We start from the raw sequence: 45,504 nt of genomic DNA, 5'->3' as shown, positions 1-45,504 counted from the left end.
GATTGCTCATGTCACCGCTCCGTTTTCGGATCCGTGAATCACGCAGCGCTCGGAAAATCAATGCATCCTGACCCTAACACCGGGCTTTTTGCGTTCCGATCAAAGGTCGTCGAAATTGCTCAGGCGCCGATCTCTTCATGGTCGGTCAGGCATTCGGAATGGTCGCGCAGTACCTCGAGCACACGGCAATCAGAAGTCTGTCCGCCGCTGCACTCATGCACCATCCGCTTCAATTCCGTCCGCAGCGCCTCGAGCCGCGCCAATCGTTGCTCGACCTGTTTGAGTTGCCGACGGGCTATTGCATCCGCCTCAGCGCAGGACTTTCCCGGATGATCGCTGAGATCGAGGAGCTCACGGATCGCGTCCAACGAGAACCCCAGTTGCCGTGCGTGCCGGACGAATGACAAGCGGTCGAGTTCGGCGTCGCCATAGCGTCGTTGGCCCCCCTCGGTCCTGCCGGGCTCAGGCATAAGTCCGATCTGCTCGTAATACCGGATGGTCTGCACCTTTGTTCCGGTCTTCTTCGCCAGCGTCCCAATCGTCAGCATTTCCGCTCCCCACATTACCTACAGTGGGTGTAGCTTTATGCGGTGCGCATCACAAGCTTCACCCGAGTTTCACAGATCGGTGATTGTTGGCCGATCGATGACAATCACGCTTGAACCTACAGTAGCTAGAGGATGTAAACGCACACAAAATATAGAATCAGGTTCGGGCGGAGCGGCGTGAGGCTTTCAGGTCTTCAGAAGGTATTGTGGGTGTTGGCGGGCGCGGCGGCGTTCGTTTTCATCTGGCTGTTGCTATGGTCCGACTACCGTGCCGATCTTGCCCGCACCGAGAGTGAACCACCGTTTCTTGCTGATTTCGAACTGACCGATCATCGCGGCATGGTCCAAACGGACGAAGATTTCGCAGGGCGCTGGATGCTGGTCTTCTTTGGCTTCACCAATTGCCCCGACGTCTGTCCGACAACACTGTCCGAAGTCGCGGCCGTGATGGAGGGCCTGGGCGATGAGGCAGCAATGGTTCAGCCGATTTTCATAACGATTGATCCGGAGCGGGATACGCCGACTGCACTTGCCGAGTATGTGCCCCTGTTCGACGCAGGGATCATCGGGCTGACCGGTACACCGGAGCAGATCGCCGCGACATCCGAAACCTTTCCGATATTCTTTGAGCGGATCGAGCAGGCGACTGCGCCGGGCGGATACACGATGGGTCACACGTCGCATCTTTTCCTTTTCGACACGCAAGCAGGCTTCGCGGACTCCTGGCCCTACGGCACGCCCGCCGAAGAGATCCTCGCCGATCTGAGACAGAGGATCTGATCGTCATGACCCGACTTTCCGGAGAGACGGCCCTTGGCCTGGCCTGGATCATCGCGCTCACCGCGTCGCTTGCCGTGCTCTTCATCGGCGAGGTTCTGGGGCAGACACCTTGCGTGCTCTGCTGGTTCCAGCGTGCCTTCATGTTCCCCTTGGCCATCATCCTCGGGCTTGGGCTGTGGTGGCAGGATCGGCGCGTGGGTCGCTACGGGATCGCGCTGGCTTTGGGCGGTGCCGCCGTCGCGCTTTGGCACTTGGGCCTCTATGTCGGCGTTATCCCCGAGCGTATCCAGCCCTGCACGGCGACCGGCCCATCCTGTACCGACGACAATCAACTGGTCTTCGGCATTCCGATTCCTTTGATGGCGCTCGTCGCCTTCGCGATGATCGGTCTGCTGTCGGCTCTCTCACTGAAGGAAACACAAAAATGAAACGACGCGGCCTCATCCTGTCCGTTCTCGCGCTCGGGGTCGCCGGTTTCGGCGGTGCCGCCTGGTATGCCACCCGCCCCGACCCGATTGCCGCGTCCGATCCCATCGACCCTGAAATGGCCGACGCGCTGATCCGACCCTATTCCCCGATCCTCGGGCCCGAGGATGCGCCCGTAACCATCGTTGAATTCTTCGACCCGGCCTGCGAGGCATGCCGCGCTTTCTATCCGGTCGTCGAGGATATCATGGCGGAGCACGGAGACGCGGTGCGCGTTGTAATCCGCTATACGCCTTTTCACGGCGAGGCGTCGGTAGAAGCGATCCGTGTGCTCGAGGCGGCGCGCATGCAGGACGTGTTTGAACCTGTGCTCGAGGCAGTCTTGCGAGAGCAGCCCAGATGGGCGTCTCACGGGACCCCGGCACCCGGATTGATCCTTGAGATTGCAGCAAGCGGAGGTCTGGATGTCGAAGCTGCCCGGACACAGATGCTGGCCCCCGGTGTTGTGGCGGTGCTCAACCAGGACCGCGCCGATGTCGAGACAGTCGGGGTCCGCCAAACGCCCACGTTCTTCGTGAACGGCAAGCCTCTCGATCCGTTCGGTGAGGCCGAATTGCAGAGGCTGGTGGCAGTGGAAGTTGCGGCAAGCCAAAGCTGATTTGCGGAGGCAGGAGAAACGAGTGGTGAAGAAGTTGAGATATACCAATGCATTGGCCGTGCTTTTGACGGTTGCAGGGCTGTCGGCCCCCGCACTGGCCGGTTCGGAGGATGTCGTGGTCGAGAATGCGTGGTCCCGCGCCTCGATCGGCGTCAACAGGCCAGGTGCCGCCTATATGACCGTGCGCAACACGGGTGAAGACGCCGTTACGCTGACCGGACTTGCGACACCGCTGGCAATGATGCCCGAGATCCATGAGTCGAAAACCAACTCCGATGGCGTCAGTTCCATGGCGCCTGCAGGCGAGATCACGATTGAGCCCGGCCAAAGCGTGGCATTGGAGCCGGGCGGGTTGCACGCCATGCTCATGAAGCTGCAAGAGCCGATGACCGAAGGCGAGAATTTCCCGCTGACACTGACCTTCTCGGATGGCGGCAAGGTGACGGTCGAGGTCCCAATCCTCGGAATCGCCGCGCGTGGACCGGAGGGCTGATGCAACGTCGGCAGCTCCTTCTATACGGCGCAGCCGGTGCCGGCGTTCTTGGCCTGACGCTCTTCGTGGGCTGGTGGCGGGTGGACGGGCCCGGTGCGCCTGAACCAAAAGGGCAGCGGCCCCTGCCCCTATCGGCGATGGAGTTCCGGCTGACCGACCACGAGGAAAATGAGGTAGGGCCTGGCAACCTGATCGGTCGTCCCACAATGGTGTTTTTCGGGTTCACCTACTGCCCGGACGTCTGCCCGACGACCCTATCGGATATTTCCGGCTGGCTTGAGGAACTGGGCGACGAAGCATCAGAGATGAACGTGGTCTTCATCACGGTCGACCCGGAGCGGGACACGGTCGAGGCCATGGCCGAATATGTCGGCTATTTTCATCCGGTCATTCGTGGCTGGACGGGGCCGGAAGACCAAATTGCCCGCGCTGCAGAAGGGTTTCGTGCCTCATTTGAGCGCGTCCCGACTGAGGGCGGCGGCTATACGATGAACCATACGGCAAGCGTATTCCTGTTCGATGCCGAGGGTGAGCTCGTCACCATGATCGACTATCACGAGCAAAGAGAATTCGCGGTGCCGAAGATCCAGCGCGCACTGACAGAAGACGTAGAGGGGGCAACATGAAGATAAGAACTGTCTTGGCGGCCGTTGCGGTCGCAGGCGCATTTTCGGTGACCGCCATCGCCATCTCTGGCGTTCTGTCCAAAGAACCGGTGCCCCCTGCGATTGCTGAAGCGACCCTCTGGACTCCCAATCCGCTTGCGCCGCCTCGGATTACCGAAACCAATTCGGTCCGCCCTACACTCGCCCAGGCGGATATCGCATTCGAGTTCAGACCCCGGCCGCTCCTGACCGTTTCCCCCGCTGATACCTCCTTGCCATCTATCGAGCCCCCGCTGGTCACCTGGTCGCGGGAGATTGCGTCCGGCGAGATGCTTGATGCGGTCCTTTCCGATGCGGGGCTGGATGCTTCGGATCGCGCCGAAATCGCCTTGGCGATTGGCACGGAATACGATCTGCGCCGTCTGCGTCCGGGTCACATCATTACGGTGGTTTCCACAACGGACGACAACCCGCGTCGTGTAGAGCTCGCCGTCGAAGACGGTGTCCGGATAGAGGCGGTCTTCGGCGAACAGCTTGCCGCCCGCGTGTTGGACCCGGATCCCGAATTGGTGACTTTCGCCGGCGAGGCGGTGATCGAGAGCTCGATTTTCGCCGCCCTGAACACGGCAGACATCCCCGCCCGTTTTGCGGTGGACCTGGCGCAGATGCTGGGCGGCACCGTGGATTTCCGTCGTGATCTTGCGGGTGGCGAGACGATGCGCCTCCTTTGGCGCGAGGCCCGAGACGGGAACAAGAGGATTGGTCAGCCCGAGCTTGCCTTTGCCGCACTGGATATCGATGGCTCGGTCTATGAAATCGTCTGGCCGAACGACGGCAGCGGCCAAGCGACGATCTATGTCGACGGAGAAGTCCTGCGCGTGTTTGCGCAACCGGTCGAAGGTGCACGGCTGAGTTCTGTGTTCGGGCGCCGCACCCATCCGGTCTACGGCAATGTACGGATGCACACAGGAGTCGACTTCGCGGCGGCGCGCGGCACGCCGGTACAGGCGACGGCGCCGGGCCGCGTTAGCTTCATCGGCCGACGCGGTGGGTATGGCCGGGTCGTCGAGATCGCTCATGGCTCCGACACCCTGACGCGCTATGCGCATCTGAGCGCCGTACCGGACGGGCTCACACAAGGGCAACGCGTGATGGCCGGAGATATGATCGGGCGGGTCGGTGCGACGGGTACCGCGACAGGCCCCAACCTACATTACGAAGTGCTGGTGGACGGTCGCCCAACCGACCCTCTCTCTGACGACCGATTGGCAGAGGCGGCCGAGCGTGAAGCGGACGACACGGCCGCGCTTGAGCGACTGCGTGAGGCGCGTTCACTTCTTGCTGAGAGGCTCGCCAGCGAATTTGCACAGACGACAACCGAAAGGCTTTGATCCATGAAACGATTTACTCCCGCCCTTGCCATCGCATTTGCCTTGCTTCCTGCGGCGCAGGCCGTCGCAGAGGCGATTCAGATCGACGTCCGGAAGACAAACGGCTGCGGCTGTTGCCTGTCCTGGATGAAGCACCTCGAGGAGAATGGCTTCGCGCCGATGGGCGAGGACATGTTCGGAGGATCTCTTGTGCGCTTCAAACTCGACAATGGCGTGCCGCAGCGCATGGTCTCCTGCCATACGGCTTTGGTCGACGGCTATGTGATCGAGGGCCACGTGCCGGCGGCTGACATCCAACGCCTGCTGGAGGACCGGCCAGACGCGGTAGGCCTGGCGGTGCCGGGAATGCCCTACGGGTCGCCCGGCATGGGACCGGAGGACGACCGGGAGGCTTACGATGTCTTCCTGATCCACGAAGACGGATCGACCGAGGTCTACACCAGCTACTCGGCTCCTGACTGAACTCGCGGCAGAACCTTAACAATTGGAACCCCTCTCCCCCATAGCGCTTGGCTTTCTTGGAAGCCTGGCCGCCGGATCGCTGACCGCGGTCGGGGCGGTCCCCGTTCTTTTTGGGCGCATCCCGTCCCGGGCCACGCGCGATCTGCTGCTTGGCTTCGCGGCGGGTGTCATGCTCGCGGCTTCGTTCTTCTCGCTGATCATCCCGGCTCTCGACGCAGCTGAAGGACAGTTCGACAACGGTGCTCTCCCGGCGGCCATCGTATGTGTTGCGATCCTGCTTGGCATGGGCGCGATCGCTCTGATGAACGAACGGCTACCGCATGAACATTTCAAGACGGGGCGGGAAGGTCCCGACGCCGCATCGCTGCGGCGCGTCTGGCTTTTCATCATCGCGATCACTATCCACAATTTTCCCGAAGGGCTTGCCGTCGGCGTCGGGTTCGGGGCTGACGGTTTGTCGGGCGGGTTGCCACTTGCGATCGGTATTGGATTACAGAATGCCCCCGAAGGTCTGGGGGTGGCGGTTTCGTTGCTCGGCGAGGGCTATTCCAGGCTTCGCGCCTGGGGCATCGCCGCTCTGACCGGTCTCGTCGAGCCCGTCGGTGGACTTCTCGGCGCAGGGATTATCAGTCTTTCGCAACCGCTGCTGCCCTGGGGTCTCGCCTTCGCAGCAGGTGCGATGCTCTACGTCATCAGCCACGAGATCATTCCGGAAACCCACCGATCCGGCCATCAGAACAGGGCGACGCTCGGCCTCGCCGTTGGTCTTGTGATCATGTTGTTCCTCGACGTCTGGCTGGGATAAGCTGATGAGAACTTGCCTCTTCGTCGGTCTGCTTGCTGCGCTGATCGCCTTTCTTGTCGATCAGGCAACGAAGGCAATCGTTGTGTCCAATGCGACTGTTCTTAGTTCCGGCGTATCGGTCTTTCCCGGCTTCAATCTCATCTACCTGCGCAATGACGGAGTGACCTTCGGGCTTCTCGGCGGCGCGCCGTGGTGGAGCCTTGTCTTACTGGCGCTTGGCATCTGCGTCTGGCTGGCGTTCATGCTGGTCCGTACCAGCAGCCGGGTCGAGGCCATTGCCTATGGTGCGATCATCGGCGGTGCACTCGGCAATATTCTGGACCGCCTGCGCTATCGTGCGGTGACGGATTTCCTCGATTTCTACATCGGGACGGCGCACTGGCCTGCCTTCAACATGGCCGATGTTTTTGTGGTTGGCGGCGTGATGCTGCTGCTCATTGCGCCGTGGGTTGGCGCTCGACTTCAGACCGATTCATGAAGCCGGGATTGCCGCAGTTCGTTAGTGAGGACCTGAACCTGTTCCAGCGCATGGGTCTTGCCCTTGCTGCCGGCGGATTGACGGTTTTGACTCTTCCGCCGTTTTCTTGGCTCATCGCGGTCCCTGTCGCCTTCTCCGTGCTCTTTATCGTTCTCCGGAACATCTCAACCTCGCGCGCTTTCCTTGTCGGTTGGGCTTTCGGACTGGGCCAATTCGGGATTGGAATTTCCTGGATCGCCGAGAGCTTTTACGTCGATGCCGAACGTTTCGGCGCACTGGCGATTCCGGCGGTCGCGGGTCTGTCCGCCGGACTTGCCATCTTCCCGGGCATGGCGGCGATGCTTTTTGCCGCCATCATGCAGCGCCGAGCTGTCGGCGGCATTGCGGCGGGCCTGCTGTTTGCAACCTGCTGGGTGGCCACGGAATGGCTGCGGGGTCATGTCCTGACAGGGTTTCCCTGGAACCTTGCCGCTTATGCCCTTGTCGACTATGCCGCCCTGCGCCAACCCGCCGCCTGGGTCGGAAGCTACGGTTTGGGCTTTCTCACGGTCTTCATCGGCATATTGCCAGGTGTGTTGACTGTGGCGGCGCCAAAGAGACGCGCGCCTGTTCTCGTGCTCTTCGCCGTTGCTGTGGCGGGTTTCTGGGTTGGCGGTGCGCTTCGGTCAGGGCAGGACGTGCCGCCGACAGACGTTGCTTTGCGCATCGTCCAAGGCAATGTGCCACAAGTCGAGAAGTGGGTACCGGGCAGCCGCCAGCGAACCTTGGAAAAATACCTGGGCTTGTCCGCGCAACCCGGACGTTTCGATTTGCTGCTTTGGCCGGAAACGGCCTTCCCCGGCTTTCTGGACGAAGATGCTGCGGCACGCGCGCGGATATCTGCAGCTTTGCCAGACGGCAGGATCCTACTGACAGGTGCGCCTGACCGAGTGGAGGGCGATGGGGGAACCAGATATTTCAACACGGTTCAGGCCTATGACGGCAGCGGCGAGGTTCTGACGGGGTATGCAAAACATCATCTTGTTCCGTTCGGGGAATATGTGCCCCTGAAAGGCTGGCTGCCCATCGAGCGGCTGACCGAAGGGTTGGGCGATTTCACGCCGGGACCAGGGCCGCGCACGCTGGCGATCCGTGGCGCGCCTCTGGTCGCGGTGGCGATCTGTTACGAGATCATCTTTCCGGGCCACGTGGTCGATGACCTTTTCCGCCCCGACTGGATATTCAACGCCACAAATGATGCCTGGTTCGGAACCAGCATCGGACCCGAGCAGCACCTCGCCTCCGCGCGGATGCGCGCGGTCGAGGAGGGACTTCCCGTGGTCCGGGCGGCCAACACTGGGATATCCGCGATCATCGACGCCAATGGAAATGTCGTCGCGCGTCTTGATACCGGGGAAACAGGCACCATTGATGCCGGCCTGCCGGGCGCGCGTACTCCAACGCCCTATGCGCGGTTCGGCGACTGGACCTTGTTGGTTCTTGTTTTTGGGTGCTGGGTCTTCGGCTGGCTGGCCAGTTTGCTCGGACGAGATCCCGATGCGCGGCATTTTGGAACGGAGGTATCCTGATGCTTGTGATCGTGAGCGCTATCGGAGGCGCGATCTGGGGTGGCTATCTGGCACGACGGAGGAGGGGGAATCACCTGGATATCCTCCAATATGCGGTAGCGTCTGCGATCGCCTTCGGACTTGTCGCCCTGTTTGCAACCATCGTGCTGTCGCGGGTTCTCGGCTAGCGAGCTTCGAAATTGCGCAAACGTGTCAGCGGCTTGAAGACCTGATAGCTCGAGGTCCCGATAGAGAATCGCGCGAATGTGCATCTAGGCGAGCTCATTTCTGATTGAGCCGTCGCTCGAACGCCTCCAATGTCGTCCCGCTGACGTGATGCTCGATCCCTTCCGCATCGCGTTCCGCGGTCTCTTCGTCGATTCCCAGGCTCAGAAGAAAGGCGACGACGACCCTGTGGCGGCGTCGACAGATCTCCGCGAGGTCCTGCCCGGCATCGGTGAGGAATATCGCGCGGTATGGCTCCCGCCGGACCAGACCAGCAGCCTTGAGCCGCGAGATGTTCTTGGTCACGGTCGGCGGCTTCACGCCAAGCCGCTCGGCGATCTCGACCGGTCTGGCCTCCCCGCGCGTCTCGATCAGTTCCGCGATCAGTTCGACGTAATCCTCCGCCATCTCGCTTTCATGTGCCTGACGCACGGTCGCAAAGCCATCGGCCTGCGCCTCGGGAGCCCGGTCGACCGCTTCGAATGGCTCACGCCCTTGTGATTGTAGCTTTGTCATACTCGGGACTTTGCAGCGAAACAGCGGGATTGACAACTTGTTTGCTTCGGGTAGATAAGTTAGCCATGTCTAACTTTTTACTTTGGAGGCCGTGGTGATGCGAAATATTATGAGAGTGCTGCTCGCCACACTCGCAAGTGCGCTCCTCCTGTCCGGACCTGTCGCCGCGACGCCGGCCAAGGAGGCGCCTTGGCTTCCCGAGGCAGCGGCCTACCGTCTGACGCTCTTTCTTGGAAATCTCGAGCCTCTGCCCTGGGACGACATCGAGACCGCCTGGACGGAACCCTACCGGGGTTCGGAATTCTCTGTCGGGGCGCTGGCGTGGCTGGACCGCAAAAGCGATATCGAGCTACCGAAACCGCCGGATCAATGACCGTGCGCCAGTGCTCCTTTCGCCATCTGCTCGCCCACCGGTTCTCCGCCTGAAGGCCCGGCCTCAACCTGATGGCCGTTCAGGAGCCGAAGTGCGTTGGCGACCACCAGCAGAGACACGCCTACATCCGCAGCAATGGCGCCCCACATTGAGGCCATACCGAACGCGGTCAGCCCGACGAACAGCGCCTTGGTCGCCAGCGATATGCCGATATTCTGGTGGATGATCGTCATGGCACGGCGCGAATGGCCGATAAGCCAGGGTACCTTGCCGATGTCGTCGGTCATCAGCGCGATGTCGGCCGTCTCGATCGCGGCATCCGATCCGACAGCGCCCATGGCGATGGCATAATGCGCCCGCGCCATGGCCGGTGCGTCATTCACACCGTCGCCGATCATCGCCACCATGTCGTGGCTTTCGACGAGTTCCTCAATGGCCGTCACCTTGTCTTCTGGCAAAAGTTCGGCGCGCACCTCGTCGATGCCGACTTCGGCTGCCACCGCGCGCGCGGTGCGTTCGTTGTCGCCCGTCAACATCACGATGGTCTTCACACCCTGCGCATGCAGACGCGCAACGATCCCCTTTGCATCTGGGCGGATGCGGTCGCGAAGCTCCAGTACGCCGGTCACGCCGGTCTCGTCACCCACGGCAACGAGGGTGCTCCCTGCCCCTTCGATCCGATCCCGCAGATCCGCCGGAATGGCATTGCCGAACCCCTTCTCTTCGGCGAAGCGATCCGAGCCGAGCCAGATAGCGCGCCCGTCGGCGCGTCCTTCCAGACCGCGCCCGGGCACGGTACGGGTGTCCTCTGCGGCAGACACGGAAACACCATCGGCTTCGGCGCGCGAGAGGATGGCGCGTGCCAGCGGGTGTGAAGACCGCGCCTCCAGGCTTGCTGCCAGCGCCATGAGATCGCGTGCGGAAACGCCGACCAGTGGGTGAACCGCCGCCACCTCAGGCTCGCCCATGGTGATCGTCCCGGTCTTGTCCATCGCCAGTGCCGTGGTCCGCCCCGGCGCCTCGACATAGGCGCCGCCCTTGATGAGCACCCCCGCCCGTGCCGACGCGGTCAGCGCTGCCACGATGGAGACCGGCGTAGAAATGACCAGCGCGCAAGGACATGCGATGACCAGAAGGACCAGAGCATTGTAGAACCAGTAGTCCCAGGCGCCGCCGAGCAGCAGTGGCGGCACCAGCGCGATGGCGATCGCCAAAGCCATCACGATGGGTGTGTAGATGCGCGCGAACTTGGCCACCCACTGTTCGACCGGCGCGCGGCGGGCATGGGCATCGCCCACCATGCGAATGATTTTCGCGAGCACCGTGTCCGAGGCGGCCTTCGTCGCCCGCACCGTCAGTGTGCCCTCGCCGTTGATCGTGCCGGCATAGACCTCGTCGCCTGGTTCCTTGGGCACTAGCGCGCTTTCCCCAGTAATTGGGGCCTGATCGACGGCCCCTGCCCCGTCCACGACCTCACCGTCGAGGGGGATCCGGTCGCCGCCGCGCACGATAAACCTTGCATTGACTGCCACGGCCGCGGCCGGAACGTCGGATTCAGATCCGTCGTCGTAAAGAACCCGCGCCGTTGGCGGCGCCAGATCGAGGAGCGCGGAAACCGCATTACGCGCCCGCCCCACGCTCCAGCTCTCAAGATAAAGCGAAAGCGAGAAGAAGAAGGCGACCGTCGCGGCCTCAAAAAACTCGCCGAGGCCGATGGCGCCCGCGACGGCCACCACCATGAGCAGGTTCATGTCGGGGCTAAGCCTCCGCGCCGAAGACCAGGCCTTGGGCGCGACAAGCCAGACGCCAAAAAGAATCGCGACGGCGAAGATCCCTGCTTCCACCATAGGCATAGGCACCTCGCCATGGCCCGCAAAGAGCCCGAGCGCGCCGCCCATGCCGGTCTCGACAATGTGAAAAAGGAATCCCGCCGCCCAGAAGCCGCCGCTCAACGAGGTAAAGCGCTTCTGACGTGCCAGATGCGCCGCCTGGTCCTCTGCTGCGTTGTCGGCATCCCATGGCTTGGCGCTCATGCCGGTCGTTGCGACCAACTGCGTGACTTCGTCGTCTGGTATCCTCTCGGCGCTATCGAGGATGGTCATTCGCCCGTTGATCACGTCGAATGCCAGGTGTTCGGTTCCGCCCACTTTCGGCCCGACAACCCGGTTCAGGATCGCCACCTCTTCGGCGCAATCGAGCCCGGAGACCTGAAAGCTCCTTCCGCCAGACGGCGCTGGCGCCGTGGACGCGACGTCCTTGCTGGCGTCGCAACAGGAGTTGCCTCTTGGGTCAGAATGCTCTTGATCACCCGGATGGCCGTGATCGTTGCGGTTGCCGTCGGAAGACATGGATTGACCTCAGGATTCATTGATTCCACATTGACATAGCCCCTACAGTAACTAGAGCTTCAAGGGCAACAAGTGGATATTCGTCCAGCAAGAAAGGCGCCCTGCGGAGGCTTGAAGCTAGCCGCCCCCTTGAAACGACGCGGTTGGAGCAACGCTTGCCGGTACGAAGCGATCAGAATGAGTGAGGTAGACATGCAGAAACGAAACGCGCCGATTATCGCAGCGACATTGGTGCTTGCTGGCTGCGCGGTGCCAACGCTGGACGACGGCGGCGCTCGCAACGAAGTGGGAAGTGTTCCCGAGGCCGTCATTGCCCTTGCTGCGCCTGGTCAGGATCTCACCACGGCGCGGCTTCGTCCCGAGGATGGCTGTTATTGGTATGAACACAGCGGTCCGGTGGAAAACACCTTGGTTCCGCTACGCTCGGCAGGTGGCAACCCCATCTGCACTTCGCGCCAGTCCTGATCAGCCCATAGATGCGTCAAGCCCACGCGTAACACATGATGCGCCAGTCAACTTCTCGGGGTGACGCTGTCTTCCGCCGAGTACAGGAATGCCGTCGAGCCAATCTCGACGTTGGGATAGAGATCATTGATGTGTGCCATGACCATTCGGACGCAGCCGGAACTCGCACGGCCGCCAATGCTTCTTGGATACGGTGTCCCGTGAATCCTTAGATAGGTGTCTCGGTCGCCGACGAAGAGATAGAGGGCTCGCGATCCGAGCGCGTTTTCAGGTCCGGGTTCCATACCGTCAGCGATATCGGCGTAAAGCTCTGGGTCGCGGTCGATCATGTTTTGTGTCGGCTGCCAATGCGGCCACCTGACCTTGCGCTTGATCGTATAGGTGCCCGGTTCGTAAAGTTTACCGCGCGCGATCGCCACGCCATAGCGCATCGCCGTGCCGCCTTCTTCGATGTGGTAGAGATAGCGCGCAACAGCATCGACATGGATATCACCGGGTACAAGTCCGTCCTTCGCGAGGACCCGCTGTGGCAGGAAGCGAGGGTGAAGGCCCCAAGGGTTGGACGTGGCCGGGTCGTAGCCGGGAGGTGTAACCTGTGCGTCCCAAGCTGCCTTCTGCGCATCGGTAGGCCACGTGTCTGCAAGGAGCGGGCTGGATATCGATGCCGAAAACAGCGCGGTGGTCGTCTGGATGAAATGTCGTCTTGTCAGCATATAGATTGCTCCGTTCACGCATTGGACGGCAAACCGAACCTTACCCCGAACGCAGTGTTGTTCGCCCGGGAAGGAGTGAGGCGTTATTGGCAACTTGCTCCATGGTGCCGTTCTTTGTCGGTGGCTTAACTCCTAAAGCTACTAGAGGTTCAAGAAAATTTTCTGTTATCAATAGACGCTGCTACTAATGGAGCTATCCGATCCGTCCCAGAACCGGAAATACGTCGAGCATCCAGTATGACAGCGCGCTCAACTGCCCTGTCATCATCGCCAGCCCCATCAAGATCATCACTATGCCCGCAAGCTGGTGGAGGCGGCGGCCAACCCGGCCGATGGCCCGCAACCGTCCCGCGATCTGGTCGGTGAATCCGGCCACGATCAGAAACGGTATTCCAAGGCCGGCGGAATAGACGGCAAGCAGCATGATACCTTCGCCCATCGTGGCACTCGCCGCACTGGCTGTCAGGATCGCGCCGAGGATCGGGCCGATGCACGGAGTCCAGCCGAAACCGAAGGCAAGACCGAGGACATAGGACGCAGCGGGTTGGCCCCCGGGGATGTTGAGATTGAATCGGAAGTCGCGTTCCATGACCGAAACACGCGCGGCTCCTATCATGAAGAGCCCGAAGAAAATGATGATGCCGCCCCCAACGAGGTTGAGTTCATACCGCCACCGAAGCAGGGCCTGACCCATTGCAGTCGCGGATGCGCCAAGTCCCATGAAGATGGTGGAGAAGCCGAGGACAAAACACAGGCTCAGCCAGACCGCGCGCGACGGCGAAGCGCCGACCACCCCGCCCTCAGCGGCTGTGCGCCCGGTTACGTAGGAGACATAACCTGGCACAAGAGGTAGCACGCAGGGGGACAGAAATGATATCGTGCCGGCTAGGAGGGCGGCGGTGAGGGCGCGCGCCAAGTGATGTCTTCGTCGACCCAGATCAGCAGGGACCCCCGCTTGCGCAGCGATGCGTTGTAGCTGGACCAGTTGGTCGTACGATAGCGGGCGGGAGATGGGTTGCTCATGGAATGCGGCTAACAGCATGGGTTCGCGAAGGGAATCCTGAGGCGTCAGACTTGTGCAACAACGCCCCGTATCATCGACCTAGTGGTGCCCACATGGCAGGCTATTTCAATGGATAGATTTTTCTCTATCAGTATGCCCGCGGCTCAGTTTGTTAGAAATGTCCTGCTGTTCAGCTTCGCTGCATTACTGCCGGTCCTGTTGTTCTACGTCTTACTGGCTCCGGGCTTTGCTCCGGCTCTTGCTGCCGGCGGACCGGCACTCATGCGCTTACTAAGGCAGGTTGCGACCAACGGTTTGCCCGTGGTTTTTGCCGTCAACTATGTCAGTTTTTTCCTTTTCGCTATGACAAAGCAACCAAAGGCGGGCTCAAGAGACACGGCGTTTTTCGTGCTGGTCGATGTCTTGCTCAGAGCCCTTCTCTTTCCAGGTCTCCACGTGCTGATATACGTTCTATCTGCCGACTGGTTCGGGTCATTCGGCGGCAATCGTTCAACCGCTTTGGCGGTTGTATCCCCGACTCTTGCGCGTTCGGCATTTTTCGAGAACATCTCCGGCGTTTACCTCTATGCGACTATGATAAGCGCGTTGCCGCTCTACGTCTCGGCTTTCGGGCGGTCGGAATTTCTTGGACCGGTTGTACGTCGCTTGCCCATGAACACGGGCGTGATGCTGCTTGCCCTGGCTGCGTTTGCCTTGTCGGTCGGGCTGATCACGATCGGCGCACAAGGCATCGCATCTCTTCAGGCCAGGTGATGGCAGGCTAATCACCGTGGGCGTGGGCGGGGGCGGGGGCGACTTGCGGTGCCACCCATTGCGACAAGTAAACGCGCTCGAAGGCGAACACAGCGATCATCCCGACAGCGGCGTAGAGAACGATCATCGGGTCGCTTTGAAGCTTCATCACGGTGAAAGCTGCCAGTACTATCGCATCGAGCGCCAGGGCAGTCAAAAGCACGATACCGAAGGCGCCGACGTCTGCTCGACGATAGCGGAACACGCCCCAATGTATGATCATGTCCATGACGAGGTAAAAGAAAGCACCGAGGGATGCGATCCGGCCTAAATCAAAGAGCACGGCCAACGTCGCGGCGATGACGACAGTATAGACCAGGGTGTGGCGTTGGATGGGACCTGGCATACCGAAGTGGCTGTGCGGGATCATTTCCATGTCGGTCAGCATCGCCAGCATACGCGACACCGCGAAGACGCTGGCCAGAACGCCGGACGCCGTTGCGACAGCGGCCAGGATCACCGTGAGTATGAAGCCGGTTTGTCCAAGGGCGGGCTGCGCCGCTTGTGCCAGCGAATAGTCACGCGCTGAGATGATCTCCTCGATCGTGAGACTCGAACCGACCCCGTAGGCGACCAACAGGTAGACGACGACGCAGATTCCGATAGAGAACATGATCGCTCGGCCAACATTGCGATTTGGTTCAGTGATCTCGGCTCCGCTGTTGGTGATCGTGGTGAATCCCTTGAACGCAAGGATGGCCAGCGCCGTAGAGGCGATGAACCCCGTGAGCCCGTAGGATTGTGAGGTCTCGGACGCCGCGGCGAACGCAAAACCACTGGACCACAGGGCCGCGATGCCAAACAGAGCTATGCCTCCGATCTTGATCGCGGCCATGATCAACGAGAACAGCCCGACCGAGCGGTTTCCGGCCATGTTCACCAAAAAGGCGAAAACGATCACGGCCACAGCCAGAGCGGGGACCAATGGGCCACCTTCGATATCGAAAGGGCGCAGGACATAGGTGGCGAAGGTTCGCGCGACGAGGCTTTCCGCGATCACCATGCTGAGCGCCATCAGCAGTGCGGCCCCGCCCGCGATGGCTCCGGGGCCATAGCATTTCTGCAGGATCATGGCGATGCCACCCGAGGACGGCCATTTGTTCGACATCCTGATGTAGCTGTAGGCGCTGAAGCTTGTGACGACCGCGCCGGCGATGAATGCAAGCGGGAAAAGCGGGCCGGCGAGCTGCGCGATTTGCCCCGTCAACGCAAAGATTCCAGCGCCGATCATCACGCCTGTCCCCATCGCAACGGCTCCGCCCAGACTGATGGAATTTTCGCGGTACGTTTCTTTTTCGCTCTGCATAAATGGCCCCCTTTTAATTTTGGTTCATCCGAACGCTGTTGCGCGCTTCTAGATACGAACGCCGCGAAGGCGCAGCGAATTGAGCACCACCGAGATTGACGACGCGCTCATGGCGAAGGCAGCAAACATCGGACTGATGAGGATGCCAAAGAAGGGAAACAGAACTCCCGCCGCGACCGGCACGCCGGAGGCGTTGTAGATCAGCGCGAAGAACAGGTTCTGGCGGATGTTGCGCATCGTGGCCCGGGCGAGCCGCCGCGCACGCACGATACCATCAAGGTTGCCCTTGACCAGCGTGACGCCCGCGCTTTCGATGGCCACATCGGCGCCGGTGCCCATGGCGATGCCGACATCGGCCTGCGCGAGCGCGGGGGCGTCGTTGACGCCATCCCCGGCCATGGCGACCTTGTGGCCCGCCTCTTGCAACTCAAGGATGATCCGCGCCTTGTCCTCCGGCAGCACGTCGGCCCGGATCTCATCGATTCCGAGCCGCGTGCCGATGGCCTTGGCCGTGCGTTCGTTGTCGCCGGTCGCCATGATGACGCGGAACCCCAGTTCATGCAGATCCTCGATGGCTTCTGGCGTGGTCTCCTTCACTGGGTCGGCGACAGCAACTAGACCGGCGATCTCGCCATCCAGCACAACGAACATGACCGTCTCGCCTTCGTCGCGGCGGGCATTGGCCTTGGCGGTCAACGCGCCCGCCTCGAGCCCCAATTCGCGGATCATCGCCAAATTGCCGAGCGCGACCGCTTTGCCGTCAACGACCCCCTTGACGCCCTTGCCAGTGACCGCCTCGAAGTCCCGTGCCTCGTCCATTTTGACATCTCGCTCCTCCGCACCCCTGACGATCGCTTCGGCCAAGGGGTGCTCCGATCCGCGCTCAAGCGATGCGGCGAGACGCAAGACCTCGGCTTCGTCGTGGCCGGGTTGCGGGAGTACGTCGACAAGCCGCGGCTTGCCTTCGGTCAACGTGCCGGTCTTGTCGACGATCAGGGTATCGACTTTCTCGAACCGCTCCAGCGCCTCGGCGTTCTTGATCAGCACCCCTGCCTGAGCGCCCCGTCCTGTCGCTGTCATGATCGACATCGGTGTCGCCAGGCCAAGCGCACAAGGACAGGCGATGATCAGAACCGCCACCGCCGAAATCAATGCGTAGGAAAGCGCAGGCGCGGGCCCCCAGATCGCCCAGGCGATGAAGGACAGGACCGCGATACCGATGACGGCCGGAACGAAATATCCCGCCACCTTGTCGGCGTATTTCTGGATCGGGGCGCGCGAGCGCTGCGCGTTCGACACCATCTCGACAATTTGAGCCAGCATCGTGTCGGACCCGACACGCGTCGCCTCCATCACCAGACTGCCGGTGCCATTGATCGTCGCGCCGGTCAGCGGGTCGCCCTCGGTCTTCTCGACCGGCACGGGTTCACCGGAGATCATGCTTTCGTCGACCGAGGACCGGCCGTCCAGAACCACGCCATCGACCGGCACCTTGTCACCGGGCCGCACGCGCAGCCGGTCCCCGACTTGCACGTCCTCCAGCGGGATTTCCTCCTCGGATCCGTCGTCCCGGATGACCCGCGCGGTCTTTGCCGCCATGTCGAGAAGCGCGCGGATCGCCTTGCCGGTCCCCTCGCGGGCGCGTAGTTCCATCACCTGGCCGAGCAGCACCAGCGTCACGATCACCGCCGCCGCCTCGAAATAGACGCCGACATGGCCTTCGGAGTCTCGGAACCCATCAGGGAATATGTCCGGTGCGAGAACGGCAACGACGCTGAAGAGCCAGGCGGCAAGAACGCCCATGCCGATCAGGGAGAACATGTTGAGGTTCAATGTGCGGAACGAAATCCATCCGCGTTCCAGAAACGGCCAGCCGCACCACAAGACCACTGGCGTTGCCAGGATCAATTCGATCCATTGTGTGGTGCTTTCGCCAAAAAAAGTCCGGACTGCGGGGAAACCGACGAATGGCCCCATCGTGAGGACAAGGAGCGGGATCGTCAGGACTGTGCCGACCCAGAACCGCCGTGTGAAATCCACCAGTTCGGGATTTGGACCTTCATCGCCCGGCACACCGGATTCCAGTTCCAATCCCATACCACAGATCGGACACGCGCCCGGATCAGGCTGCCGCACCTGAGGGTGCATCGGGCAGGTGAAAATGGGACCATCATGTCCTGTAGGAACCAGATCATATCGGCCATCGGCCGGCGTGGCACCCGCGTGGTGTTCGTGATGATCATGTGCTGAATGGACCTCGAGCTCCGATTCCGGCACGAGGTGCATCCCGCATTTCGGACAATTGCCGGGCTCGTCCTGCCGCACCTCAGGGTGCATGGGGCAAACGAATACCGAAGAAGCTGCTGTGGTTTCAGAACTGTCGGGAGTGCTCATTTTGCGGTCCTTTCCGAGAATGCTTCTCTTGCCTAGGGCTTCCATCCGCGGGAGGGTCAAGAGAGATCAGTACGGCGATTACATTGCGGCTCTGCGGGGTGGCGCTGTCCGGCCCCGTTCCCGCCGGGCGAACACGATCAACGCCAGCCCGACCAGCGCCATTGGCATGGAGAGCAACTGGCCCATGGTCAAACCCCACTCACCAAAATGAAGCGCATGGCCGATCGGGTTGTCCGCCGTTACAAATTGTTGGTCCGGTTGCCGGAACATCTCGACGAAACTTCGGGCAAGACCATAGCCGGTCAGAAACACGCCAGCCAAGGCACCGGGCATTTTCAGCCAGCCCCGGCCCCAAGCGAGATAAATGAGCAGCATTCCAAGAATGAGCCCCTCCAATAGCGCCTCGTACAGCTGGGACGGGTGTCGGGCGCAGAGGCCACTAATCCCTGGGCAGGCCTGCGCGACTTCGCCGGGAAAGATCACCGCCCAGGGAACGTCCGTCGGCCGCCCCCACAACTCATTGTTGGTGAAGTTCGCCAGCCTCCCAAGAAACAAGCCTGGCGGTGCCGCCAAAGCCAGCAAGTCGCCAGTGCTGAGCAAAGACGCGTTCTGTCGAAGGCAGAACAGCAAGGCAGCGATGACAACGCCCGCGAACCCCCCGTGGAAGGACATGCCGCCTTGCCAGACCATCAGAATTTCCAAGGGATTTGCGAGATAATATGCGGGCTGGTAGAACAGTACAAAGCCTAGGCGACCACCAGCAATCACGCCGATGATGATCCACGTCAGAAGATCTTCGATCTGCGTCCGGTCAAGCGGCGGTCCAACTGATGTCCAGAGCGCGGGACGGCTTATCGCACTCAAACAAATGCGCCAGCCAATCAGGATACCGAAGATATAGGCTAGCGCGTACCAGCGGAGTGCGAATGTGACCCCCCCGATGTCGAAGGAGATGAGGTCGGTTCCAATATCCGGAAATGGCAATCCCGCTGGCAGCACTGGGTGAGTTCCTCATCAGGAATTTACGTGGGGATTAGATGGCATTGATCGAGCACCGCTAAAGGCGCTCGATCTGCGACAGGGCATCCAACGCCCATCCCGCCATCACGCGGCGTCGAGGGCGTCCCGGAGTAGATCGCGGACTTCGCCGGCGACCGCGTCCAGGTCTTGGTTCTGCACCGCCTGCATCGAAGCGACAGGATCGACCGCGCTGACCTCGGTGTCGCCGTCCACTTGCCGCAGGATGACATTGCAGGGAAGCATCGCACCGATGCGAGGCTCGATCTCGATGGCTTTGTGCGCCATGCCCGGATTACAGGCCCCGAGAATGCGGTAAGGCGGCATGTCCGCATCAAGTTTCTTTTTCATCGTCGCTTTGACGTCAATCTCAGTCAGAACGCCGAAGCCCTTGTCTGCCAAAGCATCCCGAACACGCATCTCTGCGTCATCGATATTGGTGTCTTTCAGGACGCGATCATAGGTATAGGCCATGGGAATTTTCCTTTCCGTGTCTCTATTTTTTGGCATAACGAGGCTAAACGGTTCAGGTCGCGGTTCGGTTCAATGTCCCGGCCGAGAACGGTTTTGGCGTTTTGAGGACGGGTGCCGGAAAAAACCGGCACCCGTTGGCTCAGTTGTCCTGCATCATGGAGCCGTTGCCCATGCCCTGACCGTTGCCCGGCCGCGCAGGCGCATCTGCCATGTTCGACCGCATCATCTGCATCCGCTCCATCCTATCGGCCGGAGCGGCCATCTCTTCCGGCGTCACCGCGCCGTCGCCATCGGCATCGAGGTGTTGAAAACGATCCACCATCATTTCGCGGATCATCGCGCTGTGGAGAGCTTCAAACTCGGTAATCGAGAGGTTTCCATCCCCGTCGCTGTCAAACTCGGAAAGCTTGGCCTGCAGCTGCGTGCGCATTTCTTCCGGCGTCGTTGTGCCGTCTCCATCGGTGTCGAACATTTGCATCATGCCGCCAGCCATGCCTGCGCCCATCATACCACTGCCCATGCCTGCGCCCATCATGTTTCCGTGCATGCGCTGCATCATGTCCATCATTCCGCCCATGTTCCCCATCATGCCCGGACCACCGTTCTGCATCATGCCTGCCCCACTTTGGGCACCAGGTTGACCACTGTGCCCATGGTTGGCATCCGCCAAGGCGACGCCACCAAAGGCGGTTGCAGCCAGAGTCATTGCAGCGAGTAGAGTATTGCGTTTCATGTCGATCACCTCGTGTCAGTGTTACGATAGCCACCATATGGGATGCACCTGCAGATGCGGAATGCCACGCGAGCCGGTGTTTTGTATCGCGAGGTCACAAAGGCGGGGTCTGTTACAAATTGCGACAAATCAATTCGGGGCGAACGCTCCTCTTAATCTGAGACTTGCGATATCCAGAGAAAAACCTGTCGAGGAGTCGCGTACCAACCGACACCGAACCCGTGTTTCGGTGGACGTGAAATCCGGAAGAGTTGGTGTCGAGAGTGGTAGAGGACCTGAATATCCCGAAAATTCAATTATTCAACCCATGGCAGGAGGCTGCAGGGTGCTCTTTTTGAACCGCATTTTCTCAGTTCTAACCTTGGTAATTTTGGCGGGGTGCGGCGCAGGAAACGACATGCGCCCGGATGCTTCAGCCGAAGTCATCAGTAGCGCATCCTACCGTCACGATGGACCGGCCGCGCTGACGTTGTACACCATGATCAACAACAGGTCCGGGGCGGGTGCGCATAGCAGCGTCATGATTAATGGGTCGCAGCGTGTTATCTTCGATCCGGCAGGAACGGTCCGGCTGAGCGCTGTACCGGAACGGGGAGATGTGCTTTATGGCATTACTCCACAAGTGGCCGATTTTTATGCGCGGGCTCATGCTCGCGAGACCTACCATGTCGTCATACAAGAGATCGATGTGTCTCCCGAAGTCGCGGAGCAGGCTTTGCGCCTTGCAATTGCCAGCGGCCCAGCCGCTTCCGGTTTTTGTAGTGCCAGTACCTCCGCGGTACTCAGACAATTACCAGGATTTGAATCCATCGGACGCACATTTTTTCCAAAGCGCCTGATGGCGGATTTTGGCAAGTTGCCGGGCGTGCGAACCACAAAGCTGTTCGAGAACGATGAGGACGACAAATCCGTAGCGATCGCACAGTTCGAAAGTTCACTTGCGACACAGCCGTGAGTGTTCGTCCAACAATTCATTGGAAGATGTCCCTGCACGACGCAGTCCTCGGCGTGTGAGCCAAAGATGCAATAGGTTAGCTTCGAGCGGTAACGCTGTCTTCGGCCGAGTAAAGGAACGCCGTCGATCCGACAGCGACATTCGGATAGAGATCATTGATGTGGGCCATCACCATGCGCACGCATCCCGAACTGGCCCGGCCGCCAATGCTGCGAGGGCTCGGCGTTCCGTGAATTCGAAGGTACGTATCCCGATCTCCGACGAATAGATACAAAGCCCTGCTGCCCAAGGCATTGTTGGGGCCGGGCTCCATACCGTCGGCAAACCGCTCGTAAGCCTCCGGATCGCGTTCGATCATTGACTGCGTTGGCGTCCAGTGCGGCCATTCGACCTTTCGGCGGATCGTATAGGTGCCGGGTTCATAGAGATCGCCCTTGGCAATCGCCACCCCGTATCGCATCGCGGTGCCACCTTCCTCGATATGGTACAGATAGCGCGCGATCGCATCGACGTGAATGTCACCCGGGCGCAAACCGTCATTCGCCAAAACGCGTTGCGGCAGCAGCCTGGGATGCAGCCCCCATGGGTTGGTTGTTGCCGGGTCATAGTTGGCGGGCGTGATCTGCGCATCCCAAGCTGCTTTTTCGGCTGTTGACGGCCAGGTCTTAGCGAATGCTGGCGAACTCAGAGAAGCTGAAAACAGCGAGCCGGAAAGTGCAAGGAAGTGTCGTCTTGTAACCATGAAGCGAAGCCCTTTGTTTGTTTTCGATGAATGCGGGACGATTCAAGAAACGTCCGCGACCCCATGCCACCGAACCTTTTGATGTCTTGCGATCGCGACCAACCAGAGGCAAGCAAGGACACCGCTTAGGATCGCGTTCCAACTCGCCATGGACAACGTCAGAAATTCCCAGACAACCTCACTGCACAGAACAAGATTGGACGCATTTGAACTGGCAGAGGGCAGCAATTCCGATACCGACATTTGGGAAACATCGAGGCCGGATCCCGTGCAAGAAGTCGGTCCCTCCCACCAGCCGCGCTCGACACCGGTATGAAACACTCCCAACGCGGATGTGCTGAGTTCCGACAGGGCACCGATTATCAGGATTGGCAAAATCGGCAGAGCAAAGAGCAACAGAGCGCCCATTCCAATGGCGATTGCGTGTGGGTAGCGTTGCCAGATGCACATTGCGCAAGGCGCGTAGCCAAGAGCCTGGAAAACGAAGGCCCCTAACAGCAAGGCGGCTGATCCTGCCGCCGCAGTCATGCCGAGAGATTTTGGTGTCAGGGTCAATGAACGCTCCCGTTGGCAATCGATGGACCTGTTTCTCGCTTGTCAGGTTACGTAAACGGCAGAAGGGCTGTTATCATTCAGAGATTTGTAACGGTATGTATCCGTCGCGACCCTCAGCCGACTCTGATCCACGTTGCCATACCGTCGGCCTGGTGGCTCAACATGTGGCAATGCAGCATCCACGATCCCGGATTGTCCAGGACGACGAGAATATCCCGCGTCTCGCCGGTATCCAGATAGGTCGAGTCCCGGTATGGACCGGCTTCACCCGCCGCATCGAGTTCCCAGAAATGGTGGCCATGCAGATGCATGACGTGTGGGAACCCGGTTTCGTTGCGGATCGAAATGCGCGCGGTCGTCCCCTGCGCGGCGGATAGGAAAGGCCTTCGAGGCAGGCCGGATACGTCATTGAGCGCCCATGTCCCTGTGCCGTTGTGGGACGCGCTTCCCGCACCTCCCTGGAGCACCAGCTCCGCGGTTTGGCCGGGGTCTTTCGGGGCTGGCATTCGGTTGGCGGGCAATGCGGTGATGGGCGCTTTCGCGGGCTCACGGGAACCGGAAACAGCGATTTCGCCAAGGCTCAACGTCTGTTCTCCAAAGCTGTCGTCGAATCTAATAGGCCCGGTCGCATCACCAATCACATCGCATCTTTGCCCCGGAGCGAGAAGGATCGGTTCGAGCGTCCGAGGATGCGCCAGAGGCATGCCATCCAGTGCAACGATCTTGCCTATCAAACCATCCAGGCCGACACGGTACACCCTGTCGATAGAGGGATTTATGAGACGCAGTCGCAGACGGTCGCCTCGTTTCACAGTCTTGCCGGTTCCATTGAAAACAAGTGCCGTGACCGTATTGCCGATACGGCCCTCGGTTGCGAAATGGGCCGGGTTGAACGCTTCGTCGTACTGCCCGGACTGATCCAGCAAGACATCGAAGAACTGAACAACGATGTCATGGTCGACAGCCGGCGCATTTTGCTCCTCGACGATGAAGGCGCCGAAAAGACCGCGGCTGACCTGATCGTAAGACAGGTAATGCGAGTGATACCAATACGTGCCGGCATCCGGGACGCCGAATTGATAACGATACGAGTCGCCCGGAATGACCACATCCTGAGTGAGGACGTTGACACCATCCATCCGATTTGGAACCCGCAACCCATGCCAGTGAACGAGAGCGCCCTCCTCCAATCGGTTATCGAGGGTAATGCGGGCGGTTTGTCCTTGTCGCATTCTGACTTCTGGGCCCGGCAGACCACCGTTGAAGCCCAACATCGACACGTCGTACCCAGCAAGGTGCGCCTTGATCGATTGGGGCGCGAGGATCAACTCGTGTGTCGCTGCTGGCAAGCGGGTACCAGCCAGCGCAACGGTCATCCCGCCAAGGAAAGACCTCCGGCTCAAAGACAATTCCGTCACCTCATGAATGATAGACTGGCTTTCGCCAACTGCCGCACTTGTGCCATTTCCGGAAGAGGAACTTCAAGGCGACAGAACACTCCTCACGCCGTTGTCACTTTGGGATACAGGAAGACGCGGGCGCCGATTTCAACGCGTTCGTACAGATTCTTCACATGTTCATTCGTCAACCGCGCGCATCCATTCGACACGGCAGACCCAATTGTCTCCGGGGCGTTCGTTCCATGAATGCGAAGATAGGTATCGCGTCCCTCGGCATCGTAGAGATAGAGCGCGCGGGCCCCGAGCGGGTTGTTTGGCCCGCCTTTCAGTCCATCCTTGTACTTTGCGTATTTGCGTGGCTCGCGCCGGATCATGGCGTTCGTTGGCCGCCACCATGGCCATTTGGCCTTGCGCGCTACCGTGAACTCTCCGGGTTCGTACAAACCTTTGCGCCCTACCCCGACCCCGTAGCGGATCGCCATCCCGTCCTCGAGCATGAAATAAAGGAAAAAATCGTCGGGAACGACGTGGACATCGCCTTTAACCCAGTCACCACGACGGGTGTTTACCAATTGTGGTTCGAACCGTTCGGGCAATTTGACTTTGTGGGCCCAGGCAGTTGTGGGCAGAAAGCAACCCATCGCTCCGGCACAAATCAATTCTCGTCTCGTGAAATTCTGCATGGCGCGATCTCCTCGGACCCATGAAAATTCAGTGCGCGTCAGGGGCAAAGAAAAGAAGCCGTGAACCGGGGCAAACGACGCGCCTTTGTTGCCTTGAAACTACGAAAATTCGTGCTTTTGGAACTCTCCAGCGCTGGAATGTTGTTGTTTTACAGAGAACTGCAAGGAGGTGACTGGAAATGCACTACTCACGATTCTTTATGATGATCGGAACATCGACCGTGGTCATGTTCGTTCTGATGTACCTGAACACCTATCTTTGGGGCCATATCTTCTTTTCGGAGACACGCCTTTACATGGCCATCCTGATGGGGGCGACCATGGCCGTGATCATGTTGGCGTACATGTTGTCCATGTATCAGAACACCAAAGCCAACATCGCGATTTTCGTTGGCGCAATAGTCCTTTTCGCGGCGAGCCTCTGGCTGGTTCGCGGGCAATTCACGGTGCAGGACAGGTCCTACATGCGCGCCATGATCCCGCACCACTCGATCGCCATCATGACGTCGACTCGTGCCGAGATCACCGACCCGCGCGTCCGGGGGCTCGCAGACGACATTATCTATGCGCAGGACAAGGAAATCGCCGAAATGCGCTACCTTATTGCTGACATTGGAGCAAACGGCGAAGCATCGGCCACGCGAAGCGAAACGCCGGCGCAGGTTGTGGATGCGCAACAGGCGCTTCAAACGGAGGTCGTGTCGAAGGTCGATCCTGAGTTTCTGACGGAAGACGAAATCGCTGCGGTGTTCCCGAATGGCGGAAATTGCCGCTTTGCTTACACCTCGGACAGTCCGGCTGTACTGGTGACTGGTGAAACCGGCGAAGGGTCTGCCGCCGCAATGAAGATCAGCGGTGATCTGGTGCGCCTGAATGCGCAGGGCGAAAATGCATTTTCTGAAGGCCCGCTGTCGGCCGAGATCGCAGAGACGAACGGTGACCTGACCGATCTGATCGTCAGCGCGGGAACCGACTACGAAGCCGGGTTCCGTGGTCAACTTACGTGCAGCGGATAAGGAGGAAAGGACATGCCCCGCGACACAGACAGTAAATCCGCGCAGCTTTATCGCATGGTCATGCCGGGCCATGTCTGCCCCTACGGTCTGAAATCGAAAGACCTGCTGGAGCGGCAAGGCTTCGAGGTGGAAGACCATCCGCTTGACACCCGTGAAGACACCGATGCTTTCATGGAGAAGCACGGGGTCGAGACGACGCCGCAGACTTTCATCGGGGACGAACGGATCGGCGGTTACGATGATCTCAGGGTGTTTTTCGACATTGACCCACCCGAGGAAGAGCAAAGCGACACGACCTACCAGCCGGTCATCGCGATCTTTTCCGTTGCCGCGCTGTTGGCATTGGGCCTGTCTTGGCACCAGTACGGGTCGGTCCTTACCTTGCGGGGGTTCGAATGGTTCATTTCGCTGTCCATGACCATTCTCGCGATCCAGAAATTGCAGGATGTCGAAGGGTTTTCGACGATGTTCCTCAACTACGATCTGCTGGCGCGCAAATGGGTGCGATACGGCAAGGTCTACCCGTTCGGCGAAGCGTTGGCAGGTGTCCTGATGACTGCCGGCGCGCTGCTGTGGCTCTCGGCGCCTGTCGCCCTGTTTATCGGCACGGTAGGCGCTGTCAGCGTGTTCAAGGCTGTTTATATCGACAAGAGAGAGCTGAAATGCGCCTGCGTCGGCGGTGACAGTTCCGTCCCGCTGGGGTTCATTTCGCTGACGGAAAACCTGATGATGATCTTCATGGGTATCTGGATGCCGGTCCGCGCGATCTGGTTCTGAGGTACAGCCCCTTCTTGCCTGTCACTTGGCCAACCGCTCCGGCGACAGATCCTCGATGATGGGGCAGTCGGGCCGGTGATCCCCGGCACATTTTTCCACCAGTTCGGCGAGCGTCGCGCGCATGGATTGCAGTTTCGCGATCTTTTCCTCGATCTGGCGCAGATGGTCTTCCGCAACCGCCTTCACTTGCATGCTTTCGCGGTTTTCATCCTCGTAGAGCGACAGGAGCGTCCTGCAATCTTCGATGGTGAACCCCAAGGCCCGTGCGCGACCCAGAAACGCCAGCTTGTGAACATGGTTCTCGGTGAACGCGCGATAGCCGTTCTCGCTACGGTTCGGGCGGATCAGACCGATGTCCTCGTAGTAGCGGATCGTCTTGGCGGGCACACCCGATTGTCGGGCAACGTCTCCGATGTTCATGTCGGACCTCCGTTATTCTGCTGGAGCAGGAGTGGCGGCTGCCATCTCTGCCGGGATTGCGCGCTGCTCGTCCATCGCAGGCGCGATGCGCCGCAGCCGCAGGGCATTGGTCAGGACAAACACCGAGGACAACGCCATCGCACCCGCCGCAAGGATTGGTGACAGGAGCAACCCAAAGGCCGGATAGAGCACCCCGGCAGCGACCGGAATAAGTGCCACGTTGTAGGCAAAGGCCCAGAACAGGTTCTGCCGGATGTTGCGCATGGTCCGCCGCGATACTTCGAAGGCGTTCACCACGCCGCGCAAATCGCCCGACATCAGGACGACATCCGCAGATTCGATGGCCACATCGGTGCCGGTTCCAATGGCGATGCCCACATCGGCATGCGCCAGCGCCGGGGCGTCGTTGATCCCGTCGCCGACAAAGGCGATGCGCTTGCCGCCCTCGCGCAAACTGTTGAGCGCCGCGACCTTGCCGTCTGGCAGAACGCCGGCGACGACATGGTCGATGCCGGTTTCGCGGGCGATGGCTTCGGCGGTTTCGCGTTTGTCCCCGGTGATCATCGCAACCGCAAGACCCTTTTCGTGCAGCGCTGCGATGGCTGCGCGGCTTGCCGGTTTGACCGGATCGGCGACGCCGATCACGGCGGCGATACGTCCATCTATGGCAGCGTAAAGCGCCGTCCGACCCTTGCTCGCGATCTTCGTTTCCTCTGGTGCCAATGCCGAGATGTCAATGCCTTCCCGCGTCATGTAGCGGTCGGCCCCAACCAACACCTCCGCGCCTTCGACCAAGGCGCGCACGCCGTAACCGGTGACCGACTGGAAACCTTCGGCCCCCACAAGCGGGGCGCCGTCGCCCCGGGCGGCGCGGACGATGGCGTCCGCGACAGGATGCTCGGAGAGCGACTCCACGGCGGCGATCTTCGAGAGCGTTGTTGAACGATCGAACCCTTCCGCCAGCACAAGGTCAGTCAGTGCGGGTCGCCCCTCGGTCACCGTGCCTGTCTTGTCGAGGGCGACCACATCAACGGAATCAAGTAGCTGCAAGGCGTCGCCCTTGCGGAACAGGACGCCCATTTCCGCAGCACGTCCCGTCCCGACCATGATCGAGGTCGGCGTCGCAAGCCCCATCGCGCAGGGGCACGCGATGATGAGCACCGACACACCGGCGACCAGCGCCATCGTCAGGGCCGGATCAGGCCCGAAAAACAGCCAGACCAGCACGGTCGCCGCCGCGATCGCCATCACGGCAGGCACGAACCACAAGGTGATCCGGTCGACCAATCCCTGGATCGGCAGTTTGGCGCCCTGGGCCTCTTCGACCATGCGAATAATCTGCGCCAGGGTCGTGTCGGCGCCGACCCGCGTGGCGAGGAACTGCAGGCTTCCGGCGCCGTTGACCGTCCCGCCGGTCACCGTATCTCCGGCACCTTTTTCAGCGGGGATCGGCTCGCCTGTCAGCATGCTTTCGTCGACGCGGCTGGTCCCCTCGATGACCTCGCCATCGACCGCGATGCGTTCACCAGGGCGCACGATGACGATGTCACCCTGAACCAGCGCATCGATCTCGATCTCGACGCTTTCTCCGTCCCGCATCACGCGTGCAGTCCGCGCCTGAAGCCCTAATAGCTTCTGGATGGCCGCGCCCGTTCTCCCCTTGGCGCGCGCTTCAAGAAACCGCCCCAGAAGGATCAGAACGACGATGACCGCTGCCGCCTCGAAATAGACGGTGCGCAGCGTGTCAGGCAGGACCGACGGTACGAATGTCGCAACCACGGAATAAAGGTAAGCCGCCCCGGTGCCGACCGCGACGAGGCTGTTCATGTCGGGGGCACCCCGGAACAAGGCCGGGAAACCCTTGGTGTAAAACGTCCGGCCCGGGCCGAAGAGAACGATTGTCGTGAGAACGAATTGAAGAAGCCAACTCGTCTGCTGACCAATCGTGGTCTCGATAAGCATATGAACGGCCGGAATGACGTGGCCACCCATCTCGATCAAAAAGACCGGCAAGGCGAGGATGGCTGCAAAGGTGACCCGTTTGGCAAGCGCCTGAGCCTCTTCCTCCTTGCGCGCAACCCTGTCGTCACCGGCTTGGGCCGTTGCCACGGTTGCTGGATACCCTGCCGCGCCGCTTGCATTTACCAGATCGGATGTCGTGACAAGACCTTCGACGTAAACCACCGTCGCCGTCTCGGAGGCGAGGTTGACGTTCACCTCGACCACTCCAGGCACCGCGGAAAGCGCCTTGTCGACCCGCCCGACGCAAGAGGCACAGGACATGGCTGCAATCGTGAGTTCGGCCTTGGCCGTCCGCGCGGGGTAGCCCAGCTCGCGAAGGGTTTCGATGATTTCCGGAACGCGCTTGAGCGCGTCCACGCTCATACGCGCGGTTTCGGATGCAAGATTCACCGACACATCCTCTACGCCGTCGATTGCATTCAATGCGCGGTCGACCCTGCCAACGCAGGACGCACATGACATGCCTTCGATCGGCAGGCTGATCTGTTTGGGTTCGGGCATATGTGTCACCTGTTTTTCCATTCGAAGTGGAATATGAGGCTTCCAGTTACTGGAGGGTCAATGGGAGGGCGCCAAATAAATTTCTTCACTTGACCTTCCAGCGGGGGGAAGCCCCATGTCACCGACAGAAATCAGATCAAGGAGTGGTTCCGATGAAGTTCAGCGTTCCGGACATGAGCTGTGGACATTGCACCGCAGCAATCGAAAGCGCGGTGAAGAGCGCAGATCCGAATGCAGGCGTAGAATGTGACCTTTCTGCCCGACATGTGCGTGTCGCCAGCGTGTTACCAGCCGATCAAGTCCTAGCGATCATTCGGGATGCGGGCTACAACGTGGAACCTGCGGCCGCTTGATGCAGTGCCTGGACCACCCAAGGGCGGTCCGGGCACAGAATTTCAGTCTTCGACTTTGCGGGCTTCCTCGACCAAGTCGACAAGCTGCGCCTTTTCGACGAAGCCCGGGACCAGCGCGTCACCGATCACGAAAGACGGCGTGCCGTTAAAGCCCAGAGCTTGGGTCAGTTGCATGGATGTCGCAATGTGCTCTTCGACCTCGGGGGCCTCCATGTCCTTGCGCAACTGTGCGATATCCAGGCCGATCTCCTCGGCAACGCGCAGCACGGAGGCCTCTTCCGCGCGGCCTTCCAGCCCCATCATCGCCCAGTGAAACTCTTCGTATTTGTCCTGCTTGCGCGCTGCCAAGGCCGCTTTCGCGGCGAACACCGATCCGTCTCCGAGAATGGGCCATTCACGATAGACGAGGCGAATGTTTGGATCGTCTTCGATCAAAGCCCGCACCTCGGGTTTGACCCGCCGACAATAAGGACAGTTGTAGTCGAAAAATTCCACAACGGTGACGTCCCCTTCCGCGTTGCCGAGAACCGGCGCATTCGGATCGTTCTCGATCAGATCGCGCTGGTCATTCAGAACTTGGGCCTGACTGAGCTCCTGCGCTTGCGCCTGCCTTTGTTCAAGGATGGCGACGGCCTCCATGACAATCTCCGGGTTCTCGCGGATTGCTTCCAGCACAAGTTCCTTGACCCGGGACTCTGACAGTTCGTCGGCGAGTGCCGGTAGCGGAAGCAAGGCAGCTATCGCGACCGTCGTGAAGGCTTGTCTGAAACGCATTTTAGTTCTCTCCCCGTTGTTCGTCGGCTTCTGTCCGCGCGGCCTGGACTTCGCGGATGCGATCTGGCCAGGTGGACCGGATGAAGGCCAGGATGTTGTGAATTCGCTGGTCGGTCAGCACGTCTGCGAAACCGGGCATGCCACTGTCGAATTCGACGCCCTGACGCGCCAGAAGCGTTGCACCCCCCAGTTTTGTGTAATCGAAGAGCAGGCTGTCAGGATGATGCCAGGTGTGACCCGTCTCATCATGCGGTGGTGCTGGCAGGCGCCCATCCGCGCCCGGCGTTCGCCATTCCGGCTGGCCTTCCAGATCCGCGCCATGACAAGACGCGCAGTTTTCTGCGTAGAGCAACGCGCCTTCTTCGATGTCGTAGCTCTCCGCCTTGGACGCGCTGCCGACATCCGAGGATGCACTGGTCGAGAGCCAATACGTGAAGGCGGCTGCTGCGACAGTGATCGGAACGGACCAAACGAGATACCTCATGTGACCCGTATCCAGGTTGTCATGCCGGACGCGGCGTGGCTGAGCATGTGGCAATGGAACAGCCACTTGCCGGGATTGTCTGCCGTAAAGGCGATCTCCCGGGACTCGTTGCCGGCCAACAGGATCGTGTCCCGCATCGGCCCGAACGCGCCGTCGGGGCGCAGCTCACGGAAATGCATCCCGTGCAGGTGCATCGCATGTGGGAACACGGTCTGGTTCTCGATCTTCAAGCGCACCGGCTCGTTCAGGGATAGATCGGCCAGTGGCGTGTCGGTCATATCGGCGACATCATTCAGGGCCCAGAATTTGCCCGCTTGGGCAAGCTGACGGAATCCAAGACGTTCCCCACCGAGCAACGCGGACTGCATCCGCCCCATTGCACCGCCGGACATGACCAGTCGCAAATCTCGCGCATCGGCAAGGTCCGGGGCGTTTGCTGCGGGGTTCGGCGGCAACGGCAGTGGCTTGCCTCTTGGTACTGAACTGGCTGTGCCGTCGATCGGAAAACTCACGAGCGGGGTCGGTTGATCGTCATCGCCGATGCGCAGCAAATGGGCCACGCCGCCTTCGTCTTCGGTCACATCGACAATTAAGTCGACGCGCTGTGCCGGGCCGAGGATCAACTCGCCGTCAATCTGCTGGGGTTGGCCGATTGGCATTCCATCGACGGCCACCCTCCAGCCACTCAACCCCGAGAGCGTCAGCGGGAAAATCCGCGCGCTTGCTGCGTTGATGATCCGCAAGCGAATGCGTTCGTTGCGCTTCGCGGACAAGGTCAGGTCATAGCGCCCATTGGTCGTGATAAAGTTGCCGATGCGTCCACCGTGGCTCATCATCATAGGCTGCTCGAAATTGTCGAAAAGCTGCCCGCTTTCGGGATCGAGCAACCAGTCCTCCAGAACGATGACTTCCTCGCGGTCGATGTCCGGTCCATTGGCCTCTTCGACGATCAAAGCACCGCGCAAACCACGCGCGACCTGCTCGTATGAGCGATTATGCGCGTGGTACCAATAGGTCCCGGCGTCCGGTACGACGAAGTCGTAGTCAAAGGTTTCACCAGGTGCCACGGGCTCTTGGGTCAGCCCTGAAACGCCATCCATCGCGTTATCGATCCGGATTCCGTGCCAGTGAACCGAACTGGGATCGGGTACCTCGTTGCGGAACCTGCGGCGCACCCGATCGCCTTGAGCGACCCGGATTTCCGGGGCCGGAACAAGGCCGTCATAGCCCCAGATCTCTGTTTCCGGGTAGGTGTCCGGAAGAAGCTGTTGACGTGCAACCTTGGCAACCACGTCCTCGAACGGGGTTGCGGCAAAAGCCGACCGCGGGATGGCCGCCGCGCAGGCCGCCAGTGTTGCATGGCGCAAGAAATCCCGACGTGTTTGTCTCATTTCGATCCTCGAGAAAGCGGGGGCTTGTTGCCCCCGCGTGGTGTTAGTTCGACGCGGGGTTCTCCGCCTCGACCGTGTCCTTGTTCAGCAGGAAAAGCGCCATCGCTTCGCGATCGGCAGGTGTCAGAAACCGAGTTCCCTCGCGAACCACTTCCGCCATGCTGCCGCCGAAAGCATCGCCCGAAGGGATGATGCCGGTCTGGAGCGCATAAGCGAGGTTTGAAACCGTCCAGTCATTTTTGGCCAGGTCTTTTGGCCGTATCGCGGGTGCCTTGCTGCCACCGGGAAGCTGGGCGTTGCCTGCAAAGGAAGCACCGATATCGCGACCTCCTGCAAGATTGCGCGGCGTATGGCAGGCTCCGCAATGTGCCGCACCGCGCACCAATTCCCGTCCGCGATTCCATGCGCCGCTTCGCCCTTCAACCGGTTCGGTATCCGGATCGTAGAAGAACGCCGCTCGCCAGAGCTTCAGCCCCCATCGTTGATCGAATGGGAAGCTGACATCGTTTTCTGGTGCAGGTTCGTCCACGGGCGGCACGGTTTGAAACGCCGCCCAGAGGTCAGCGATATCCTGGTCAGAAAAATCCGCATAGAACGTATATGGGAAAGATGGATAGTAGGGCGTTCCATCGGGGCCGATCCCCTGCCGCACGGCTTTTGCGAACTGTTCTGCCGTCCATTCGCCCATGCCATGTTCGGGGTCGGTCGTCAGGTTGGGCGGATAGAACGTTCCGAACGGGGTTTCGAGCGGCGCCCCTCCGGCAAGTGGTGCGCCGCCCGCTTCAAAATTGGTATGACAGGCAATGCACCCACTGGCGCGCGCCAAATATGCGCCCCGGTCGACATTGCCCTCTGTTGCAATCGGAGTCACTGCACTGCCGACAGGCCATGCAATCACCACGCCGAGGCCGGCCGCGCCCAGCACGGCGACCCCGGTGACGAGTTTCAAAAACCGGCGCATGGTTAGTCTTCTTCCGCCCGGAAGCGTTCATGGCATGCGGAACAGACCTGTGTCGTCATCGCGAATGCCGCGTCGGCGGGCATTTCGGCAATGGCGGCAGCATCCATCATGCCGCCGCTGCCCATCATCGTGCTCCCGCCCATCATGGTTGTATCGCTTCCCATCATGGATCCGCCGCCCATCATCGAGGCGCCATCCGTGGAGGTATTGCCGCCCATGCCGCCTAGCCCATTGTCGGCTGCGCGTTTCAGGCCTTCAGAGTATTCTTCCAGCTGATTTGCCAGTGCTGCGAAGCGGTCCCAATCGGTCCACACTTCGTCTTTGGCTTCCGAGGGCATGCCACCTGTGCCCTCTGGGAACAGCTTTGTCATGCTCTCACCGGCGTGCTGCTGGAACAGGCGCGCTGCATCGCCCACTATTTCTGCGTCATAGGCCGTTTCGCCCCGCATCATCGGGGCTACGGTTTTGACTGCCTTTCCCATGGCGGCCATGGCATCCATGCGTTCCTTTACGATGCCCGTGGCACCGCTATGCGCAAATGCCGCGACCGCGGTTCCTGCAATCAACACTGCCGCTGCGATAGTCGTCTTTTTCATGTCTTCGATCCTTTAATGGGTCTGCTCTAAGAGGGGTGTGAAATCAGACCCACTTCCGTGGGGGTGGAGGATCGCTGTCGGGGCGCAATTCGGTTCGTTGGGTCGCGCCGTCTTGCATGACGGCGTTCATAAAATGAGGCTCGTAAACCACCGTTTCTGGGAACAACAACGCTGCCGGAACAGAACAGTCGAGTCCCGGATGACAGTGACCAGAGGTCTCGCTCGTAGATGGCCCCACATTTTCATGACTGTGTGATTCTTGCGCCAAAGACGCTCTATCATGGAACGCTGGTGCCTCAGGGACACCGAGAACCACAAGGAACAGGCCAAAAACGATCGACAGGATCCATCTGTTCGTCTTCGACCAACGCATCAGTTGATCCCGTTGGCCCGCTGTAGTTCTCGGACATAGGCAGCCACCATCTTGACGTCTCCTTGGGTCAGCCCCTCGATCTTGGGCATATTACCGAATTTCCAGTGATGCGCACGCACGCCATTTTGAGCGGCCAGAACAAAGGCCATGTCTGAATGGTGGCTCGGCTCGTAAATCTTGTGCACAAGAGGCGGGGCAATCCCGTTTTGTCCCGCTGCGTTTGCTCCATGGCACTCGGAACACTTAGCCTCGAATATGGTTTTCCCAATCGTGGCTTGCTCCGAGAATTCTGCCGGCAGTTGGACCTGAACGATTGGGTCGCCTGCTTCTATGCTACTCGTGTCAGGAGGCGTCATGGAATGACCCATCGCTGTATCTTCCGCAGAATCTTCCGCAGAAATGAACTGCCAAGTTGCAACTCCCCCGCCAGCTATAACTACGGCTCCAATAAGCGCGGTCAATTTGTCCATGCCTGTATCTTCCGCCTTGTCTCTTGGGTCAGATGAGTTTGACTTGAGTGCCGACGGGCACCCGCTCGTAAAGCTCTTCAACCTGTTCGTTGAACAAACCGATGCAGCCATTTGATGACCGACGGCCGATTTTTCGCGTGTCCTGTGTTCCGTGGATACGGTAGTATTGCCAGGACAGATACAATGCGCGGGTACCCAGAGGGTTGGCAGGATCGCCTCCCTCGACACGTGCCGGCCATTCTGGATTGCGTTCCCGCATGGAGGGCGTCGGCGCCCAGCTGGGGTTTTTGCGCTTTTCCACGACTTCGGTATAACCGCGTTTTGTGAGTTCATCGGTCAGAGGAACGGATGTCGGATAGATCCGCATTGACCCATCTGCTGTCCAATGCTGCAGAGCCCGTGTTTCCGTGTCCGAGATAATGATACCCTTTCCAAGCGTATCGAAATGGTCTTGCCACTCGTGAACTCGGAAAGAAGAGATATTGCGGCGAATGACTTCGGCCCGAACCACGCTTGGGGCAGCCAAAGCAACCGCCGCCAAACCAAATAGGCGTCGTCGGTTAATCTTGTTATTCGGCAAAGACGTCATGACACACTCCCAGCCTCGGTTTTGTCACACGTCTTTTACGCGAGACCCGGCATCTGGCAACCTGACAAGGCCGCGAGAAGTGTATCCATTTGTATCCTTGACCTTACCCTGCTGGAGGGCCGCAAATGACGCGGGAAACGAGACAAAGAGGGTGTCATGGACCACCAGAACCACAGAAAAAAGCCGATCACGGACAGGCTCATGCATTACGGAATGATGGCGTGTTGCGCCGTCATGCTGCTGCCCGTTGCGGGATTTTTTCTTGCCGGCGGCACATTGGCGGGCATGTGGGGCAATGCAGCGGCTTTCGCCCCGCTCCTGCTGTGCGTGGGGGCGCATCTTGCGATGCACAAATTCATGGGGAAATCGTGCCATTCCGACAAGGCAAAGGATACTATCGAGGAAACGACCGAGCCCATGACCTCCGCGATTCCAGTCGTGGTCCGCGACAGGCCGTGATGTACGCGGGAAGGTACGCGTAGGCGCGTTGCTGTTGTCGGGTTTCTTGCTTGGGGGATGTGCAGGAAGTCTAGAAGACTGCCCGGATCGCGGCGCTATCGTGTCCACGAAGCAAGCGTCAGACCTTCTGCCGGATGGGTGTCGGTATCTTTCAACTTCTGCGACTGGCGTCGCGCGAGTTGACTGCGCGGATGGTCGTCAGGGTTTTGCCGTAGGTTTCCGTTGAGGCGACCTCCGCCGTCTTGGCGAAATCTGCGGTAAAAATAAGGGAAGGAAGCAGGTATCTTGATCGATTGCCTTTTGATCCTGCGACGGGTTTTGCTTATTCCCTTCGTGCTCCTGGCCCTTGTCTCTGGAAGTGTCGCGGCAGCAACCTCTGCTGAATACCAGAGCGCGCCACTCACCGCGCATCTCATTAGTGTACAGGACGGCGTTCCCGAGAACACACAGACTCTGTCAGCCGGGCTTCACCTTCAACTGAACGAAAACTGGAAGACCTATTGGCGGTCGGCGGGCGAGGTGGGAATACCGCCTTCGGTCGAATGGAGCGGTTCCGAAAACGTCGCAGATGTCGAATTCATGTGGCCCGCCCCGACGCGCTTCACCGCCTTCGGCATCGAAAATTTTGGTTATGCGGGTGAAGTCGTCTTTCCGCTGCGCATAACGCTCGAAGATCCCGGCGCACCTGTGACTCTTTCCGCGCAGGTCAAACTGCTGGTGTGCTCCAATGTCTGTGTCCCGGAAGAGTTTGACCTGTCACTTCGCCTCGGACGGGGCAACGTCATCGACAGCACTTCGGCTGGGCTGATCGGTACGTTTTCCGAGCGCGTCCCCGAAGGGGCCAAGACGAGCGGCGTCAGCGAGGCAAATGCCTTCATCGACGAAGACCTCACGGAGTTGATCGTCAGCCTTCGCGTCGATGAACCACTCCAGTCGCCGGATGTGTTTCCCGAACTGGGTATGGGTGTTGCGCTTGGCAAACCCGATATCCGTTTGGGAGAAGAGGATCGTTTGCTTTGGGCGCGCTTGCCGATCCTCTCGTCGAATACGGATGTGACAGTGGCTCCGTCGATTACCGTCACCGACGGCGAGAACCGGGCCTTCACGATCATCGCGGATCGCGTGGCGCAAGGAATAGCACCACCCTTTGAGCTGGCCGCCACGACACCGGACATGATGGAACTGATCTGGATTGCCGCGATCGCGCTGCTGGGCGGATTGATCCTGAATGTGATGCCCTGCGTGCTGCCGGTGCTGTCCATCAAGGTGTCGTCTGTGCTCAAACACACCGATCACGACACAACCCGTGTCCGGTTCGGTTTCGTCGCTGCCAGCGCCGGCATCATGACGTTCATGTGGGGTCTGGCGCTCGTCCTCTGGGCGCTCCAGACGGCAGGCCTCAGCGTCGGGTGGGGTCTGCAGTTTCAAAGCCCGCTGTTTCTTGCGGTGATGATCGCTGTCCTGCTCGTCTTTTCGGCAAATCTGTTCGGAGCGTTCGAGTTCGCCCTTCCACACGGCATTCAAACGCGGCTTGCAGGGGCCGGTGGACGCAACGGGTATTCCGCCGACTTTTTCACTGGCATGTTCGGTGCCGTCATGGCGACGCCTTGTTCGGCACCGTTCCTCGGCACCGCTGTGGCCTTTGCTTTGGCCGGGCGTGGCTTGGACATCCTCATAGTCTTTTCGAGCCTCGGGTTCGGCCTCGCCCTGCCCTATCTCGTCATCGCCGCGTTCCCGCGTCTGGTCGCATTCATGCCTAAGCCTGGTCGATGGATGCTGATCATCAAAAGCGTCATGGGGGTCTTGTTGCTTGCAACCGCCGTGTGGCTGTTCTGGGTGCTCGACGGTGTCGCCGGGCTTGTGTCTGTCATCGCGGTCGCGGCGTTGTCCGGTCTCGCCGTTCTGATACTATCTCTCCCGAATGTGCAGTCCCAGTTCAGGTGGTCTATTGCCATAGCCAGCCTTGTCCTGGCCATTGCCGCAGGTCCTCTCTTGCAGCAATCAGCACCTGCGCGTTCGACGCCGCAGTTGGCAATGGCTTGGATCGCATTTGATCGTTCGGACATAGCGAAACGCGTGTCCGCAGGAGAGGTCGTTTTTGTCGATGTGACCGCTGACTGGTGCCTGACTTGCAAAGCGAACAAGACACTTGTCATCGACCGGGAGCCAGTCCGGAGCGCGCTTGAAGCGCCTGGAGTCACGGCGATGCAGGCAGATTGGACACGCCCGGACACGCGCATTTCCCGCTACCTTGAGAGTTTCGGCAGATACGGCATCCCCTTCAATGCCGTCTACGGACCATCGGCACCGAACGGCATTGTGCTGTCCGAATTGCTAACAACCGAAGACGTGATGGACGCCTTGGCGCAAGCCAGCGGTCGGGATGTTTCCGCAAAGGTTGCCGGACAGGAGTGACCTGCCCGGGCGGGACACCGACCAGCAGTCAGCCGCCGAGCCGCTCAAGCGCGGCACGGACCGCCGCACGCCGAGGATCACTGGCGGGCTGCTGCTCCAACAGCGCTTCAGCCTTGCGGTAGGCCTCAACGGCGCGATCGGGCTCCTCAAGGACCGTATAGGCGTTTGCCAGCCGCATCCAACCATCCAGATCGTCCGGTTCATCCTCAAGACGCTCGGCCAGCCGCGAGACCATCGATCGGATGAACTCCGCGCGGTCCGCGTCATTCATCTCCGACGCCGCCGCGACATCTGCCGCACTCGGGCCGGGTGGGGATGTCGGCCCGCTGGGTAGATTGACGACCGGGAGGTCAGCTGCCGCTGCAATCCGGTTGATCTGCAAAACGTATGTTTCCATCCAGGGCACGAACGTCTTTTCCTGGTTCAGCCGGGAAACGAGCAGATCGTAGGCCTTACGCGTCTCTTCTTTTTGAAGATGGTAGAGAGACTCGAAATAGGTTGCCGCAGGATTGGATGGGTCAAGTTCCAAAGCGCGATCAATGGCCAATTTCGCCCGTGGAATAACAACGCCATCATTGGCAACCGCGACAGCCTCCGCCAGCATGGAGAATGTCGCGGAGGTGGCATCCTCCCGTTTGGCGACAACTTCGAATGCTTCGACAGCATCAACTGTTCTGCCCATGCGCTGATAGGTCTGGCCCAACAGCATCCACCCTTCGCTGGGGCCGCCGGTCGGATCGGATATAAGCCTTTCGCGAAGTTGTATTGCCAGCGCCGTCACTTCATCAGTCTGTGCGCGCTCCTCTGCACGGGCAGCGAAGGCCATTGAAGGCACCTCCGGCGATCCCATTGTCAGATAGTAGCCCGCGGCAATAACCGGCGCGAGGACCGCCGCGACAACAAGAGTGCCTCTGCCACCACTACGGGACGATCCGGCTTTTGCTTCCAAATTGCGGGTCGTCGCGAGGATCCGTTTCTTGATCTCGAGTCTGGCTGCTTGAGCTTCTTGTTCAGAAATCAAACCGCGGTCCATGTCTCGTTCGATTTCCTGCATCTGATCGGCGAGGATGGCCGGTACCGCATCTCCTCTGGTGAGAGTGTTCGATTTGGACAGCAGCAGCGGGTAGAGGACTATTCCGATCGCGACCAGCGTCAGAAGACCGAAAATACCCCAGATCATGACGCATCCCCCGCTTCGTTTTGTCTGAGAATCTCGGACACGGTGTTCTCATCCTCCGCGCCCAAATCTTCAAAAGCCTCTTGCTTTCGCCGACTCATCAGTACCCCGCCACCAACGAAAACCCCGATCAGAACGAAAGCGATCGGCGCAAACCAAAGCGCGTAGGTCGCAGGCTCCAGAGGCGGTTTGAGCAGCACGTAATCGCCGTACCGCGCCCGAATGTACTCGATCACCTGGGTGTCAGTGTCTCCTGCGACCAGTCGCTCGCGGACAAGAAGGCGCAGGTCCCGGGCCACACCCGCGTTGGAGCTGTCGATGTCCTGATTCTGACAGACGACGCATCGCAGATCCTTGGAGATCTCCCGTGCACGTTGTTCCAATAGCGGGTCAGTCAGCATTTCGTCCGGTTCGACGGCGTTGGCAGCAAAGGGAAGCGCCCCGATGCACAATGCGAAAATCAGCTGTCTCATGATCCTGCTCCGTTTGGCAGCGCGCCTGCTTGCGTCAGGGCTGTAGTGAAACGTTCAACAGCGTCCGGACCCACAACTGGCCCGACATAGCGAAACAAAACGGTGCCATCGCCATCGACGATGAAGGTCTCCGGCACGCCCGAGAGTCCCCATTCGATCCCGGTGCGGCCCGACAGGTCGGACCCGATCCGCTCGTAGGGATTGCCGAGGTCATTGAGCCACTTCACGGCATCCTCAGGTTTGTCTTTGTAGTTTATTCCGAACAACCGCATGCCGTCTCGTTCGACAAATCTTGTCAACACGGCATGTTCCGCGCGGCAGGGCACGCACCAGGACGCAAAGACATTGACCACGACCGGTCGTTCGTTGCCGACAAGATCGCTTCGGGCCAGGCCGGGTGTCTCCAACCCCGGCACGGGATCGAGGTCGAACGCCGGGGCCGGTTGCGAGATGAGGACGGAGGGGATTTCGTTCGGATCCCGGTCGGGATTGAGCCCCCAGAGGAAAAACCCCCCGAATATGACTGCTGCAATAAACGGCAGCCCGGCGATGAGACGTTTCATCTTCTCTCCTACTCGGCAGGAACAGCGTCGCTGGCAGGCTGTTTGGCGCGGCGCGGCGCCCCGACCCTCAAGCGGCGATCCGACAAGGAAAGACAGCCGCCGATCACCAGCAGGATCGAGCCAATCCAGATCAGGTTGACGAGCGGTTCATAGAGGATCCGCAGGGTCCATGCTCCGGCGTTGTTCACTTGATCCGAGGCTGGCGTTGCAATCGACGTGTAGAGATCGCCCGCAAGTGTGGACCGGATCGCCGATTCCGTCGTCTGGCTTTCCGCGACCGGGTAATATCGACGTTCCGGGAACAGTGTCGTGACCAATTCGTCATCCCTGCGGACCACAAGGGTGCCGCGATCCGCAATGTAGTTCGGCCCTTGAACCTGCGCGGCGCCTTCGAAGGTGATGTCGAACCCGGCGATCGCAACTTCGGTCCCTGGAGCAGCAAAGACGATCTCTTCACTCTTCCAAGCGCTGGAGCCGATCATCCCCATCATCAAAATGGCAACGCCGGCATGGGCAAGCGTCATGCCGTGAGACGCCCGTGGCAGGTTGCGCGCCCGTCTCGCGCTCTCAGCAAAGGAAACCTCGAACAGACGGATGCGTAGCGCCCATTCCCGTAAAGTCGCCAAAAGCAGCCACGCAGCGCCGAGGATGGCAAGATAGGCCATGATCGGCCCACCGTTCAGAAGATACCACGCGGCCAAAGTTGCGATGACAGCCAGCACGGCTACGAACCGAATGCGATCGAGCAACCCAGCGATATCGGCCCGTTTCCACGACAGGAATGGACCGAGACCCATGAACACCACCAAAGCCAGCATCATCGGGATAAATGCGGCATTGAAGAAAGGTGGACCCACCGAGATCTTGTCCCCGGTGACAGCCTCCAGGATTAGCGGATAAAGTGTTCCGAACAGGACTGTTCCGGTAGCGGCGGCAAGAATGAGGTTGTTCACCAGCAGCCCGGCTTCGCGGCTGATCGGGCGAAACAGACCGCCAGGCTCCATTTCGGGCGCCCGCCAGGCGTAGAGCGCCAGCGACCCACCGATGGACACGGCCAGCAGACCCAGAATGTAAAGCCCGCGCTCTGGATCGACGGCGAAGGCATGCACGGATGTAAGCAGGCCCGACCGGACGATGAACGTCCCGAGCAGCGAAAGCGAGAAAGTCAGGATGGCAAGTAGGATGGTCCAGCTTTTGAACGCGTCGCGCTTTTCGGTGACGATGGCGGAATGCAGCAGCGCCGTGCCCAGAAGCCAGGGCATGAAGCTCACGTTCTCGACCGGGTCCCAGAACCACCAGCCGCCCCAGCCCAGTTCATAATAGGCCCACCACGATCCAAGAGCGATACCTGCCGTAAGGCTGACCCACGCGGCCAATGTCCACGGGCGGACCCATCTGGCCCAGGCCGGATCGACGCGCCCTTCCAGAAGAGCCGCAACGGCAAAGGAAAACACGATGGAGAAGCCGACATACCCGAAATACAAGAGCGGCGGGTGCATGGCGAGACCCATGTCCTGAAGCAACGGGTTGAGGTCATTGCCGTCGAGCGGCGGCGGAAACACCCGCTCGAAGGGGTTCGACGTCAGCAGCAGGAAGGACAGGAAGCCGACGCTGATCCACGCCTGCACCGACAAGGTGCGCGCCTTGGTCTCGGCGGGGATGTTCGATCCGAACCAGGCGACGCCCGCGCCGAACACCGCGAGTATCAGGATCCAGAGCAGCAGCGAACCCTCATGGCTGCCCCAGGTCCCGGCCACCTTGTAGAGCATTGGCTTGAGCGAATGGGAGTTCTCGACGACGTTCCTGACGGTAAAATCGCTGACGATGAAAGCCTGCATCAGCGCTGCGAAGGCGATGGCCACAAACAGCACTTGTCCTATTGCCGTCGCCTGGGCGGATTTCATCCAGACGGCGTTTCCACGCGACGCACCTGCAATCGGCAGAACGCTTTGAACAAGCGCAAGCGCAAGCGCGAGGGCCAGTGCGAAGTGACCAATTTCCGGGACCATGGCGTTCTTTCCTATCCAGTGTCGGTGGGCGTCGCGTCGGACGGCTTTGGCGTCCGCGGCGGGGTCTATTCGTCGAGCGTTGCTTTGCGGCGACGGAACTCTTCTTCGTCGATTTCCCCATTCGCAAAGCGGCGCCGGAGCGCTTCCTGCGCGTCCGAGTCCGGGGGACGGGTGCCATTGTCCCGCAGCCTGAGCACCAGAAACACGATCAATGCTATCACGACGCTCCAGAAGGCGAGCATCATGAAGCCGCCCATAAAGCCATAGCCTCCGCCCCACATGTGACCTGTCCAGGAGTCGGGTCCATCAGCTCGCGCCATGCTGGCGGGCAAGCTGGACAGTAACATTGGAAAAAACGTCTTCGGTTTCATCTGTTTCTCCTTTCATTTCTTGGTTTTCATCCAACGGAATGGTCACGACTGCGCGCAAGCCGACACCGTGCCGGTTGACCAATCCAATATCCCCGCCATGGGATTGGATGATTGTCCGCGCGATGGAGAGCCCTAGTCCGTAGCCACCCGTTTCAAGCGACCTCGATTGCTCCAGCCGATAGAAGGGATCGAACACCTTTTGCAATTCATTGTCCGGAATGCCCGGGCCGGTGTCATCGATGTTGAGCACTAGGTTCGCGTCTCGGACCGCCCAGCTGATTTGGGCGCCGCCACCGTAGCGAACGGCATTTTCCAGCAGGTTCCGAAGCGCCCTGCGAAACGCGTTGGGTCGAAGCCGCACGGAAATATCGTCGCTCAGGCCAAACGAGCAGTGTGCCGACATATCGCTGCACAAGCTTTTCAGGAAGTCGCGTAGATCCACCACTTCGGACTCTTCGGATCCGGTCAGGCCTCTAGCAAAGGTGAGCGTCGCTTCGACCATGGTTTGCATCTCCTCAACCGATGCAATGAGGCTTTCGCGAGTCTCTGCATCGTCAACCAGTTCCGCGCGGACCCGAATGGCGGTGAGCGGCGAGCGCAAATCGTGCCCGAGGGCTGCGAGCATCCGTGTCCGATCACTGACAAACCGGGTCAGCCGGATTTGCATGCGATTGAAGGCGACAGTCAGGTCCCTGACTTCGGTCGGCCCTGCAATTGCCAGCTCCGGCACATCCTCGCCTCGGCCGAGATGGTCGGCGGCTTTGGACAAATTCCGAAGCGGACGCGTCAGGCGCGTCATGACAAACCAGATGATGGCCACCAGAAGCAGTCCAGCGGAGATCCCGAAGGTCAGCATCGAATAAAAAGGCCACTGGATTGGTGGCCGCTCGAACCGCGTTCCAATATTCAGCCAACGCGATCCCTCGATCGCGATCGACAAGTTCATTTCAACCGCTGTCAACTCCCCACGCATCATTGCGAGATGCATTTCTGTCATTTCATCAGAGAGATTGGGCAAGGGTCGCAACTCGCCCTCGACCTCATGCAACTCAACACGAATATCCCGGCTGTAGCTGTCATCCATCAGGGCGCGTATGCGTCCCTCTACGATGCCGCCGTCGGAATGGCCGGTGTGTTCGACACTCGGGGTACTCGATAGATCAAAACGGATAAGAGGTGAATTTGCCGCTCGAAGGATCGATTGATGCAAATCCCGCGGCGCCTCCTCGATCAGCCGTGCGACATTCGCCGCTCGACCGGCGGCTTCAAAACCCAAAGCCGCCCGGATAGCCAGGCTGCGCTCATCTGCGAAGAGGAAAAGGCTGATTGCCTGGGCCACGACAAGCGCGGCGACCACAAGCAGGATCAACTGTCCGCTCAGAGAGGCCAACGCACGGCGCATCATATCGCATCCTCGACATCGGCCGCCAGACAGTACCCACCATTTCGCACTGTCTTGATGACGCTTGGTCTTAACACATCCGGCTCGATCTTGCGGCGAAGACGGCTGATTTGATTGTCAATTGTGCGATCCATGGGACCGGCGCTCCGACCGGCGGTCAGGTCAAGCAACTGGTCACGACTGAGCACCATCCTCGCTCTCTCAAGCAGGACCGCCAGCAATTTGAACTCGGATGTCGTCAATGGCGTCTCGGTGGCGGAGCCGTCGATCAGGACCTGTCGGTCGGTATCCAGGATCCAATGCGCAAAACTGACTTTCCGTCCAGCCAGACTTCCGGCCAAGGGTTCATCGCGGTTGCTTCTTCTGAGAACCGATTTGATCCGGGCGAGCAGTTCTCGCGGATTGAAAGGCTTGGCCAGATAGTCATCAGCGCCGATTTCCAGACCCACAATACGATCTGTTTCCTCACCAAGCGCCGTAAGCATAATTATCGGAAGATCACCTTTGGGCGCAAGGCGTCGGCACACCGACAGGCCATCCTCTCCAGGCATCATGACATCGAGCACGAGCAGGTCGAAATGGCCGGTCACGAGTTTCGCATCCATTTCCACGGCGTCTTTGGCGACTGTGGTCCGCATCCCGTTCTTCTCCAGAAAGCGCGCGACGCTTTCGCGAATCTGAGCGTGATCATCCACGATAAGGATATGAGGTGGTGGTCCCATGGCGTCCTTCCTAAATCATAGTCGTTTCATGTTTCAGGGGCAGAATTGTAGCTGTTTGTATCAGGTCAGTCCCTTGCTACACATGGATACAAATCTAAACCTGCACCGCGCGGCACTCCCGGGTAGCGTCGTGCACGTGGCCCGTGACGCATAGAACCGCAACCGATCAAACGATGAGGTTTTCGAACAGGGAGTGGACAAAACATGGGGGTCATGCGGCGCGTTTTCTGTTTGCGACGGTCAGCCGACCATCGAGAACTGCGGCCCTTGTGACGGCT

At 60.0% G+C, this 45,504-nt stretch carries 49 protein-coding genes and 1 pseudogene; 19 read left to right on the top strand and 31 right to left on the bottom strand.

The genetic code is table 11. The features are described from left to right. Positions 1-119: 119 nt before the first annotated feature. Positions 120-548 (bottom strand): MerR family transcriptional regulator, encoded by a 429-nt coding sequence (locus PXK01_RS18900; protein WP_007803476.1) that lies wholly within the window; start codon positions 546-548, stop codon positions 120-122. Positions 549-761: 213 nt separating this feature from the next. On the opposite strand from PXK01_RS18900, the gene PXK01_RS18895 reads away from it, so the two are divergent. Genes PXK01_RS18895 through lnt form a run of 10 tightly spaced genes read left to right on the top strand, consistent with a single transcriptional unit; the run spans position 762 to position 8,214 of the window. Further along, entirely contained in the window at positions 762-1,328 is a 567-nt protein-coding gene (locus tag PXK01_RS18895) for an SCO family protein (protein ID WP_007803475.1), read from the top strand. Positions 1,329-1,333: 5 nt separating this feature from the next. Next, complete coding sequence (locus PXK01_RS18890; RefSeq protein WP_007803474.1) at positions 1,334-1,756, top strand: disulfide bond formation protein B; 423 nt, start codon at positions 1,334-1,336, stop codon at positions 1,754-1,756. Then, on the top strand, positions 1,753-2,412 hold the full coding sequence (locus tag PXK01_RS18885) for a DsbA family protein (protein WP_007803472.1): 660 nt from the start codon (positions 1,753-1,755) through the stop codon (positions 2,410-2,412). The genes PXK01_RS18890 and PXK01_RS18885 overlap by 4 nt, the downstream gene beginning before the upstream one ends. Before the next feature lie 22 nt (positions 2,413-2,434). Then, the gene (locus PXK01_RS18880) at positions 2,435-2,905 is read left to right on the top strand and encodes a copper chaperone PCu(A)C (protein ID WP_008327335.1); all 471 of its coding nucleotides are present in this window, start codon (positions 2,435-2,437) and stop codon (positions 2,903-2,905) included. Further along, entirely contained in the window at positions 2,905-3,531 is a 627-nt protein-coding gene (locus PXK01_RS18875) for an SCO family protein (RefSeq protein WP_007803468.1), read from the top strand. Before PXK01_RS18880 ends, PXK01_RS18875 begins: the two co-directional genes overlap by 1 nt. Next, positions 3,528-4,901 carry a M23 family metallopeptidase gene (locus PXK01_RS18870; protein ID WP_050686157.1) on the top strand — a complete coding sequence of 458 codons (1,374 nt, stop codon included), beginning with the start codon at positions 3,528-3,530 and terminating at the stop codon, positions 4,899-4,901. Before PXK01_RS18875 ends, PXK01_RS18870 begins: the two co-directional genes overlap by 4 nt. Before the next feature lie 3 nt (positions 4,902-4,904). Beyond that, positions 4,905-5,363 carry a DUF411 domain-containing protein gene (locus tag PXK01_RS18865; RefSeq protein ID WP_007803465.1) on the top strand — a complete coding sequence of 153 codons (459 nt, stop codon included), beginning with the start codon at positions 4,905-4,907 and terminating at the stop codon, positions 5,361-5,363. A 22-nt stretch (positions 5,364-5,385) separates the two neighbouring features. After that, positions 5,386-6,168 carry a ZIP family metal transporter gene (locus tag PXK01_RS18860; RefSeq protein ID WP_050686155.1) on the top strand — a complete coding sequence of 261 codons (783 nt, stop codon included), beginning with the start codon at positions 5,386-5,388 and terminating at the stop codon, positions 6,166-6,168. A 4-nt stretch (positions 6,169-6,172) separates the two neighbouring features. Continuing rightward, positions 6,173-6,646, top strand: coding sequence for a signal peptidase II (lspA, locus tag PXK01_RS18855; protein WP_007803461.1), 474 nt, complete (start codon positions 6,173-6,175; stop codon positions 6,644-6,646). Then, positions 6,643-8,214: an apolipoprotein N-acyltransferase gene (lnt, locus tag PXK01_RS18850; RefSeq protein ID WP_274861262.1), complete on the top strand. Its 1,572-nt coding sequence runs from the start codon at positions 6,643-6,645 to the stop codon at positions 8,212-8,214. The genes lspA and lnt overlap by 4 nt, the downstream gene beginning before the upstream one ends. A gap of 261 nt (positions 8,215-8,475) precedes the next feature. On the opposite strand, the gene mntR is transcribed toward lnt, so the two are convergent. Next, positions 8,476-8,934, bottom strand: coding sequence for a manganese-binding transcriptional regulator MntR (gene mntR, locus PXK01_RS18845; protein ID WP_008327326.1), 459 nt, complete (start codon positions 8,932-8,934; stop codon positions 8,476-8,478). A gap of 97 nt (positions 8,935-9,031) precedes the next feature. Here mntR and PXK01_RS18840 point away from each other — a divergent pair, with 97 nt between their 5' ends. Continuing rightward, a complete protein-coding gene (locus PXK01_RS18840) occupies positions 9,032-9,307 on the top strand; it encodes a hypothetical protein (protein WP_012187175.1) in 276 nt (91 codons plus the stop codon). On the opposite strand, the gene PXK01_RS18835 is transcribed toward PXK01_RS18840, so the two are convergent. Then, positions 9,301-11,655: a heavy metal translocating P-type ATPase gene (locus tag PXK01_RS18835; RefSeq protein ID WP_207287124.1), complete on the bottom strand. Its 2,355-nt coding sequence runs from the start codon at positions 11,653-11,655 to the stop codon at positions 9,301-9,303. The genes PXK01_RS18840 and PXK01_RS18835 overlap by 7 nt on opposite strands. 177 nt (positions 11,656-11,832) lie before the next feature. Between PXK01_RS18835 and PXK01_RS18830 the strand changes: the two genes are divergently transcribed. Next, entirely contained in the window at positions 11,833-12,120 is a 288-nt protein-coding gene (locus PXK01_RS18830; RefSeq protein WP_369817429.1) for a hypothetical protein, read from the top strand. Positions 12,121-12,167: 47 nt separating this feature from the next. Here PXK01_RS18830 and PXK01_RS18825 read toward each other — a convergent pair whose 3' ends face one another. From PXK01_RS18825 to PXK01_RS18815, 3 genes and pseudogenes are all read right to left on the bottom strand, one after another. Continuing rightward, positions 12,168-12,833 carry a L,D-transpeptidase gene (locus PXK01_RS18825; RefSeq protein ID WP_007803448.1) on the bottom strand — a complete coding sequence of 222 codons (666 nt, stop codon included), beginning with the start codon at positions 12,831-12,833 and terminating at the stop codon, positions 12,168-12,170. A gap of 193 nt (positions 12,834-13,026) precedes the next feature. Continuing rightward, positions 13,027-13,749, bottom strand: a complete 723-nt coding sequence (locus tag PXK01_RS18820) for a cytochrome c biogenesis CcdA family protein (RefSeq protein ID WP_007803446.1) — start codon at positions 13,747-13,749, stop codon at positions 13,027-13,029. Then, a pseudogene (locus tag PXK01_RS18815) lies at positions 13,737-13,856 on the bottom strand (IS5/IS1182 family transposase); the annotation flags it as partial. The gene PXK01_RS18820 and the pseudogene PXK01_RS18815, both read right to left, overlap by 13 nt. A 109-nt stretch (positions 13,857-13,965) precedes the next feature. Here PXK01_RS18815 and PXK01_RS18810 point away from each other — a divergent pair. Next, positions 13,966-14,610, top strand: coding sequence for a hypothetical protein (locus tag PXK01_RS18810; protein ID WP_007803445.1), 645 nt, complete (start codon positions 13,966-13,968; stop codon positions 14,608-14,610). A 7-nt stretch (positions 14,611-14,617) separates the two neighbouring features. On the opposite strand, the gene PXK01_RS18805 is transcribed toward PXK01_RS18810, so the two are convergent. From PXK01_RS18805 to PXK01_RS18785, 5 genes are all read right to left on the bottom strand, one after another. Continuing rightward, positions 14,618-15,955 (bottom strand): APC family permease, encoded by a 1,338-nt coding sequence (locus PXK01_RS18805; RefSeq protein WP_007803442.1) that lies wholly within the window; start codon positions 15,953-15,955, stop codon positions 14,618-14,620. Positions 15,956-16,003: 48 nt separating this feature from the next. After that, entirely contained in the window at positions 16,004-18,292 is a 2,289-nt protein-coding gene (locus PXK01_RS18800; RefSeq protein WP_222864283.1) for a copper-transporting P-type ATPase, read from the bottom strand. A gap of 135 nt (positions 18,293-18,427) precedes the next feature. After that, positions 18,428-19,348 (bottom strand): prolipoprotein diacylglyceryl transferase, encoded by a 921-nt coding sequence (gene lgt, locus PXK01_RS18795; protein ID WP_050686145.1) that lies wholly within the window; start codon positions 19,346-19,348, stop codon positions 18,428-18,430. A 105-nt stretch (positions 19,349-19,453) separates the two neighbouring features. After that, positions 19,454-19,840 carry a DUF302 domain-containing protein gene (locus tag PXK01_RS18790; protein ID WP_050686143.1) on the bottom strand — a complete coding sequence of 129 codons (387 nt, stop codon included), beginning with the start codon at positions 19,838-19,840 and terminating at the stop codon, positions 19,454-19,456. 139 nt (positions 19,841-19,979) lie between these two features. Next, positions 19,980-20,573, bottom strand: a complete 594-nt coding sequence (locus PXK01_RS18785) for an EF-hand domain-containing protein (protein ID WP_223229252.1) — start codon at positions 20,571-20,573, stop codon at positions 19,980-19,982. A 397-nt stretch (positions 20,574-20,970) separates the two neighbouring features. Here PXK01_RS18785 and PXK01_RS18780 point away from each other — a divergent pair, with 397 nt between their 5' ends. Further along, complete coding sequence (locus tag PXK01_RS18780; protein WP_012187179.1) at positions 20,971-21,528, top strand: hypothetical protein; 558 nt, start codon at positions 20,971-20,973, stop codon at positions 21,526-21,528. Positions 21,529-21,604: 76 nt separating this feature from the next. On the opposite strand, the gene PXK01_RS18775 is transcribed toward PXK01_RS18780, so the two are convergent. The 4 genes from PXK01_RS18775 to PXK01_RS18760 form a co-directional block, all read right to left on the bottom strand. Beyond that, on the bottom strand, positions 21,605-22,270 hold the full coding sequence (locus PXK01_RS18775; protein ID WP_012187180.1) for a L,D-transpeptidase: 666 nt from the start codon (positions 22,268-22,270) through the stop codon (positions 21,605-21,607). Between the two features lie 42 nt (positions 22,271-22,312). Next, positions 22,313-22,825: a disulfide bond formation protein B gene (locus tag PXK01_RS18770; protein ID WP_442416241.1), complete on the bottom strand. Its 513-nt coding sequence runs from the start codon at positions 22,823-22,825 to the stop codon at positions 22,313-22,315. 113 nt (positions 22,826-22,938) lie between these two features. Next, positions 22,939-24,201, bottom strand: coding sequence for a multicopper oxidase family protein (locus PXK01_RS18765; RefSeq protein ID WP_007803424.1), 1,263 nt, complete (start codon positions 24,199-24,201; stop codon positions 22,939-22,941). A gap of 125 nt (positions 24,202-24,326) precedes the next feature. Then, positions 24,327-24,908: a L,D-transpeptidase gene (locus PXK01_RS18760; protein WP_082204816.1), complete on the bottom strand. Its 582-nt coding sequence runs from the start codon at positions 24,906-24,908 to the stop codon at positions 24,327-24,329. Positions 24,909-25,087: 179 nt separating this feature from the next. Between PXK01_RS18760 and PXK01_RS18755 the strand changes: the two genes are divergently transcribed. Together PXK01_RS18755 and PXK01_RS18750 are read left to right on the top strand one after the other, a co-directional pair. Further along, entirely contained in the window at positions 25,088-25,924 is an 837-nt protein-coding gene (locus tag PXK01_RS18755; protein ID WP_012187184.1) for a DUF305 domain-containing protein, read from the top strand. Between the two features lie 12 nt (positions 25,925-25,936). Continuing rightward, positions 25,937-26,701 (top strand): MauE/DoxX family redox-associated membrane protein, encoded by a 765-nt coding sequence (locus PXK01_RS18750; RefSeq protein WP_012187037.1) that lies wholly within the window; start codon positions 25,937-25,939, stop codon positions 26,699-26,701. A 21-nt stretch (positions 26,702-26,722) separates the two neighbouring features. On the opposite strand, the gene cueR is transcribed toward PXK01_RS18750, so the two are convergent. Together cueR and PXK01_RS18740 are read right to left on the bottom strand one after the other, a co-directional pair. Further along, positions 26,723-27,121 carry a Cu(I)-responsive transcriptional regulator gene (gene cueR, locus PXK01_RS18745; RefSeq protein WP_038008399.1) on the bottom strand — a complete coding sequence of 133 codons (399 nt, stop codon included), beginning with the start codon at positions 27,119-27,121 and terminating at the stop codon, positions 26,723-26,725. A 12-nt stretch (positions 27,122-27,133) separates the two neighbouring features. Beyond that, positions 27,134-29,644 carry a heavy metal translocating P-type ATPase gene (locus tag PXK01_RS18740; protein ID WP_058239123.1) on the bottom strand — a complete coding sequence of 837 codons (2,511 nt, stop codon included), beginning with the start codon at positions 29,642-29,644 and terminating at the stop codon, positions 27,134-27,136. Positions 29,645-29,796: 152 nt separating this feature from the next. Between PXK01_RS18740 and PXK01_RS18735 the strand changes: the two genes are divergently transcribed. Beyond that, positions 29,797-29,997: a heavy-metal-associated domain-containing protein gene (locus PXK01_RS18735; RefSeq protein WP_058239067.1), complete on the top strand. Its 201-nt coding sequence runs from the start codon at positions 29,797-29,799 to the stop codon at positions 29,995-29,997. A 42-nt stretch (positions 29,998-30,039) separates the two neighbouring features. Here PXK01_RS18735 and PXK01_RS18730 read toward each other — a convergent pair whose 3' ends face one another. The 7 genes from PXK01_RS18730 to PXK01_RS18700 form a co-directional block, all read right to left on the bottom strand. Beyond that, positions 30,040-30,771: a DsbA family protein gene (locus PXK01_RS18730; protein ID WP_040182558.1), complete on the bottom strand. Its 732-nt coding sequence runs from the start codon at positions 30,769-30,771 to the stop codon at positions 30,040-30,042. A gap of 1 nt (position 30,772) precedes the next feature. Further along, positions 30,773-31,255 (bottom strand): c-type cytochrome, encoded by a 483-nt coding sequence (locus tag PXK01_RS18725; RefSeq protein ID WP_058239068.1) that lies wholly within the window; start codon positions 31,253-31,255, stop codon positions 30,773-30,775. Then, positions 31,252-32,646 (bottom strand): multicopper oxidase family protein, encoded by a 1,395-nt coding sequence (locus tag PXK01_RS18720; RefSeq protein ID WP_058239069.1) that lies wholly within the window; start codon positions 32,644-32,646, stop codon positions 31,252-31,254. Before PXK01_RS18720 ends, PXK01_RS18725 begins: the two co-directional genes overlap by 4 nt. A gap of 43 nt (positions 32,647-32,689) precedes the next feature. After that, the gene (locus tag PXK01_RS18715; RefSeq protein ID WP_040182554.1) at positions 32,690-33,607 is read right to left on the bottom strand and encodes a c-type cytochrome; all 918 of its coding nucleotides are present in this window, start codon (positions 33,605-33,607) and stop codon (positions 32,690-32,692) included. Between the two features lie 2 nt (positions 33,608-33,609). Then, entirely contained in the window at positions 33,610-34,203 is a 594-nt protein-coding gene (locus PXK01_RS18710; protein WP_040182553.1) for a c-type cytochrome, read from the bottom strand. A 372-nt stretch (positions 34,204-34,575) separates the two neighbouring features. Then, complete coding sequence (locus PXK01_RS18705; RefSeq protein WP_046212138.1) at positions 34,576-35,046, bottom strand: c-type cytochrome; 471 nt, start codon at positions 35,044-35,046, stop codon at positions 34,576-34,578. 28 nt (positions 35,047-35,074) lie between these two features. Then, positions 35,075-35,635 (bottom strand): L,D-transpeptidase, encoded by a 561-nt coding sequence (locus tag PXK01_RS18700; protein ID WP_046212139.1) that lies wholly within the window; start codon positions 35,633-35,635, stop codon positions 35,075-35,077. Between the two features lie 156 nt (positions 35,636-35,791). Between PXK01_RS18700 and PXK01_RS18695 the strand changes: the two genes are divergently transcribed. Next, positions 35,792-36,094 carry a DUF2933 domain-containing protein gene (locus tag PXK01_RS18695; RefSeq protein ID WP_046212140.1) on the top strand — a complete coding sequence of 101 codons (303 nt, stop codon included), beginning with the start codon at positions 35,792-35,794 and terminating at the stop codon, positions 36,092-36,094. A 285-nt stretch (positions 36,095-36,379) separates the two neighbouring features. Further along, a complete protein-coding gene (locus tag PXK01_RS18690) occupies positions 36,380-38,509 on the top strand; it encodes a protein-disulfide reductase DsbD family protein (protein WP_046212141.1) in 2,130 nt (709 codons plus the stop codon). Positions 38,510-38,537: 28 nt separating this feature from the next. On the opposite strand, the gene ccmI is transcribed toward PXK01_RS18690, so the two are convergent. From ccmI to PXK01_RS18655, 7 genes are all read right to left on the bottom strand, one after another. Then, positions 38,538-39,689: a c-type cytochrome biogenesis protein CcmI gene (ccmI, locus tag PXK01_RS18685; protein ID WP_050686135.1), complete on the bottom strand. Its 1,152-nt coding sequence runs from the start codon at positions 39,687-39,689 to the stop codon at positions 38,538-38,540. After that, positions 39,686-40,159 carry a cytochrome c-type biogenesis protein gene (locus PXK01_RS18680; protein WP_058239070.1) on the bottom strand — a complete coding sequence of 158 codons (474 nt, stop codon included), beginning with the start codon at positions 40,157-40,159 and terminating at the stop codon, positions 39,686-39,688. Before PXK01_RS18680 ends, ccmI begins: the two co-directional genes overlap by 4 nt. Continuing rightward, on the bottom strand, positions 40,156-40,722 hold the full coding sequence (locus tag PXK01_RS18675; protein ID WP_046212144.1) for a DsbE family thiol:disulfide interchange protein: 567 nt from the start codon (positions 40,720-40,722) through the stop codon (positions 40,156-40,158). The genes PXK01_RS18680 and PXK01_RS18675 overlap by 4 nt, the downstream gene beginning before the upstream one ends. Positions 40,723-40,730: 8 nt before the next feature. Then, positions 40,731-42,731, bottom strand: a complete 2,001-nt coding sequence (locus PXK01_RS18670) for a heme lyase CcmF/NrfE family subunit (RefSeq protein WP_046212145.1) — start codon at positions 42,729-42,731, stop codon at positions 40,731-40,733. Positions 42,732-42,796: 65 nt separating this feature from the next. Further along, on the bottom strand, positions 42,797-43,102 hold the full coding sequence (locus PXK01_RS18665) for an SHOCT domain-containing protein (RefSeq protein WP_223229242.1): 306 nt from the start codon (positions 43,100-43,102) through the stop codon (positions 42,797-42,799). Continuing rightward, positions 43,038-44,504, bottom strand: coding sequence for an ATP-binding protein (locus tag PXK01_RS18660; RefSeq protein ID WP_102884554.1), 1,467 nt, complete (start codon positions 44,502-44,504; stop codon positions 43,038-43,040). Before PXK01_RS18660 ends, PXK01_RS18665 begins: the two co-directional genes overlap by 65 nt. Then, positions 44,504-45,226 (bottom strand): response regulator, encoded by a 723-nt coding sequence (locus tag PXK01_RS18655; protein ID WP_046212146.1) that lies wholly within the window; start codon positions 45,224-45,226, stop codon positions 44,504-44,506. Before PXK01_RS18655 ends, PXK01_RS18660 begins: the two co-directional genes overlap by 1 nt. Positions 45,227-45,504 lie beyond the last annotated feature (278 nt).

The organism is Phaeobacter sp. PT47_59 (assembly GCF_028890025.1).
Taxonomy (GTDB): Bacteria; Pseudomonadota; Alphaproteobacteria; order Rhodobacterales; family Rhodobacteraceae; genus Phycobacter.
Note: the sequence above shows the minus strand (reverse complement) of the source record. Positions and strands in the feature narration are given on the sequence as shown.

Coding starts and splice junctions, on each gene's coding strand:
- PXK01_RS18760 (WP_082204816.1), bottom strand. CDS start 24,908: ATGCAGAATTTCACGAGACGAGAATTGATTTGTGCCGGAGCGATGGGT.
- PXK01_RS18865 (WP_007803465.1), top strand. CDS start 4,905: ATGAAACGATTTACTCCCGCCCTTGCCATCGCATTTGCCTTGCTTCCT.
- PXK01_RS18755 (WP_012187184.1), top strand. CDS start 25,088: ATGCACTACTCACGATTCTTTATGATGATCGGAACATCGACCGTGGTC.
- PXK01_RS18680 (WP_058239070.1), bottom strand. CDS start 40,159: ATGAGACAGCTGATTTTCGCATTGTGCATCGGGGCGCTTCCCTTTGCT.
- lspA (WP_007803461.1), top strand. CDS start 6,173: ATGAGAACTTGCCTCTTCGTCGGTCTGCTTGCTGCGCTGATCGCCTTT.
- lnt (WP_274861262.1), top strand. CDS start 6,643: ATGAAGCCGGGATTGCCGCAGTTCGTTAGTGAGGACCTGAACCTGTTC.
- PXK01_RS18825 (WP_007803448.1), bottom strand. CDS start 12,833: ATGCTGACAAGACGACATTTCATCCAGACGACCACCGCGCTGTTTTCG.
- PXK01_RS18725 (WP_058239068.1), bottom strand. CDS start 31,255: ATGAGGTATCTCGTTTGGTCCGTTCCGATCACTGTCGCAGCAGCCGCC.
- cueR (WP_038008399.1), bottom strand. CDS start 27,121: ATGAACATCGGAGACGTTGCCCGACAATCGGGTGTGCCCGCCAAGACG.
- PXK01_RS18750 (WP_012187037.1), top strand. CDS start 25,937: ATGCCCCGCGACACAGACAGTAAATCCGCGCAGCTTTATCGCATGGTC.
- PXK01_RS18900 (WP_007803476.1), bottom strand. CDS start 548: ATGCTGACGATTGGGACGCTGGCGAAGAAGACCGGAACAAAGGTGCAG.
- PXK01_RS18660 (WP_102884554.1), bottom strand. CDS start 44,504: ATGCGCCGTGCGTTGGCCTCTCTGAGCGGACAGTTGATCCTGCTTGTG.
- PXK01_RS18885 (WP_007803472.1), top strand. CDS start 1,753: ATGAAACGACGCGGCCTCATCCTGTCCGTTCTCGCGCTCGGGGTCGCC.
- mntR (WP_008327326.1), bottom strand. CDS start 8,934: ATGACAAAGCTACAATCACAAGGGCGTGAGCCATTCGAAGCGGTCGAC.
- PXK01_RS18665 (WP_223229242.1), bottom strand. CDS start 43,102: ATGAAACCGAAGACGTTTTTTCCAATGTTACTGTCCAGCTTGCCCGCC.
- PXK01_RS18700 (WP_046212139.1), bottom strand. CDS start 35,635: ATGACGTCTTTGCCGAATAACAAGATTAACCGACGACGCCTATTTGGT.
- PXK01_RS18810 (WP_007803445.1), top strand. CDS start 13,966: ATGGATAGATTTTTCTCTATCAGTATGCCCGCGGCTCAGTTTGTTAGA.
- PXK01_RS18735 (WP_058239067.1), top strand. CDS start 29,797: ATGAAGTTCAGCGTTCCGGACATGAGCTGTGGACATTGCACCGCAGCA.
- PXK01_RS18720 (WP_058239069.1), bottom strand. CDS start 32,646: ATGAGACAAACACGTCGGGATTTCTTGCGCCATGCAACACTGGCGGCC.
- PXK01_RS18730 (WP_040182558.1), bottom strand. CDS start 30,771: ATGCGTTTCAGACAAGCCTTCACGACGGTCGCGATAGCTGCCTTGCTT.
- PXK01_RS18705 (WP_046212138.1), bottom strand. CDS start 35,046: ATGGACAAATTGACCGCGCTTATTGGAGCCGTAGTTATAGCTGGCGGG.
- PXK01_RS18840 (WP_012187175.1), top strand. CDS start 9,032: ATGCGAAATATTATGAGAGTGCTGCTCGCCACACTCGCAAGTGCGCTC.
- PXK01_RS18800 (WP_222864283.1), bottom strand. CDS start 18,292: ATGCACCCTGAGGTGCGGCAGGACGAGCCCGGCAATTGTCCGAAATGC.
- PXK01_RS18675 (WP_046212144.1), bottom strand. CDS start 40,722: ATGAAACGTCTCATCGCCGGGCTGCCGTTTATTGCAGCAGTCATATTC.
- PXK01_RS18695 (WP_046212140.1), top strand. CDS start 35,792: ATGGACCACCAGAACCACAGAAAAAAGCCGATCACGGACAGGCTCATG.
- ccmI (WP_050686135.1), bottom strand. CDS start 39,689: ATGATCTGGGGTATTTTCGGTCTTCTGACGCTGGTCGCGATCGGAATA.
- PXK01_RS18830 (WP_369817429.1), top strand. CDS start 11,833: ATGAGTGAGGTAGACATGCAGAAACGAAACGCGCCGATTATCGCAGCG.
- PXK01_RS18790 (WP_050686143.1), bottom strand. CDS start 19,840: ATGGCCTATACCTATGATCGCGTCCTGAAAGACACCAATATCGATGAC.
- PXK01_RS18835 (WP_207287124.1), bottom strand. CDS start 11,655: ATGTCTTCCGACGGCAACCGCAACGATCACGGCCATCCGGGTGATCAA.
- PXK01_RS18780 (WP_012187179.1), top strand. CDS start 20,971: ATGCGCCCGGATGCTTCAGCCGAAGTCATCAGTAGCGCATCCTACCGT.
- PXK01_RS18875 (WP_007803468.1), top strand. CDS start 2,905: ATGCAACGTCGGCAGCTCCTTCTATACGGCGCAGCCGGTGCCGGCGTT.
- PXK01_RS18715 (WP_040182554.1), bottom strand. CDS start 33,607: ATGCGCCGGTTTTTGAAACTCGTCACCGGGGTCGCCGTGCTGGGCGCG.
- PXK01_RS18870 (WP_050686157.1), top strand. CDS start 3,528: ATGAAGATAAGAACTGTCTTGGCGGCCGTTGCGGTCGCAGGCGCATTT.
- PXK01_RS18670 (WP_046212145.1), bottom strand. CDS start 42,731: ATGGTCCCGGAAATTGGTCACTTCGCACTGGCCCTCGCGCTTGCGCTT.
- PXK01_RS18710 (WP_040182553.1), bottom strand. CDS start 34,203: ATGAAAAAGACGACTATCGCAGCGGCAGTGTTGATTGCAGGAACCGCG.
- PXK01_RS18890 (WP_007803474.1), top strand. CDS start 1,334: ATGACCCGACTTTCCGGAGAGACGGCCCTTGGCCTGGCCTGGATCATC.
- PXK01_RS18765 (WP_007803424.1), bottom strand. CDS start 24,201: ATGACCGTTGCGCTGGCTGGTACCCGCTTGCCAGCAGCGACACACGAG.
- PXK01_RS18740 (WP_058239123.1), bottom strand. CDS start 29,644: ATGCCCGAACCCAAACAGATCAGCCTGCCGATCGAAGGCATGTCATGT.
- PXK01_RS18805 (WP_007803442.1), bottom strand. CDS start 15,955: ATGCAGAGCGAAAAAGAAACGTACCGCGAAAATTCCATCAGTCTGGGC.
- PXK01_RS18655 (WP_046212146.1), bottom strand. CDS start 45,226: ATGGGACCACCACCTCATATCCTTATCGTGGATGATCACGCTCAGATT.
- PXK01_RS18785 (WP_223229252.1), bottom strand. CDS start 20,573: ATGAAACGCAATACTCTACTCGCTGCAATGACTCTGGCTGCAACCGCC.
- PXK01_RS18775 (WP_012187180.1), bottom strand. CDS start 22,270: ATGGTTACAAGACGACACTTCCTTGCACTTTCCGGCTCGCTGTTTTCA.